At 74.1% G+C, this 57,671-nt stretch carries 36 protein-coding genes (2 of these 36 cut by a window edge); 18 read left to right on the top strand and 18 right to left on the bottom strand.

Going from position 1 to position 57,671, the window contains the following annotated elements:
- From mtrA to ACJ6WD_RS27345, 6 genes are all read left to right on the top strand, one after another.
- Nucleotides 1-66 carry the final stretch of a two-component system response regulator MtrA gene (gene mtrA, locus ACJ6WD_RS27370; RefSeq protein ID WP_018542117.1) on the top strand. It extends 612 nt beyond the left edge of the window, so 66 of the gene's 678 nt are visible here — the last part of the coding sequence; its start codon lies beyond the left edge, outside the window; it ends in the stop codon at nt 64-66.
- A gap of 64 nt (nt 67-130) precedes the next feature.
- On the top strand, nt 131-2,200 hold the full coding sequence (mtrB, locus tag ACJ6WD_RS27365; RefSeq protein WP_407616720.1) for an MtrAB system histidine kinase MtrB: 2,070 nt from the start codon (nt 131-133) through the stop codon (nt 2,198-2,200).
- Nucleotides 2,190-4,085, top strand: coding sequence for an LpqB family beta-propeller domain-containing protein (locus ACJ6WD_RS27360; protein ID WP_233659368.1), 1,896 nt, complete (start codon nt 2,190-2,192; stop codon nt 4,083-4,085). Before mtrB ends, ACJ6WD_RS27360 begins: the two co-directional genes overlap by 11 nt.
- A 583-nt stretch (nt 4,086-4,668) precedes the next feature.
- Complete coding sequence (locus ACJ6WD_RS27355; RefSeq protein ID WP_376445859.1) at nt 4,669-5,163, top strand: ComF family protein; 495 nt, start codon at nt 4,669-4,671, stop codon at nt 5,161-5,163.
- 711 nt (nt 5,164-5,874) lie between these two features.
- Entirely contained in the window at nt 5,875-6,570 is a 696-nt protein-coding gene (gene hpf, locus ACJ6WD_RS27350) for a ribosome hibernation-promoting factor, HPF/YfiA family (RefSeq protein WP_016574173.1), read from the top strand.
- A gap of 235 nt (nt 6,571-6,805) precedes the next feature.
- Complete coding sequence (locus ACJ6WD_RS27345; RefSeq protein ID WP_233659370.1) at nt 6,806-7,564, top strand: response regulator transcription factor; 759 nt, start codon at nt 6,806-6,808, stop codon at nt 7,562-7,564.
- A gap of 104 nt (nt 7,565-7,668) precedes the next feature.
- On the opposite strand, the gene ACJ6WD_RS27340 is transcribed toward ACJ6WD_RS27345, so the two are convergent.
- Both ACJ6WD_RS27340 and ACJ6WD_RS27335 read right to left on the bottom strand, forming a co-directional pair.
- Nucleotides 7,669-8,922 (bottom strand): winged helix-turn-helix domain-containing protein, encoded by a 1,254-nt coding sequence (locus tag ACJ6WD_RS27340; protein WP_407616719.1) that lies wholly within the window; start codon nt 8,920-8,922, stop codon nt 7,669-7,671.
- A 76-nt stretch (nt 8,923-8,998) separates the two neighbouring features.
- Nucleotides 8,999-9,622 (bottom strand): GNAT family N-acetyltransferase, encoded by a 624-nt coding sequence (locus ACJ6WD_RS27335; protein WP_407616718.1) that lies wholly within the window; start codon nt 9,620-9,622, stop codon nt 8,999-9,001.
- Between the two features lie 320 nt (nt 9,623-9,942).
- Between ACJ6WD_RS27335 and secA the strand changes: the two genes are divergently transcribed.
- Nucleotides 9,943-12,765, top strand: coding sequence for a preprotein translocase subunit SecA (gene secA / locus ACJ6WD_RS27330; protein ID WP_233659373.1), 2,823 nt, complete (start codon nt 9,943-9,945; stop codon nt 12,763-12,765).
- Nucleotides 12,766-12,861: 96 nt separating this feature from the next.
- Here secA and ACJ6WD_RS27325 read toward each other — a convergent pair whose 3' ends face one another.
- Nucleotides 12,862-13,605, bottom strand: a complete 744-nt coding sequence (locus tag ACJ6WD_RS27325; RefSeq protein WP_376445851.1) for an Rv3235 family protein — start codon at nt 13,603-13,605, stop codon at nt 12,862-12,864.
- Nucleotides 13,606-13,883: 278 nt separating this feature from the next.
- Between ACJ6WD_RS27325 and ACJ6WD_RS27320 the strand changes: the two genes are divergently transcribed.
- The 3 genes from ACJ6WD_RS27320 to ACJ6WD_RS27310 all read left to right on the top strand — a co-directional run bounded on the left by ACJ6WD_RS27320 (nt 13,884) and on the right by ACJ6WD_RS27310 (nt 20,541).
- Entirely contained in the window at nt 13,884-14,390 is a 507-nt protein-coding gene (locus ACJ6WD_RS27320) for a DUF6912 family protein (protein ID WP_016573116.1), read from the top strand.
- 102 nt (nt 14,391-14,492) lie between these two features.
- Nucleotides 14,493-15,155: an HAD family hydrolase gene (locus tag ACJ6WD_RS27315; RefSeq protein WP_376445880.1), complete on the top strand. Its 663-nt coding sequence runs from the start codon at nt 14,493-14,495 to the stop codon at nt 15,153-15,155.
- A gap of 424 nt (nt 15,156-15,579) precedes the next feature.
- Nucleotides 15,580-20,541 (top strand): NAD-glutamate dehydrogenase, encoded by a 4,962-nt coding sequence (locus ACJ6WD_RS27310; RefSeq protein ID WP_407616717.1) that lies wholly within the window; start codon nt 15,580-15,582, stop codon nt 20,539-20,541.
- A 201-nt stretch (nt 20,542-20,742) separates the two neighbouring features.
- Here ACJ6WD_RS27310 and ACJ6WD_RS27305 read toward each other — a convergent pair whose 3' ends face one another.
- Entirely contained in the window at nt 20,743-21,546 is an 804-nt protein-coding gene (locus tag ACJ6WD_RS27305) for an ABC transporter ATP-binding protein (protein WP_407616728.1), read from the bottom strand.
- Between the two features lie 4 nt (nt 21,547-21,550).
- Complete coding sequence (locus ACJ6WD_RS27300) at nt 21,551-22,492, bottom strand: ABC transporter permease (RefSeq protein ID WP_407616716.1); 942 nt, start codon at nt 22,490-22,492, stop codon at nt 21,551-21,553.
- 163 nt (nt 22,493-22,655) lie between these two features.
- On the opposite strand from ACJ6WD_RS27300, the gene ACJ6WD_RS27295 reads away from it, so the two are divergent.
- Nucleotides 22,656-23,297, top strand: coding sequence for a TetR/AcrR family transcriptional regulator (locus ACJ6WD_RS27295; protein ID WP_233659378.1), 642 nt, complete (start codon nt 22,656-22,658; stop codon nt 23,295-23,297).
- Nucleotides 23,298-23,373: 76 nt separating this feature from the next.
- Here ACJ6WD_RS27295 and ACJ6WD_RS27290 read toward each other — a convergent pair whose 3' ends face one another.
- Complete coding sequence (locus ACJ6WD_RS27290; protein WP_407616715.1) at nt 23,374-25,041, bottom strand: serine/threonine-protein kinase; 1,668 nt, start codon at nt 25,039-25,041, stop codon at nt 23,374-23,376.
- Nucleotides 25,042-25,375: 334 nt separating this feature from the next.
- Between ACJ6WD_RS27290 and ACJ6WD_RS27285 the strand changes: the two genes are divergently transcribed.
- Nucleotides 25,376-27,559 carry a PIG-L family deacetylase gene (locus ACJ6WD_RS27285; RefSeq protein ID WP_331249707.1) on the top strand — a complete coding sequence of 728 codons (2,184 nt, stop codon included), beginning with the start codon at nt 25,376-25,378 and terminating at the stop codon, nt 27,557-27,559.
- Here the strand turns inward: ACJ6WD_RS27285 and ACJ6WD_RS27280 are convergent.
- The 3 genes from ACJ6WD_RS27280 to ACJ6WD_RS27270 all read right to left on the bottom strand — a co-directional run bounded on the left by ACJ6WD_RS27280 (nt 27,520) and on the right by ACJ6WD_RS27270 (nt 31,760).
- Nucleotides 27,520-28,011: a GtrA family protein gene (locus ACJ6WD_RS27280; protein ID WP_407616714.1), complete on the bottom strand. Its 492-nt coding sequence runs from the start codon at nt 28,009-28,011 to the stop codon at nt 27,520-27,522. The genes ACJ6WD_RS27285 and ACJ6WD_RS27280 overlap by 40 nt on opposite strands.
- Nucleotides 28,011-28,997 carry a glycosyltransferase family 2 protein gene (locus ACJ6WD_RS27275; protein ID WP_407616713.1) on the bottom strand — a complete coding sequence of 329 codons (987 nt, stop codon included), beginning with the start codon at nt 28,995-28,997 and terminating at the stop codon, nt 28,011-28,013. Before ACJ6WD_RS27275 ends, ACJ6WD_RS27280 begins: the two co-directional genes overlap by 1 nt.
- Nucleotides 28,998-29,081: 84 nt before the next feature.
- Nucleotides 29,082-31,760: a YfhO family protein gene (locus ACJ6WD_RS27270; RefSeq protein WP_331249705.1), complete on the bottom strand. Its 2,679-nt coding sequence runs from the start codon at nt 31,758-31,760 to the stop codon at nt 29,082-29,084.
- A 147-nt stretch (nt 31,761-31,907) separates the two neighbouring features.
- On the opposite strand from ACJ6WD_RS27270, the gene ACJ6WD_RS27265 reads away from it, so the two are divergent.
- Entirely contained in the window at nt 31,908-33,878 is a 1,971-nt protein-coding gene (locus ACJ6WD_RS27265) for a glycosyltransferase family 2 protein (RefSeq protein ID WP_376441822.1), read from the top strand.
- Between the two features lie 83 nt (nt 33,879-33,961).
- Here the strand turns inward: ACJ6WD_RS27265 and ACJ6WD_RS27260 are convergent, their stop codons facing one another.
- Complete coding sequence (locus tag ACJ6WD_RS27260; protein ID WP_233659451.1) at nt 33,962-34,675, bottom strand: TetR/AcrR family transcriptional regulator; 714 nt, start codon at nt 34,673-34,675, stop codon at nt 33,962-33,964.
- 70 nt (nt 34,676-34,745) lie between these two features.
- On the opposite strand from ACJ6WD_RS27260, the gene ACJ6WD_RS27255 reads away from it, so the two are divergent.
- Nucleotides 34,746-36,434, top strand: coding sequence for a CocE/NonD family hydrolase (locus ACJ6WD_RS27255; RefSeq protein ID WP_407616712.1), 1,689 nt, complete (start codon nt 34,746-34,748; stop codon nt 36,432-36,434).
- 67 nt (nt 36,435-36,501) lie between these two features.
- On the opposite strand, the gene galE is transcribed toward ACJ6WD_RS27255, so the two are convergent.
- The 3 genes from galE to ACJ6WD_RS27240 all read right to left on the bottom strand — a co-directional run bounded on the left by galE (nt 36,502) and on the right by ACJ6WD_RS27240 (nt 43,094).
- Nucleotides 36,502-37,488 carry a UDP-glucose 4-epimerase GalE gene (gene galE, locus ACJ6WD_RS27250; protein WP_407616711.1) on the bottom strand — a complete coding sequence of 329 codons (987 nt, stop codon included), beginning with the start codon at nt 37,486-37,488 and terminating at the stop codon, nt 36,502-36,504.
- 43 nt (nt 37,489-37,531) lie between these two features.
- Nucleotides 37,532-39,211, bottom strand: a complete 1,680-nt coding sequence (locus ACJ6WD_RS27245) for a glycosyltransferase family 2 protein (protein WP_233659385.1) — start codon at nt 39,209-39,211, stop codon at nt 37,532-37,534.
- 313 nt (nt 39,212-39,524) lie between these two features.
- Complete coding sequence (locus ACJ6WD_RS27240) at nt 39,525-43,094, bottom strand: CDP-glycerol glycerophosphotransferase family protein (RefSeq protein ID WP_407616710.1); 3,570 nt, start codon at nt 43,092-43,094, stop codon at nt 39,525-39,527.
- Between the two features lie 250 nt (nt 43,095-43,344).
- Between ACJ6WD_RS27240 and ACJ6WD_RS27235 the strand changes: the two genes are divergently transcribed.
- A complete protein-coding gene (locus tag ACJ6WD_RS27235; RefSeq protein WP_233659387.1) occupies nt 43,345-44,034 on the top strand; it encodes a trans-aconitate 2-methyltransferase in 690 nt (229 codons plus the stop codon).
- Between the two features lie 47 nt (nt 44,035-44,081).
- Here the strand turns inward: ACJ6WD_RS27235 and ACJ6WD_RS27230 are convergent, their stop codons facing one another.
- From ACJ6WD_RS27230 to ACJ6WD_RS27210, 5 genes are all read right to left on the bottom strand, one after another.
- Nucleotides 44,082-45,086, bottom strand: coding sequence for a class I SAM-dependent methyltransferase (locus ACJ6WD_RS27230; protein ID WP_407616709.1), 1,005 nt, complete (start codon nt 45,084-45,086; stop codon nt 44,082-44,084).
- Between the two features lie 236 nt (nt 45,087-45,322).
- Entirely contained in the window at nt 45,323-46,270 is a 948-nt protein-coding gene (locus tag ACJ6WD_RS27225) for a carbohydrate ABC transporter permease (RefSeq protein WP_407616727.1), read from the bottom strand.
- An 8-nt stretch (nt 46,271-46,278) separates the two neighbouring features.
- The gene (locus tag ACJ6WD_RS27220) at nt 46,279-47,613 is read right to left on the bottom strand and encodes a sugar ABC transporter permease (protein WP_331248918.1); all 1,335 of its coding nucleotides are present in this window, start codon (nt 47,611-47,613) and stop codon (nt 46,279-46,281) included.
- Between the two features lie 61 nt (nt 47,614-47,674).
- Nucleotides 47,675-49,066 (bottom strand): ABC transporter substrate-binding protein, encoded by a 1,392-nt coding sequence (locus ACJ6WD_RS27215; RefSeq protein WP_331248917.1) that lies wholly within the window; start codon nt 49,064-49,066, stop codon nt 47,675-47,677.
- A 1,013-nt stretch (nt 49,067-50,079) separates the two neighbouring features.
- Complete coding sequence (locus ACJ6WD_RS27210; RefSeq protein WP_407616726.1) at nt 50,080-53,832, bottom strand: FtsK/SpoIIIE domain-containing protein; 3,753 nt, start codon at nt 53,830-53,832, stop codon at nt 50,080-50,082.
- A 533-nt stretch (nt 53,833-54,365) separates the two neighbouring features.
- Here ACJ6WD_RS27210 and ACJ6WD_RS27205 point away from each other — a divergent pair.
- The 3 genes from ACJ6WD_RS27205 to prfB all read left to right on the top strand — a co-directional run.
- Nucleotides 54,366-55,991 carry a serine/threonine-protein kinase gene (locus ACJ6WD_RS27205; protein WP_407616708.1) on the top strand — a complete coding sequence of 542 codons (1,626 nt, stop codon included), beginning with the start codon at nt 54,366-54,368 and terminating at the stop codon, nt 55,989-55,991.
- Nucleotides 55,992-56,172: 181 nt separating this feature from the next.
- The gene (locus tag ACJ6WD_RS27200) at nt 56,173-57,477 is read left to right on the top strand and encodes a serine/threonine-protein kinase (RefSeq protein WP_233659393.1); all 1,305 of its coding nucleotides are present in this window, start codon (nt 56,173-56,175) and stop codon (nt 57,475-57,477) included.
- 137 nt (nt 57,478-57,614) lie between these two features.
- Nucleotides 57,615-57,671: the 5' end (the start) of a peptide chain release factor 2 gene (prfB, locus tag ACJ6WD_RS27195; RefSeq protein ID WP_016572295.1), read on the top strand. The gene runs 1,050 nt beyond the window's last position; 57 of the gene's 1,107 nt are visible here — the first part of the coding sequence; its start codon is at nt 57,615-57,617; the stop codon falls past the right edge of the window.

Below are 57,671 nucleotides of genomic sequence, written 5' to 3'. Positions count from 1 at the left end.
GACCCGGAGCGCCCGGAGATCGTGGTGACCGTGCGCGGCGTCGGCTACAAGGCCGGACCCAGCTGAGATGACCCGGGACGGTTCGACCCCGGAGGGACAGCGGGGGCGCACCGTCGACCCGGTGGGCAAAATGTCCTTTTCGGACCGCGTGGCGGCGCGCCTGCTGCGCGGCGGACAACTACTGCCCGACGGCGCGGTGAGCGGCCCCGTCCACCCCCTGCTGCGACTCTTCAGCCGGTGGGTGCGACGGCCGCTGCTGCCCGCGCTGCGACTGTGGCGCCGCAACATCCAGCTGCGCGTGGTCGCCACCACCCTGCTGATGTCGCTGGCGGTGGTGCTGCTGCTCGGCGTCGTCGTCGTCGGGCAGGTCCGCAACGGACTGCTCACCGCCAAGGCCCAGGCCGCCCAGAGCCAGGCCGTCGGAGGCTTCGAGGTCGCCCGGAAACTCGCCGACGGCGGCGACGACAACCGCACCGACGACAACAGCCGCACCGCCAGCCGCGGTTCCCAGGACTCCGCGACCTGGTTGACCAGCCTGGTCGAGCAGCTCGCCAGTGGCGGCCAGGGCGTCTTCTCGGTCGTCGCGCTCAGCTCCGACACCGACGAGCCGTTCGGCGACTCCACCCCCGGAACCCGCGGCCCGCGCGCCTCCGGGGACGTCGACCCCGAACGCAGCGTCCCGTCCGAGCTGCGCCGGAAGCTGGACAGCAAGTCCGGCACGTTCCGCCAGTACACCCAGATCAAACGCACCGGGTCCAACGACGGCGTGCCCGCGCTGATCATCGGCAAGCGCCTCAACGACATCAACGGCAACCAGTACCAGCTGTACTACCTCTTCCCGTTCAGTCAGGAAGCGGAGTCCCTCAAGCTCGTCACCGGGACGCTGGCGACCGCCGGGGTGTTCGTCGTGATCCTGCTCGGCGCCATCGCCTGGCTGGTGGTGCGGCAGGTCGTCACGCCCGTGCGGATGGCCGCCGGGATCTCCGAGCGGCTGGCCGCCGGCCTCCTCCAGGAGCGGATGAAGGTCACCGGCGAGGACGACTTCGCCCGGCTCGGCGAGTCCTTCAACAAGATGGCCCAGAACCTCCAACTCAAGATCCAACAGTTGGAGGACCTGTCCCGGATGCAGCGCCGGTTCGTCTCCGACGTCTCGCACGAACTGCGCACCCCGCTCACCACCGTGCGGATGGCCGCCGACGTGATCCACGAGGTGCGGGACGAGTTCGACCCGGTCACCGCACGCTCCGCGGAACTGCTGCGCGGCCAACTCGACCGCTTCGAGTCGCTGCTCGCCGAACTCCTGGAGATCAGCCGGTTCGACGCCGGCGCGGCGGCCCTGGAAGCCGAACCGGTCGATCTGCGCGACGTCGTCCACCGCGTCATCGAGGGCGCCGAACCGCTCGCCGAACGCAAGGGCAGCCGGCTCGTGGTGCGCGGCGGCGACCACCCCGTCATGGCCGAGGCCGACCCCCGCCGGGTGGAGCGCATCCTGCGCAACCTCGTCGTCAACGCCGTCGAGCACGGCGAGGGCCGCGACGTCGTGATCCGGCTCGCGTCCGCCGGCGGCCGCAGCGACGGCGCGGTCGGCGTCGCGGTCCGCGACTACGGCGTCGGCCTCAAGCCCGGTGAGGCGACCCGGGTCTTCAACCGCTTCTGGCGCGCCGACCCGGCGCGGGCCCGCACGACCGGCGGCACCGGCCTCGGCCTGTCCATCGCCATCGAGGACGCCCGGCTGCACGGCGGCTGGCTGCAGGCGTGGGGCGAGCCCGGCGGCGGCTCCCAGTTCCGGCTCACGCTGCCCCGTACGGCCGGCGAGACGCTGCGCGGCTCCCCGATCCCCCTGGAACCCGAGGACTCCCGGCGCAACCGCGGCCTGGACGCCGACGGCCGCCCCCGCACCGCCGCGGGCCGCCCGACGCCCACCGTCCCGGCGCAGCCCCGCCCCGGCGCCGCCAAGGCCCCGGCCCGGCCCACGACACCCCCCAATGCCAGCTCGCGCGCAGTGCCCCACCAGGCCACCGCCGACCGGCCCGAGGAAACGGGCGACGACGCCGGCCACCACGCCGGGCCACCGGTCCACGCCCCACCGGGCACGCCCCCGACCACCGACCCGGGCGGGCCCGACGGCCCGACCACCGACGACACGGACCACAGGACCGAACGCGACGCGGAGCGGGAAGGCGGACGGCGTGGGCGCTGAACACGAAGACGAGCGCACGGCACGCAGCCCGCGGCTGCGCCGGCTCGCGCCCAAGGGCGGCCCGGTCGCCCGCACCGGACGCCACGCCGTCCTCCTGGGCTGCGCCGGGGCGCTGTTGGCCGGCTGCGCTTCCATGCCCGACGGCGGCGACGTCACGGCGGTCGACCCCTCCCCGCGCGCCGACGGCGACTCGCAGGTGCGGGTCTACGGCGTGCCGCCGCAGGACGGCGCCCAACCCGCCAACATCGTGCGCAGCTTCCTCGACGCGACCACCAGTGACGAGGCGGACTTCCGCACGGCCCGGATGTACCTCGCCAAGTCGGCGCGGCAGACCTGGCGCCCGTTCCTGGTCACCAACGTCCTCCAGGAGCGGCCGAAGTCCGAGCCGCAGGCCCAGCCCAACCGCGAGGACGCCGACGGCTACACCGTCGCCCTCTCCGGCAGCCAGGTGGCGATGGTCGACGCCAACCACGCCTACACCCCCGAGGAGAAGCCGTACCGCGCGACGATCCACCTCATCAAGGAGGGGGACCAGTGGCGCATCGACCGGCTGCCCGACGGGCTGGTGCTGGGACAGTCCGACTTCCAGCGCATCTACCGCTCCGTCAACAAGTACTACTTCGCGTCCTACAAGTCCGAGTCGGACGACCCCAAGGCCGGTAAGAACGTGCTGGTCGCCGACCCGGTCTACCTGCGGCAGCGGATAAAGCCGATCACCTCCAGCGTGGAGGCCCTGCTGACCGGGCCGACCGACTGGCTGGACCGGGTGACGACGTCGGCGTTCCCGCCCGGCACCCGGCTCGCCGCCCGCGACCTGACGCTGGACGACTCCAACGCCCTACAGGTCAAGCTCAGCAAGCAGGCGGTCAACACCGACACCGCCCAGTGCAAGCGGATGGCCGCGCAACTCTTCTTCACCGTCCAGGACATGACGCGCGCCTCGAAGATCAGCGAGGTCGAACTCCAGGACCCGAGCGGCAACTCGCTGTGCGCACTGACCCAGGACCAGGCCGAACGGGACTTCGCCGCCCCGGGCCACACCGGCACCGCCGGCAAGGAGTACTTCATCGACGCCGAGCACCGCGTCGTCGCGATGTCGGACGCGGCCGGCGAACCAGCCCCGGTCCGCGGCCCGTTCGGCACCGGCAAGACCCCGCTGCGCTCCGTCGCCATCTCGCGCGGGGAGACCACCGCGGCGGGAGTGTCGGCCGACGGCCGCTACCTGTACGTGTCCGGCCTGGAGGACGGCGTCGAACGCAGCGGACCACTGCTGACCAGCGCCAGTACCGCCAAGAGCGCCAACGAGGGCCTGACCGCGCCGAGTTGGGACGGGCTGGGCGACCTGTGGATCGCCGATCGGGACGCGCACCACTCCCGGCTGCTGCGGATGCGCGAGGGCAAGGGCGACCCCGAGGAGGTCGCGGTGCCCGGCCTCGGCCAGCGGCGGATCAAGGCGATCAAGGTGGCCGCGGACGGCATCCGGATCGCGATCCTGGTGGAGGACAAGGGCCGTACGACGCTCCAGCTCGGCCGGGTCGAGCGGGACGGAACGTCCGTGCACCCGACGCTTTCGGTCCAGGAACTCCGCCCCATCGCGCCCCAGTTGGAGGACGTGGTGGCGGCGTCGTGGGCGGGCGGCAGCCGGCTGGTCGTCGTCGGGCGGGAGGCCGGCGGGGTGCAGCAGATGCAGTTCATGGAGACCGACGGCTCGGCGTCCGACGCGCAGACGCTGCCCGGCGTCAACGGGGTCAAGGCGGTCGCGGCCTCGGAGGACGAAACCCGCCCGCTGATCGCGGACGCCACGGAGGGCATAGTCCGGCTGCCTCCGGACTCCAACTGGAAGACGGTGGCCAAGGACGGGACGGCGCCGGTATATCCGGGGTGAACGCGGGCGAGCGGCGCCGACCGGCCCGGGAAGGGCGGGCGGCGCCGGCTCGTGCATGTCTGCCGAGCGGGCGCCAGAGGTGTGCGTTGTGTGGCTGGCCGGGGTGCTCGTAGGGAAGCGGGACGGACCCGCGCCGGTGGGGCGGGGCGCGGGTGGGGCGTCGGGGTCATTGGCGCCCTTTTCGCAGGCGCGCCCGCACGCTCATCCGTGACCTTCTCCGACCCCTCACGAGCATCGGCGCGGAATACTGCCCGCGCGTACCCGCGCCCGCGGCGACCATGACGCGGATGACCATCGACGTCGACGCGCTGACCACCCGCGCCGGCAGTTATCCACAGGGGTGGTCGCCGGCCCCGCGCTACGCGACAGTGGAGTCATGTGGGGGGTGTGGCGAGAGCTGGCGGACCTGGTGCTGCCGGTCGACTGTGCGGGGTGTGGCCAGCCGCGTACGGAGCTGTGTGCGGCGTGCCAGCGGGCGTTGTGGCGGGGCGGACGCGGCGCGGCACGGGTGCGGCCGCGGCCGGTGCCGGCGGGGCTGCCGCGGGTGTGGGCTGGTGCGCCGTACGCCGACGAGGTGCGCGCGGTGCTGCTGGCGCACAAGGAGCGGGGCGCCCTGCGGCTGGCCGCGCCGCTGGGGGCGGTGCTGGCGGGGGCGGTGCGGGGGGTGGGGGGAGGGGGCGGCCCCCTCCTCCTAGTGCCGGTGCCTTCCGCGCGGTGGGCGGTTGCCGGGCGTGGTCACGATCCGGTGCGCAGGATCGCGTTGGCTGCTTCGGCCGAGTTGCGGCGGAGGGGTGTGGCCGTGCGGGTGCTGGCGGGGTTGCGGCAGCGGCGTGTGGTGGTCGATCAAGCGGGGTTGGATGCCCGGCAGCGGCTGGTGAACGTCGCCGGGGCCCTGGAGGTGCCGGGCGCGGTCGGCGGGCTGCTGGCGGGGGCGCCAGTGCTGTTGGTGGACGATCTGGTGACGACGGGGGCCACGCTCGCCGAGGCGGCGCGGGCGGTGCGGGCCGCCGGGGGACGGGTGACGGGGGCCGCGGTGGTGGCGGCCCCCGGCAGTTCTTTCTCTTTCAACAGCCTTTGAGGGGTTCAACGACACCCCTGAGGGGTTCAACGAGAGGTGAAGGGGGCGGAGTCCGGCCAAAGGAGCGGCGGTGTCCGGCCATGCGACGGGAGGCCGGGCCGCCGGGCTGATGGCGCCTTTTCGGATGGGGTGGGCCCTTCGGCCCGCGCGGCAGGCGTGGCTCCGGCCCGTTCGCCGGGCCCTGCCGCGGTGGCCGACGCACGGCGGACCGACGGTCCCGACCCGGCCGGCCGTGCGTCATCTTCGACCGGTTCGCGGTCACGCTCCGGCAGGTTGGTAGCCCTGTGTGATGCCCGCCGGGCGGGGGACGGGGGCGTCGGGCCGTTGACGGGCGGGGGTGGGGCCTTGGGGGGCCGGCGGAGTGCTCGTGCGGACGGCCGGTGAAGGGGAACCGGCCGGGTCGGCTGGTCGTTGCTGGTAGTAAGCGCCGAATTTCACTCAAACGGAGCTGGGCGTGCTGAGGGGGTGCCGACACCCGTCCAGTAGAGCTATGTTCGGTTGTGAGGACTTGGCGGACGCTTTGCCTCCGATGTCGTGTTGCATGCTTTTCAGGGTTTTTCGGCGATTCTGAAAACGTGGGAATGGAGATCTCACCCCTGGGGGAGGAGGAGGTGAACGTCGCCAGTCCGAGGCTCCGGCACCCACCGGGGCCTGGTGCAAGAAGGAGCTGCTCCGCTTGCTGAGCGGGGCGATCCGGGAACGGAGTTCTGCGTGGACATCGTCGTCAAGGGCCGCAAGACCGAGGTGCCCGAGCGGTTCCGCAAGCACGTGGCCGAGAAGCTGAAGCTGGACAAGGTCCAGAAGCTCGACGGCAAGGTGATCAGCCTGGACGTCGAGGTGTCCAAGGAGCCCAACCCGCGGCAGGCCGACCGTTCCGACCGAGTGGAGATCACCCTCCGCTCCCGTGGTCCGGTGGTCCGGGCCGAGGCGGCCGCAGCCGACCCGTACGCAGCGCTGGACCTGGCAACGGCCAAGTTGGAGGCGCGCCTGCGGAAGGAGCACGACAAGCGCCACTCGCGCCGTGGCAACGGGCGCATCCCCGCGAGTGAGGTCGCGGTCACCGTCCCCGACGCGGCACGGCTGAACGGCCACGGCCTGACGGCCGCGGAGGAGGCCGCGCAGCAGGACAAGGTGCCGACCACCCGGATGGGATCGCTGGAGATCCAGGGCGAAGGGCCCGTGGTCGTCCGCGAGAAGACCCACTCGGCGGCGCCGATGGCGCTCGACCAGGCGCTCTACGAGATGGAGTTGGTCGGACACGACTTCTATCTCTTCGTCGACGCCGAGACCAAGCAGCCGAGTGTCGTCTACCGGCGGCACGCTTACGACTACGGCGTCATCCACTTGAATTCCGACGCGTTCGGAGAGGAATCACCCGGCGGCGCAGGCGGCGCGCTGGGCGGCTGACCCCCACCCGTTCGGTGCCCCCGGCGTACGCCCGGGGGCACCATCGTGCCTGCGGAGGGCTGGAGTTGAAGCCGTATAGTGTTTGTGCCAGCCGGGGAGTATGTGGACGCGAAACGGCGACATGCCGGGGAGACGGTCGTATGGCATTGATCGGGCCGGCCGAAAAGGGCTGTAGTCAACCAGCCTTATATCCAAACTCTGGCCCTTCGGCCGAGTAGTTGACGGGGAGGAATCAATGGGGGACAGTTTCGGGCCCGCACGGGGTGGCGCGGACGGCGACGTCTGCGGTGTGGGGGCCGATGACGGGGACGGTGCCGCGCGCGTGCCGCGCAGGGAGCCGATCCGGGTCCTCGTCGTGGACGACCATGCGCTCTTCCGCCGCGGTCTGGAGATCGTGCTGGCGCAGGAGGAGGACATCCAGGTCGTCGGCGAGGCCGGAGACGGCGCGGAGGCGGTCGACAAGGCCGCGGACCTGCTGCCCGACATCGTGCTGATGGACGTCCGGATGCCCCGCCGCGGCGGGATCGAGGCGTGCACCTCCCTCAAGGAGGTGGCCCCCAGCGCGAAGATCATCATGCTCACGATCAGCGACGAGGAGGCCGACCTCTACGACGCGATCAAGGCCGGCGCCACCGGCTACCTCCTCAAGGAGATCTCCACCGACGAGGTGGCCACCGCGATCCGGGCCGTCGCGGACGGGCAGTCGCAGATCAGCCCGTCGATGGCGTCCAAGCTCCTGACGGAGTTCAAGTCGATGATCCAGCGCACCGACGAGCGTCGTCTGGTGCCGGCGCCCCGGCTCACCGACCGTGAGCTGGAGGTCCTCAAACTCGTTGCCACGGGCATGAACAACCGCGATATCGCCAAGGAGTTGTTCATCTCCGAGAACACCGTGAAGAACCACGTGCGCAACATCCTGGAGAAGCTCCAACTGCATTCCCGGATGGAAGCCGTGGTGTATGCGATGCGGGAGAAGATTCTCGAAATCCGGTGAAGCCGGGGGCCGGGGCCCCCGGAGCGGTGCCGGATTGCCGTGGGATTGCCGGTGGCCGCCGCCGGGCCGGGCCGGACCCGGGCTGGACCGGGGACGGTGGCGGGTCAGGCCGTCGGGTCCTCCGCGGGGCGTTCGCCGTCGGCGCGGGTGAGTTCGGTGCGGAGGGCGGCGGCCAGCTGCGGGTCGTCGCAGCGCTCGACGCGGACGGTGTCGCAGCCCACCCAGGCCGCGGCCTCGTGCAGGGCCCGGGCCATGGGGCCGACGGCCTTGGGGCCCTGGAGCGAGAGTTGGCGGGCGACGAGGGTGCGGCCCTCGCGGGCCGGGTCGACGCGGCCGACCAGCTTCCCGCCGGCGAGCAGGGGCATCGCGAAGTAGCCGTGTATCCGCTGGGGTTTGGGGACGTACGCCTCCAAGCGGTGGGTGAAGCCGAAGATCCGCTCGGTGCGCGGGCGGTCCCAGACGAGGGAGTCGAAGGGGGAGAGCAGGGTCGTGCGGTGCCGGCCGCGGGACGGGGCGGCGAGCGCCGCCGGATCCGCCCAGGCGGGCTTGGCCCAGCCCTCGACCGACACCGGCACCAGTCCGGTGTCCTCGATGACGGCGTCCACCTGCTCGCCCCTGAGGCGGTGGTAGTCGGCGAGGTCCGCGCGGGTGGCCACGCCCATCGCGGCGCCGGCCTGGGCGACCAGGCGCCGCGTGCACGCGGTGTCGTCGAGGTCGTCGTGGAGCAGCGGCTCGGGGACGGCGCGCTCGGCGAGGTCGTAGACCCGCTTCCAGCCGCGGCGTTCGGTGCAGACCACGTCGCCGGTGTCCAGCAGCCACTCCACGGCGATCTTGGTCTCGGACCAGTCCCACCACTCGCCGCCGTTGCGACCGCCGCCCAGTTGGGAGGTGGTGAGCGGGCCGTCGGCCCGGAGGCGGTCCAGGACGGCGGCGCAGGAGCGCGCGGAGTCCTTCATGACGTGCCAGCGGTGGCCCTTGGCGCGCCGGGCGCGGCGGCGGAAGGCGAAGAGCGGCCACTCCTCGATGGGCAGGATGCAGGCGGCGTGCGACCAGTACTCGAAGCTGTGCGGTCGGGCCGGGGAGTCGCCCTCGGGGGTCGCCGACCAGTAGGCGCTCTCGACGGCGGTGCGGCCGACCGCGCCGAGGCGGGCGTAGGGGACGAGCTCGTGGGAGCGGGCCAGCACGGAGATGGTGTCGAGCTGGACGGCGCCGAGGTGGCGCAGCATGCCGCGGACGCCGGCCCGGCGGTCCGGTGCCCCGAGCAGGCCCTGCGCCCGCAGCGCCAGTCGCCGGGCGTCGTCGGCGGACAGGTCGGTCACGGGGCGTGGTGCGGGCTGGCGCTGCGTCACTCCGGTCATGGCGCACAGCGTAGGGGCGGCCACTGACAACGCTCCCGCGGTCGGGCGTTTCCGCAGGCCGGGCGGTTCCGGGGGGTCAGCGCGGGTGCGGGAGGTACGGCGTGGGGTCCGGCAGCGGCAGGGCGGTCGAGCCGACGGGGGCGGGTTCGCGGGGCAGGTCGGACGGCAGGAGGGAGCCGATCCACACGTCCCGGCGGGTGCCCTCGTGCACCAGCTTGGCGCGCAGGGTGCCCTCCCGTTGGAAGCCGACCTTGCGGGCGACGGCCCAGGAGCCTTCGTTGCCGGCCTCGGCGAGCCATTCCAGGCGTTCCACGCCCAGCTCGCGGAAGGCCCAGCGGGCCACGGTGTCGGCCGCTTCCGCGGTGTAGCCGTTGCCGCGCTGTGCCTTGGCGGTCCAGTAGCCGAGTTCCGCCTGCCGCTCCGTGGTGCGCAGCTGGTCGAGGCGGAGCAGGGCCATGGAGCCGACCAGGGCCCCGTCGGTGCGGGCGACCACGGCGAAGGTGTAGCCGGTGTCGTCGCGCCAGCCGTCGGGGGCGAGCGCGCCGACGAACCGTTCCGCGTCGGCCGGGCCGTAGGGCGAGGGGACCGCGGTCCAGCGGGGGATGTCGGGGTCCTGACAGGCGGCGAGCACCGCGGGCACGTCGGAGGGCTCGAAGGGGCGCAGCAGGAGGCGGTCGGTGGTGAGCGTGACGGGCATCATGGGGCGAGTCTGCTGCGCCGGGCGGGACGCCGCGAGCCGTTTTCGTGGTGTTTCCGGACCATCGCGGCGGAGGGGGCGCGGGTGCCTTTCGGGGCCGAGTGCGGTCGGGATCACCGTCGTTCGGCGGAAACTTTCCCGGCACCTTCTCGTGGGCTCGTGCGTTGACGTGGCAAGGGGTCGGCGGGCTCGGCTGCGGCGGACCTCCCGGCCGGACAGCGTCCTCCTTTACGATGGCCGTTGCGGCGGGGCCTGCCCCCTGGAAACATGCCGCGCCCGCGCACTCGACCGTGCAGGCCCGACCGGCAAGGAGACCAGCCCAAGTGTCCGTCTTGACGAAGATCATGCGTGCAGGCGAAGGAAAGATCCTGCGCAAGCTGCACCGCATCGCGGGCCAGGTGAACTCCATCGAGGAGGACTTCGCGGCCCTCTCCGACGCCGAGCTGAGGGCGCTCACCGACGAGTACAAGCAGCGCTACGCCGACGGCGAGAGCCTCGACGACCTGCTGCCCGAGGCGTTCGCTACGGTCCGCGAGGCCGCCAAGCGGGTCCTCGGCCAGCGGCACTACGACGTGCAGCTGATGGGCGGTGCGGCCCTGCACCTCGGTTTCGTCGCGGAGATGAAGACCGGTGAGGGCAAGACCCTGGTGGGTACCCTCCCGGCGTATCTGAACGCGCTGTCCGGCAAGGGCGTCCACCTGATCACGGTCAACGACTACCTCGCCGAGCGCGACTCGGAAATGATGGGTCGGGTCCACAAGTTCCTGGGCCTGAGCGTGGGCTGCATCCTGGCCGACATGACGCCGGCGCAGCGCCGCGAGCAGTACGGCTGCGACATCACCTACGGCACCAACAACGAGTTCGGCTTCGACTACCTGCGCGACAACATGGCCTGGTCGCGGGACGAACTGGTCCAGCGCGGCCACAACTTCGCGATCGTCGACGAGGTCGACTCGATCCTGGTGGACGAGGCCCGTACGCCGCTGATCATCTCGGGTCCGGCGGACTCGGCCACCAAGTGGTACGGCGACTTCGCCAAGTTGGTGCAGCGCCTCAAGCGGGGCGAGCCGGCCAACCCGCAGCGCGGCGTGGAGGAGACCGGTGACTACGACGTCGACGAGAAGAAGCGCACCGTCGGCATTCACGAGTCCGGCGTCGGCAAGGTCGAGGACTGGCTGGGCATCGACAACCTGTACGAGTCGGTCAACACGCCGCTGGTCGGGTACCTCAACAACGCGATCAAGGCCAAGGAGCTGTTCAAGCTCGACAAGGACTACGTCGTCATCGACGGCGAGGTCATGATCGTCGACGAGCACACCGGCCGCATCCTCGCCGGTCGCCGCTACAACGAGGGCATGCACCAGGCCATCGAGGCGAAGGAGGGGGTGGAGATCAAGGACGAGAACCAGACGCTCGCCACGATCACCCTCCAGAACTTCTTCCGCCTCTACGGCAAGCTCTCCGGCATGACCGGTACGGCCATGACCGAGGCCGCGGAGTTCCACCAGATCTACAAGCTCGGCGTCGTCCCGATCCCGACGAACCGGCCGATGGTCCGCAAGGACCAGGCGGACCTGATCTACCGCACCGAGCCCGCGAAGTTCGACGCGGTCGTCGAGGACATCGCGGACAAGCACGGCAAGGGGCAGCCGATCCTGGTCGGCACCACCTCGGTCGAGAAGTCCGAGTACCTCTCGCAGCAGCTCAGGAACCGCGGCATCGCCCACGAGGTCCTCAACGCCAAGCAGCACGACCGGGAGGCGACGATCGTCGCCCAGGCGGGCCGCAAGGGCGCGGTGACGGTCGCCACCAACATGGCCGGCCGCGGTACGGACATCAAGCTCGGCGGCAACCCCGACGACCTCGCCGAGACCGAGCTGCGCCAGGCCGGGCTGGACCCGGTCGAGCACGTGGAGGAGTGGGCGGCCGCGCTGCCCGCCGCCCTGGAGCGCGCCGAGGCGGCCGTCAAGGCGGAGTTCGAGGAGGTCAAGGAGCTCGGCGGGCTCTACGTCCTGGGCACCGAGCGGCACGAGTCGCGGCGCATCGACAACCAGCTGCGCGGTCGTTCCGGCCGACAGGGCGACCCGGGCGAGTCGCGGTTCTACCTCTCCCTGGGCGACGACCTGATGCGGCTGTTCAAGGCCCAGATGGTCGAGCGGGTCATGGCGATGGCCAACGTGCCCGACGACGTGCCGATCGAGAACAAGATGGTGACGCGGGCGATCGCGTCCGCCCAGTCGCAGGTCGAGCAGCAGAACTTCGAGACCCGCAAGAACGTCCTGAAGTACGACGAGGTCCTCAACCGCCAGCGCGAGGTCATCTACGGCGAGCGCCGGCGGGTCCTGGAGGGCGAGGACCTCCAGGACCAGATCAAGCACTTCATGGAAGACACGATCGACGCCTACATCCAGGCGGAGACCGTCGAGGGCTTCGCGGAGGAGTGGGACCTGGACCGCCTGTGGGGCGCGTTCAAGCAGCTCTACCCGGTCAAGGTGACCATCGAGGAGCTGGAGGAGGAGGTCGGCGACCGCGCGGGCCTGACCTCCGAGTTCATCGCCGACGCCATCAAGGACGACATCCACGAGCAGTACGCGGCCCGCGAGGAGCAGCTCGGCTCGGAGATCATGCGGGAGCTGGAGCGCCGCGTGGTCCTGTCGGTCCTGGACCGCAAGTGGCGTGAGCACCTCTACGAGATGGACTACCTCCAGGAGGGCATCGGCCTGCGGGCGATGGCCCAGAAGGACCCGCTGGTCGAGTACCAGCGCGAGGGCTTCGACATGTTCACCGCGATGATGGAGGGCATCAAGGAGGAGTCCGTCGGCTACCTGTTCAACCTGGAGGTCCAGGTGGAGCAGCAGGTCGAGGAGGTTCCGGTGGAGGAGTCCGCGGACGTCGCCGAGGAGGCCGTCCCGGCGGCGGCCGGTGCGGGACGTCCGGAGATCCACGCCAAGGGCCTGGAGGCGCCGCAGCGGCCCGACCGGCTGCACTTCACCGCGCCGAAGGTCGACGGTGACGGCAGCGTCGTCGAGGGCGACTTCGTCAGCGACGCGGACGGCGAGGGTCCGGCCCGTTCGGAGGCCGACGGGCTGACGCGTGCGGAGCGGCGCAAGGCGCAGAAGAGCGCGGGGCGCCGCCGCAAGAAGTGAGCCGCATGAGGTGAGCGGTCCGCTCCGCGGTGCGGAGGCGGAAGTGGAGGGCGTCCCGGCCGTGAGCGGCCGGGGCGCCCTCTTCGCGTGCGGTGGCTAGGGGACGGGGCCGAGGTCGAGGGCGGCGCAGCGCCAGCGGGCGTCGCCGCCGCGTTCCAGGCGGAACGCCAGGGCGCGCAGGCGGGCGCCGGTGGTGATGCGGGCGAACGCCTCGATGACGCCGTCGCGGGGGCGGCACAGGCCGCAGGCGTGCAGGGCCGGGACGGGGGCGCGCAGGCCGGGGGCGAGGTACGGGCGCAGGGGCGACAGCGGGGCGAGTTCGGCGAGCCGGTCGTAGGCCGCGGGCAGGGCGTGGCCGAGGAGGGCGTGCACGGGGCGTTGGCCGCTCAGGGCGAGCAGGAGTTGGTGGGCGAACCACAGGTGCGGGCGGTTCTCCAGGGCGCGGTGCCGGGCGCCGGGGGTGGGCAGCGGGGTGTCCCGGGTGGCGGTCGGGCGGCGCTGCGTGGGGGTGCGGGTGAGGTGTGGGGTGCGGGTGGGGCCGCGGTTGCCGGGGGAGCCGGGGCCGCGGCCGGCGGCGCCGGCCGGGCGGCGGGTGCCGCGGCGGGGTGTGGGTGTGCCGCGGCGCGGTGCGGCGGGCGGGGGTGCCGGCGCGGGCGGGGTGGCCGGCGCGCGGTCGGTGGGGGAGCGGCGCGGGCGGGGAACGGTCGGGGCGGGTGCCGGAGGGGTGGCGGGCGGGTGCGGTGGCGTGCCGTCCGGCCGCGGGGCCGGTTCCGTCGGGGCCGGGCGGGCGCCCGTCGTGGCGCCGGTCGCGGCGGTGTGCTCGCGGGTGGTGTCGGTCATCGCGGTGCCCCCTCGTGCCGGGCCCGGCGTCGTTACCGGGCGGTAGCTCGTGGTGTGGATCTTGTCGGTGGGCATCGGGCGCAGCAAGGCGCGCGGGCCGGCCGCACGCGGCGCCAGACATTCACCCGTCCGTGGCGCGCGCCCGGGATCGCGGGCCGGGGCCGGGGCGGTGGAGGGCCGCTGGCCGGGTGCGACGGGAGGCGCCGGGGCGGCACGAAGGGGGACGCACGGCCGTATGCTGGCTGGGCATTGTTCTGGATCTAGCGAGAGCGGCTGTTATGCGTGTCTACGTCCCCCTGACGCTTTCCGGGCTCGCTGCGGCACACCAGAGCGGTGAGCTGGGGACCGGCCCGCTGCTCGCGTACGCCGTCACCCCGGCGCTGCGGGAGTGGTACGTCTCCGACGACATCGAGGAGCTGGAGTACGCGGCGCTGAACCGCGCGGCGCAGGCGTCGCTGCGGCTGCTGGCCGGGCATCCGGAGGTGCCCCGGCGGCGGGTCGTGGTGGCGGTGGACGTGCCGGACCGCAGTGCGGCCGTGGACCCGGACCGGGGGCTGGACCAGTCCGCGCTGGGCGAGGTGCGGATCGCCGGGCCGGTGCCGCTGGCGAAGGCGGCGGCGGTGCACGTGGACGGCGCTGACGCGACCGACGACGTGGCGGCGGCCGCGGCGGCGCTGGGCGCGGCGGACCTCGGCGACGACGACGCGCAGTTCACGGTGGACGGTGCCGAGGACCACGACCTGATGTGGTTCGGGGTGCAGGAGATCCCGCAGTTGCTGGGGTGACGCCCGGCGCGGTGGTCGGAACGCCTGCCCGGCGCCGTTGTCAGTGCCGGCGGGTACCGTCTTTCCATGGCAACTGCGCGGGCGAAGGACCGGGGGGACGGCATGGCGAAGCCCACCGCACACATCGTGTGGGACTGGAACGGCACCCTGTTCCACGACATCGACGCCGTGATCGCGGCGACCAACTCCGCCTTCGCGGAGATCGGCCTGGAGCCGATCACGCTGGAGCGGTACCGCGAGCTGTACTGCGTTCCGGTGCCGCGGTTCTACGAGCGGCTGATGGGGCGGCTGCCGACCGAGGCCGAGTGGCTGGTGATGGACGCCACCTTCCACCGGTACTACACCGAGCACCGGGCGGGCTGCGGCCTCGCCGAGGGAGCCGAGACGCTGCTCGCGTCCTGGCAGGCGGCCGGGCGGAGCCAGTCGATCCTCAGCATGTTCGGCCACGACGAGCTGATACCCCTGGTCCACGACCTGGGCATCGCCTCGCGCTTCGTCCGGGTCGAGGGCCGCACGGGACCGTCCGGGGGTTCGAAGAGCGCGCAGATGGTCCGTCACCTGGCGGCACTGGGGCGCGTCGATCCGGGGCGTACGGTGGTGATCGGGGACGCCGTCGACGATGCGGTGGCCGCCCGTGACGCGGGGGCCCGCGCGGTCCTCTACACCGGCGGTTCGCACAGCCGCAGCAGTCTGACGGCCGCCGGAGTGCCGGTGGTGGACAGTCTCACCGAGGCCGTGCAGGTCGCGGAGGAGATCGCGGCGTAGGGCCGGCCGGTCCCGATCCTCCGGGATGGCCCCGCAGGCCGTTCGCGCTACATACGCCACCCCGGCGCCCCATTGTCCAGAAGGGCCAAGTTAAGGGTGTGGTTTTACGTGCACGGCGCATAACGGGGCAGTTGCCGGGAGAGATAGCCTTGCACCGTGATCAGCGCGATAGTCCGCGGGGGCGGCAAGGCCCCCGCCGAGCGCCCGGGACACCACCGTGACCGGGCGACTGCTGATCGTTGCGGCCGCCAATCCATGTCGACTTCGTCAAAACTCGTCGACGGCGGCTCGGCCTTCCCCCACCGCGGCATAGCGTCGACAGCGACAGGACACCCCGCGTCGTGCTGGCGTTGTGCGGCTTCCACAGCCCTTCCCACGTTTTGCCACAACGTCACGCAACGGCGCGCGACAGGAGCCAGAGGACATGCAGACCAAGCTGGACGAAGCCAAGAACGAGCTGCTCGCGAGGGCCACCCGGGTAGGTGAGAGCAGTCCGGCCGGGGGCAAGCCCCCGGTGCGCGGGCTGGACCCGGACACCCTTGCGGGATACCTCCAGCGCTACTACCTGCACACCGCCCCCGAGGACCTCGCCGACCGCGACCCGGTCGACGTCTTCGGTGCTGCGCTTTCCCACTACCGTCTCGCCGAGCAGCGGCCGCAGGGCACCGCGAATGTGCGGGTGCACACCCCGACCGTCGAGGAGAACGGCTGGACGAGCAGCCACTCCGTCGTCGAGGTGGTCACCGACGACATGCCCTTCCTGGTCGACTCGGTCACCAACGAGCTCTCGCGGCAGGGGCGCGGCATCCACGTCGTGATCCACCCGCAGCTCCTCGTCCGCCGGGACGTCACCGGCAAGCTGATCGAGATCCTCGACGTCAACGGCGAGATGCACGGCGCGGGCGGCGGTCGCAAGGTCGCGGAGCTGCCGCACGACGCGGTCGTCGAGTCCTGGATCCACGTCGAGATCGACCGGGAGACCGACAAGGACGACCTCAAGCAGATCACCGCCGATCTGCTGCGGGTGCTCTCCGACGCCCGCGAGGCCGTCGAGGACTGGGACAAGATGCGTTCCACCGCCCTGCGGATCGCGGAGGAGCTGCCGGCCGAGCCGATCGCCGACGACATCCGCGCGGAGGAGGTCGAGGAGGCCCGGGAGTTGCTGCGCTGGCTCTCCGACGACCACTTCACCTTCCTCGGCTACCGCGAGTACGAGCTGGCCTGCGCGCCCTGCGACGACGGCACGGAAGAGGATGTCCTCACCGCGGTCCCCGGCACCGGCCTGGGCATCCTGCGCTCCGACCCGGCGCACCGCGAGAGCGACGCCGGCCACCCCGTCTCGCCGTCGTTCAACCGGCTGCCGGCGGACGCCCGCGCCAAGGCCCGCGAGCACAAGCTGCTGATCCTCACCAAGGCCAACAGCCGCGCCACCGTCCACCGGCCCTCCTACCTCGACTACGTCGGGGTGAAGAAGTTCGACAAGGCGGGCAACGTCATCGGGGAGCGCCGCTTCCTGGGCCTGTTCTCCTCGGCCGCGTACACCGAGTCCGTCCGCCGGGTGCCGGTGATCCGCCGCAAGGTCGCCGAGGTCCTGGAGGGCGCCGGCTTCACCCCGAACAGCCACGACGGCCGCGACCTGCTCCAGATCCTGGAGACCTACCCGCGCGACGAGCTGTTCCAGATCCCGGCCGACCAGCTGCGGTCCATCGCCACCAGCGTGCTCTACCTCCAAGAGCGCCGACGCCTGCGGCTCTACCTCCGCCAGGACGAGTACGGCCGCTACTACTCCGCCCTCGTCTACCTCCCGCGCGACCGCTACACCACCGCCGTGCGCCTGCGGCTGATCGACATCCTCAAGGAGGAGCTGGGCGGCACCAGCGTCGACTTCACCGCCTGGAACACCGAGTCGGTCCTGTCCCGGCTGCACTTCCTCATCCGGGTCGAGCCCGGCACCGCCCTGTCCGAGCTCACCGACGCGGACGTGGACCGCGTCGAGGCCCGGCTGGTGGAGGCCGCGCGCTCCTGGGCCGACGGCTTCGCCGAGGCGCTGACCGCCGAGGTCGGCGAGGAGCGCGCCGCCGAGCTGCTGCGCCGTTACGCCCACGCCTTCCCCGAGGGCTACAAGGCCGACAACAACCCGCGCAGCGCGGTCGCCGACCTCCAGCACCTGGAGAAGCTCACCGAGGAGCCCGGCCACGACATCGCGGTCAGCCTCTACGAGCCGGTCAACGCCGGCCCCGGCGAGCGCCGCTTCAAGATCTACCGTCGGGGCGAGCCGGTCTCGCTGTCGAAGGTGCTGCCGGGCCTGAACCGCCTGGGCGTCGAGGTCGTCGACGAGCGCCCGCACGAGCTGCGCTGCGCCGACGCCACGCTCGCCTGGATCTACGACTTCGGCCTGCGGATGCCCGAGCACCTCTCCGGCGACGACGCCCGCGAGCGCTTCCAGGAGGCGTTCACCGCGGTGTGGACGGGCGCCGCCGAGAGCGACGACTTCAACCAGCTGGTGCTGCGGGCCGGGCTCGACTGGCGCCAGGCGATGGTGCTGCGCGCGTACGCCAAGTACCTGCGGCAGGCCGGCTCGACGTTCAGCCAGACGTACATGGAGGACACCCTCTCCAACAACGTCCACACCACCCGGCTGCTGGTCTCGCTCTTCGAGGCGCGGATGTCGCCGGAGCGGCAGAGCGCCGGCACCGAGCTGATCGACGGGCTGCTGGAGGAGCTGGACGGCGCCCTGGACCAGGTCGCCTCCCTCGACGAGGACCGCATCCTGCGCTCCTTCCTCACCGTCATCAAGGCGACCCTGCGCACCAACCACTACCAGCGGGACAGCCAGGGCCGGCCGCACTCCTACCTGTCCATGAAGCTGGACCCGCAGGCCATCCCCGATCTGCCGGCGCCCCGCCCGGCGTACGAGATCTGGGTGTACTCGCCCCGCGTCGAGGGCGTCCACCTGCGGTTCGGCAAGGTCGCCCGCGGCGGTCTGCGCTGGTCGGACCGGCGGGAGGACTTCCGCACGGAGATCCTCGGCCTGGTCAAGGCGCAGATGGTCAAGAACACCGTCATCGTGCCGGTCGGCGCCAAGGGCGGCTTCGTCGGCAAGCAGCTGCCGGACCCGGCGGCGGACCGCGACGCGTGGCTGGCCGAGGGCATCGCCTGCTACAAGACCTTCATCTCGGGTCTGCTGGACATCACCGACAACCTCGTCGCCGGCGAGGTCGTCCCGCCCCAGGACGTCGTCCGGCACGATGAGGACGACACCTACCTCGTGGTCGCCGCCGACAAGGGCACCGCGACGTTCTCCGACATCGCCAACGAGGTCGCCGAGTCCTACGGCTTCTGGCTGGGCGACGCGTTCGCCTCCGGCGGCAGCGCCGGCTACGACCACAAGGGCATGGGCATCACCGCCCGCGGCGCCTGGGAGTCGGTCAAGCGGCACTTCCGCGAGCTGGGCCACGACACCCAGGCCCAGGACTTCACCGTCGTCGGCGTCGGCGACATGTCCGGTGACGTCTTCGGCAACGGCATGCTGCTCAGCGAGCACATCCGGCTGGTCGCCGCCTTCGACCACCGGCACATCTTCCTCGACCCCAAGCCGGACGCGGCGACCTCGTACGCCGAGCGCCGCCGGCTGTTCGAGCTGCCGCGCTCCTCGTGGGCGGACTACGACACCGCCCTGCTGTCGCAGGGCGGCGGCATCCACCCGCGGTCGGCCAAGTCCATCCCGATCAACGCCCAGGTGCGGGCCGCGCTGGGCCTTGAGGCCGGCGTGAAGAAGATGACGCCCGCCGACCTGATGCAGGCCATCCTCAAGGCCCCGGTGGACCTGCTGTGGAACGGCGGCATCGGCACCTACGTGAAGGCGTCGACGGAGACGCACACCGACGTCGGCGACAAGTCCAACGACGCGATCCGGGTCAACGGCGAGGACCTGCGGGTCAAGGTCGTCGGCGAGGGCGGCAACCTGGGCCTGACGCAGCTGGGCCGGATCGAGTTCGCCACGGCCGGCGGGAAGATCAACACCGACGCGATCGACAACAGCGCCGGCGTGGACACCTCCGACCACGAGGTCAACATCAAGATCCTGCTCAACTCCGTCGTCTCCGACGGCGACATGACGGTCAAGCAGCGCAACAAGCTGCTGGCCCAGATGACCGACGAGGTCGGCTCGCTGGTGCTGCGCAACAACTACGCGCAGAACACCGCGCTGGCGCTGGCCCTCGCCCAGTCCTCCAGCATGCTCCACGCCCAGCAGCGCTTCATGCGCCGCCTGGTGCGCGACGGGCACCTGGACCGGGCCCTGGAGTTCCTGCCCACCGACCGGCAGATCCGGGAGCGGCTGAGCGCCGGGCGCGGTCTGACCCAGCCGGAGACCGCGGTCCTGCTCGCCTACACCAAGATCACGGTGGCCGACGAGCTGATCCACACGGGGCTGCCGGACGACCCCTACCTCCAGCGCCTGCTGCACGCCTACTTCCCGACCGCGCTGCGGGAGAAGTTCACCGGCCAGGTCGACGGGCACGCGCTGAGCCGCGAGATCGTCACCACGGTGCTGGTCAACGACACCGTCAACACCGGCGGTACGAGCTTCCTGCACCGCATGCGGGAGGAGACCGGCGCGTCGCTGGAGGAGGTCGTCCGGGCGCACACCGCGGCCCGCGCGATCTTCCGGCTCAACCAGGTCTGGGACGACGTCGAGGCACTCGACAACGTCGTGGCGGCCGACGTGCAGACCCGGATCCGGCTGCACTCGCGCCGGCTGGTCGAGCGCGGCACCCGCTGGCTGCTCAACAACCGCCGCCAGCCGCTGGAGCTGTCCGGGACGATCGACTTCTTCTCGGAGCGGGTGGCGCAGGTCTGGGCGGAGCTGCCGAAGCTGCTCCAGGGCAGTGACCTGGAGTGGTACCAGACGATCCTGGAGGAGCTGACCGACGCCGGGGTGCCCGAGCAGCTCGCCGTCCAGGTGTCCGGCTTCTCGTCGGTCTTCCCGGCGCTGGACATCGTCGCCATCGCGGACCGGACGGGCAAGGAGCCGCTGGCCGTCGCGGAGGTCTACTACGACCTGGGCGACCGGCTGCGGATCAACCAGCTGCTGGACCGGATCCTGGAGCTGCCGCGCAACGACCGCTGGCAGTCGATGGCCCGTGCCTCCATCCGGGAGGACCTCTTCGCGGCGCACGCCGCGCTCACCTCCGACGTGCTGGCGGTGGGCAACGGGACCGCGTCGCCGCAGGAGCGGTTCACCGCGTGGGAGGAGACGAACGCGGCGATCCTGACGCGGGCGCGGGCCACGCTGGAGGAGATCCACGGGTCGGAGGGCTTCGACCTGGCGAACCTCTCGGTGGCCATGCGGACCATGCGCACGCTGCTGCGCACGCACAGCTGAACCGGGCGGGGGCGGCGCCGCCCCGTCGCCCCCCGAGCGCCGGACGGGCTGGTGAGGCCCGTCCGGCGCTCGTGCGTAGAGGCCCGTGCGGCGTCGGTGCGCACCCCGGCCCGCCCGGCGGGCGGTGCCGGGCGGCCCGGCATGCCGCGAGCGCCGGACGAAAGAGTCGTCCGGCGCTCGACGGGGGTGCGTGGGGGCTGGCTAGCCCTGGGTGAAGTCCTCGTAGGCTTCCAGGACGTCGTCCGTGGGGCCGTCCATCCGCAGGACGCCCCGCTCCAGCCACAGGACGCGGTCGCAGGTGTCGCGGATGGAGTTGTTGTTGTGGCTGACGAGGAAGACGGTGCCGGCTTCCTCGCGGAGTTCGCGGATGCGGGCCTCGGAGCGCTTCTGGAACGCGCGGTCGCCGGTGGCCAGCGCCTCGTCGATCAGCAGCACGTCGTGGTCCTTGGCCGCCGCGATGGAGAACCGCAGGCGGGCCGCCATGCCGGACGAGTACGTGCGCATCGGCAGCGAGATGAAGTCGCCCTTCTCGTTGATGCCGGAGAAGTCGACGATGCTGTCGTAGCGCTCGTGGACCTGCTCGCGGGACATGCCCATCGCCAGGCCGCCCAGGAGGACGTTCTTCTCGCCGGTCAGGTCGTTCATCAGGGCCGCGTTGACGCCCAGCAGCGACGGCTGGCCGTGGGTGTAGACCTTGCCGCGTTCGGCGGGCAGCAGACCGGCGATCGCCTGGAGGAGCGTCGACTTGCCGGAGCCGTTCGAGCCGATCAGGCCGATCGACTCGCCCTTGCGGGCGGTGAAGGAGACGCCCTTGACGGCGTGCACCTCGCGCACGTTGGTGGCGGGCCCGCGCCGGATGATGCGGTTGAGCGCCGCGGTGGCGCTGCCCTTGCCGGCGCCGGTGCCGTAGACGCGGTAGACGATGTGCAGGTCGTCCGCGATCACGGTGGGGGCGCGGTGCTCGGCCGCCACCGCCGGGCGGCGGCCGTCGTGGTGTTCCGTCATGTCCTCAGCCACGTCCGTACTGCTCCTCGGCCTTCCAGAAGTACACGTAGCCGGCGAAGCCGGCCACCAGGGCCCAGCCGGCCGCGAACGCCCACACGTGCGGCGGGAGCTGGTGCGCGGTGAAGCTGTCGATCAGGGCGAAGCGCATCAGGTCGATGTAGACCGCGGCGGGGTTGCCGTTCAGCAGCATCAGCACGACCTTCGGCAGGTGCTTGCCCTGGGTGATCAGGCTGATGCTGAACATCACGCCGGACGCGTACATCCAGGTCCGCATGATGAAGGGCATCAGCTGCGCCAGGTCCGGCGTCTTGCTGCCGAGTCGGGCCATGACCATCGCCAGGCCGGTGTTGAAGACGAACTGCAGCGTCAGCGCCGGGAAGACCAGCAACCAGGACCAGGTCGGCACCTGCCCGAAGGCCAACAGGATGACCACCAGCACGGCCATGGAGTACAGCAGCTGCTGGAGCTGGGCCAGGCAGAACGAGATCGGCAGGCAGGCGCGCGGGAAGTGCAGGGCGCGCACCAGGCCGAGGTTGCCGGAGATCGCCCGGGTGCCGGTCATCACCGAGTTCTGCAGGAAGGTGAAGACGAAGACGCCGGTGACCAGGTACGGGATGTAGTCCGGGACGCCCTTCCGGGTGCCGATCAGCACACCGAAGATCAAGTAGTAGACGCCGGCGTTGAGCAGCGGGGTGATCACCTGCCACAGCTGGCCGAGCTTGGCGGTGGTGTACATCGCGGTGAGCTTGGCGGTGGCGAACGAGGTGATGAAGTGCCGCCGGTGCCACAGCTGGCGGGTGTACTCGACCAGCGAGGGGCGGGCGCCGCTCACCGTGAGCCCGTGGCGTTCGGCCAGGGCGCGCAGCTCCGGGTCGGGTGCGCTGCCGGACGGCCGGATGTCGGTCGGGTCGGGGGCGGGGGCCGGGGGAGCCAGGGTCTGGGGCATGGAGGCCGCTTTCGCTTGCGTACGGGGGACGTCAGAGTCCGGTCACGGGGAGGACGTCGGAGTCCGTTGCGACGACGGAACGGGGCCGTATCGTCGCGACGTCGACAGTAGGGCGGGTCCACGTCGAAACGCAACCGTAGCGTCGTGACGCTAGGATCAAGGCATGGCAAAAGATGGGGATGGCACCGAGAACGGGAGCGGTCCGGCGGCGGCCGGGACGCGCCGGGCGCCGGCCGGCGCCGCCGTGCTGCGGGAGGACAAGACCGCCGCGATCCGCGCGGCGGTCTTCGAGGAACTGGCCGCCGTCGGCTTCGCGCGGATGTCCATCGAGGGCATCGCCCGGCGGGCCGGGGTCGGCAAGACCGCCGTCTACCGGCGCTGGCGCTCCAAACTGCACCTGGTCCTGGACGTGGTCGCGGCGGTCGCCGCGGCGGGGCTGCCGGCCCCCGACACCGGGTCGCTGCGCGGCGACGTCCGCACGGTGCTGGAGGTCGCGGCCCGTGCGCTGCGGCACCCGATGGCCTCGCAGATCATCCCGGACCTGCTGGCCGAGGCGGCGCGCAGCCCGGAGCTGGCCGCGGCGCTGAAGACCGCGCTGCACGACAGCCAGCAGGGCGTGGCCGCTGCGGTGGTGGCCCGGGCGGTGGAGCGCGGCGAACTGCCGCCGGACGTGGACCCCCAGCTGGCGCTCGACCTGCTGACCGGGCCGCTGTACTGGCGGCTGCTGGTGGTCCGCGACGAGGTGCCCGCCGGCTACCTGGACGCGCTGGCGGGATCGGTGACGGCGGCGCTGGGCGCCGACTAGCGGCCCGCCGGGCCGGGCGCGGACCTACGGGATCCCCGCCGCCCGCCGGCCCCGCGCAGGGGCTTTCGCTAGCTCGTCAGCTCTTCTCCCAGAGCGTCACCTTGGTCGCGAAGTTCGGCATCTCGCTCTCGCGGTTCGGGGTCATGCCGGTGATCTCGATCATCGCCAGGTTGCCGTCCGTGGTCTCCGTGCACAGCAGGGTGCCGACGTGGATCGTCCGCCCCTTGTCCAGTTCCTCGCGGCGCACCTGGTCGGGCAGGACGTCGGAGTGCGAGCCGTCCAGGCACGCCTGGGCGGTCCGGCCGGTGCTGCGGCCCATGGGCGTGTGGAACTCCAGGCCGATGCCGGACACCCCGTTGTAGGTGATCTCGTACGGGGACTCGTCGATCTGCGCGCCGGGCACGGCCTTGGGGACGTCGAGGTCGATGTAGTTGAAGCCGGCGGCGGAGGGCGCCCGCAGCGCGAACGGGCGGTCCTTGAACACCACCCGGTAGCCGGCGTTCGGGTCCGGAGTGGGGGACGCGCTGGGGGACGGGCCGCCGGAGCCGCCCCCGTGGTGCGTGGGCGAGGCGGTGGGCCCGCCCGACCCGCCCGCGGCCCGGTCGTCGGTGCCGCTGCCGCGCGCCACCGACCAGGTGACCGCGACCACCGCGGCCAGCGCCACCGCGCCGAGCGCGACCCGCAGTGCGGGGCGGCGGGCCGGGACGGGTGCGGGCGCGCCGGGGCCGACGGTGGGCATGGCGTGCAGGCCGCCGGGCGCCGGCCCGGTGGCTCCCTGGGTCGGGGCGGCGTGCGGCCCCGTCCCCCGGGTGGGCGTGTAGCCGGGCGGGCCCTGGGTCGGGGTGTAGCCGGGCGGCGGCGGGGCGGCGGCCGGCGGCTCGGGCAGTTCCCCGGCGGCGCGCTCCCGCCGGGCGATCTCGGCGGCCAGGGCCGCCGGCAGCCAGTCGCCGAAGTCCCGCGGCCCGCGCCCGGAGGCCGCCCGGCACAGCTCCGCCAACTCGGCCGGCTCCGGCCGCTGCCGGGGGTCCGCGGCCAGGCAGCGGACGAGCAGCGGGCGCAGCGCGTCCGGGTAGTCGGCGAGGTCCGGGGCGGCCTGCGCGGTGTTGGCGATCCGGGCGGCGACGGTGATCGCCGCGCCGTCCCCGTACGGGTGCCGGCCGGTGGCCGCGACCGCCGCGATCAGGCCCAGCGAGAACACGTCGGCGGCGGGCGTGACCTGCTCGCCGCCGGCGTGCTCGGGGGACATGTACTGCGGGGTGCCGATGAAGCCGCCGCTGCGGGTGAGCTGGGTGGCGTCGGCGGCCCGGGCGATCCCGAAGTCGATGACGTACGGGCCCTGCGGGCCGAGCAGGACGTTGCTGGGCTTGAGGTCGCGGTGGACGACCCCGGCGGCGTGCACCGAACCCAGCGCGCCGGCCACCGCCCCGACCAGATGGAAGACCGCCGGCAGCGGCAGCGGGCCGTCCCGCAGCGCCTCGTCGAGCGGCAGTCCGGGCACGAACGCCGTTGCCAACCAGGGCAGTTCGCCGCCGGTGTCGTGGTCGAGGACCGGCACGACGTGGTAGCCCTGCACCCGCCGGGCGGCCCGGACCTCCTGCTCGAAGCGGTTGCGGAAGTCCGGGGCCTGGCCGAACTCCCGGCGGATGACCTTCAGCGCGGCGGGCTGGTTGCCGCGGGTGCGGGTGAGGTACACCGAGCCCATGCCGCCCTCGCCGAGCCGCGCCAACAGCCGGTAGCCGGCCACCTCCCGCGGATCGTCGGGCCGCAGGGGCGTGAAGACGTCGTCGTGCGTGCTGATGTGGAGCCACCCCCCGGTAGAGAACTACCGGGGGATGCTATCCGTACACCCGTCCGGGGGACGGCCCGATCCGTCAACTCCGCCCGTCCCGCCGGCAGTCCGCCGGCGCCGGACGGCTGACGCGCCTTCACCCGAACGGCCATCCGGCGGGGTTGCCGTCCGCGGCCGGCGGGCGCCCGGCCGGGCGGGGAACGGGCCGGGCCGGACCTGCGGGCGCGCGGGATCGCCGGGGCCCGCAAATACTGGGGAGGTGCCCCGGTCAGGACCCCCAGGACCGTCGATGTCGCGCCGCCGGCTGCTCCAGGCCACCGGCGGTGCCGTCCTCGCGGCCACGGCCGGGGCCGGCGTGTGGGCCTGGCTGTCCCCCGACACCACCCGCCCGGCCCCGCCGGCCCGCGAGCAGGAGTCCGCCGAGGAACCGGACGAGCAGGTGTTCCTGCACGTCATCGCGCACCCCGACGACGGTCTGTTCTTCATGAATCCGGGTCTGGAGCAGGCCATCCGCAGCGGTGCGCGCACCGTCACGGTCTGCCTGACGGGCGGCGAGTCCGACGGCCGGAACGCCCCGCGGGGCAGCGCGCTGTACCGCCGGACGATCCCCAACCGGCCGGCGTTCGCCCGGGCCCGGGTCAACGGGCTGCTCGCCGCGCACGCCCAGATGGCCACCGGGGACCGCGAGAGCGCCTGGGACGCCGAGGCCCGCACCCTGCTCCGCGGCTTCCAGGTGGAGGTCCAGACGCTGCGCGCCGCCCCCCAGCACCAGCTGGTCTTCCTGGAGCTGGTCGAGGCCCGCGCGGTCTACCAGCCGCGCGCCACCAGCCTGCGCGGCCTCTGGCTCGGGGTGACCGACTCGATCCCCACGCTGCGCCCCGAGGGCAGCCCCGTCCAACGGCAGTTCCGCTACACCCGCGACCAGGTCACCGACACGCTGACGGCGGTCCTGGACTGGGTCCGGCCCACCGTCGTGCGCACCCTGGACCCCAACGCGGTGCACTCCGGCAAGCGAGCGTTGGCCACCCCCGACCCCCGGTTGGCCGGCCTGCGCTACTTCGACCACCAGGACCACACCGCCTCCGCCCACTTCACCCAGGCGGCGCTGGCCCGCTACTGGGGGCACGGCCGCCCCGCCCCGGCCATCGTGGAGAACTACCTCGGCTACGAACTCGGCGTGCTCCCCAACGACCTCGACCTGTCCACCGCCCGCCGCAAGGCCGGGACGCTGAACGTCTACGGCTGGGCCGACCACCGCCCCTGCGCCGACCCGGCGGGCTGCGGCGACCGCAAGGTCGACGGCTCCGCCCTCAACGGCAGCCCGCGCAACTGGACCCGCAGCACCCGGCTGCGCGCGCCCGGCTCCAACGCCTGGGTGCGGCCGGCCGCGGACGGCCGGCTGACCGCGTTCGCGGTGCTGGGCGGGGCCGCGTACGGCTGGGCGGAGACCGGCGTGGGCAGCGGGCGGTTCGGCGCACCGACCGGGCTCGGCGGGCAGCTGCTCCAGGGGCAGCTGCACGCGGTGCGTCACCCGGACGGCACCCTCCAGCTGTTCGGGTCCCGGACCGTGCTGCCCGGGCCCGACGTCGACCACCACCGCGAGGTGGTCACCGCGCGCCAGACCGGCCCCGGCCGCGACGGGGTGCCCGCCTTCGGGGCGTGGGAGTCGCTGGGCTCCCCGGAGCGGGACCCGGTCCGGTCGCTGGAGATCGGCTTCCCGGCCGCGGTGGCCGCCCCGGACGGCACGGTGCACGTCTTCGTGCGGACCTGGGACGGCGGGATCGGCCACCGCAGCGGGCCGCACGGCGGGCAGTGGTCGCCCTGGGAGGTGTTGGAGGGGCCGGCCGGCGTCGGCACCCTCAGGGCGTCCCCGCAGATCGTCGACGGGATCGACGCCTGCGTGGACTCCGAGGGGCTCGTCCACCTGGTCGCGCCCAGCGTCCGCACGGTGCAGCACTGGGTGTCCAAGGAGCCCGGCCAGACGCCCCGGCCGGGTGCCGCCACCGGGCTGCCGGAGCCGGGCGGGCCGGTCAGCATCGCGCCCCTGGCCGGCGGCGTGGTGCGGATCGCCTACCGGCATTCGGAGACCGCGCGGGTGCTGATCGCCGAGCGGCAGAAGGCGCTCGGCAGCTGGCGGGTCGCCGCGCAGTGCGAACGCGCCGGCGGCTACGGGCGCGTGGCGCTGGCGCCGACCGGCAGCGGCGACCGGATGGTGCTGGCCGCCCGGGACGACGCCGGCGACGTCCGGGTGGCGATGGCGCAGGCCGCGCCCAAGCCCTGGCAGCGGTGCCGGTTGGCGCACTCGGCGGCGGCCGGCGTGGTGCCCGACGCGGCCGGCCGGGCGGTGCTCGTCGCCCTCGGCAACGACGGCCGGCTGTACGCGGCCCGGCAGGCGAAGGCCGGACAGACCGCGCCGTTTCTGGCCTGGCGGGCTCAGACCGGCCGGCCGGAGCGCACCGGCGGCTCGGTCTGATCGGGCCGATCGGGCCGATCGGGCCGATCGGGCTGGTCGGCCTGGTCGGGGCCGTCGCCGCGGCGGGCCGGCGGCCGCAGGATCCGCCGGGAGACGACGAAGGTGACCGGCAGCGCCAGCAGCGCCGCGGCCAGCGGCGCGGCCACGCTGTTCATCCCCCACCAGCTCACCAGCGCCACCAGACCGGCGCTCTGCACCGCGTAGTTGGTGACCTGGGTCAGCGGGAAGAGCAGGAACTTCTTCCAGGTGGGGCGGGTGCGGTAGGTGAAGTAGGTGTTGAGGAGGAACGACCCGACGAGGCTGAGGACGAAGCCCGCGGTGTAGGCGGCGAAGTACGGCAGCAGGCGGTGCAGCGGCAGGTAACAGGCGTAGAACGTGGCGGTGTTGACGCCGCCGACCAGCGTGAACCGGGCCACCTGCCCCCAGGGGAGCGCCGCGAGCGGCCCGGGCATCAGCGGGGCCGCTGGCCGACGGCGGTGGTCCCGGAGGAGGCGGGCGCGCGCACCGGGGCCGGGGCGGCGCCGTCGCTCTCCTTGACCAGGAAGTGCGGCCGCCGTTTGGTCTCGTAGTAGATCCGCCCGATGTACTCGCCGATCAGCCCCAGCATCACCATCTGCAGGCCGCCCAGCCCCACGACGATGGCGACCAGCGTGACGTAGCCGGGCGCGGTGACCCCGCCGACGACCGCCGCGCCGACCACCCACAGGGCGTAGAGGGCGGCGAGCGACGCCAGGCTCAGCCCGGTGTAGATGGCGGCGCGCAGCGGACGGCAGTTGAACGAGATCATCCCGTCGATGCCGTAGTTGACGAGCGCGCCGAAGCGCCACTTGGTCTCGCCGGCCTCCCGGGCCGCGTTGCGGTAGTCGAAGCTGACGGTGTCGAAGCCGATCCAGGAGAACAGCCCCTTGGAGAAGCGGTTGTACTCGGGCAGCGCGAGCAGTGCGTCCACCGCCTTGCGGGACAGCAGGCGGAAGTCGCCGGCGCCGTCGATCAGTTCGACGTCGATCCAGGTGTTGACGGCGCGGTAGTACAGGCGGCTGAGCACGGTGCGCAGCCGCCGGTCGCCGTCGCGGCTGCGCCGGGCGATGACCTGGTCGTGGCCGAGCTGGTAGAGGTCGAGCATCTTCTCGACCAGCTCCGGCGGGTGCTGGAGGTCGGCGTCCATGAGGATCACGGCGTCGCCGGTGGCCGCCTTGAGCCCGGCCAGCATCGCCGGTTCCTTGCCGAAGTTGCGGCTGAAGGAGAGGTAGCGGGTGGTGCCGGGGTGCTGCTGGGCCAGGGCGCGCAGTCGGGGCAGGGTCCCGTCGAGGCTGCCGTCGTCCACGTAGCACAGCTCGTAGGCGACCGCGAGGCTGTCCAACACCGTGCGCAGCTGTGCGTCGAAGCGGCCTATCACGGCTTCTTCGTTGTAGCAGGGGACGACGACGGAGAGCTTCATGGGCGGGCCTTTTCGCCGGGGGCCGGGGGACGGCTGAGGCGGCCGCCCCCTGAAAGGCAGTTTTACAAACCCGGGCGAAACGCACTATTTGGGAAGGGGGGTGGAGTGGGCCGGGCAGGTCGGGGGAGCGGTCCGCTGACGCCGCCGTCGGACCGCGGCGGCCCCGGCCACCGCGCCCACCGCGCCCGCCCCCGCCCCGCTCGCCACCAGCCCCGCGGCCAGTCCCGGCGGCGCGTACGCGCAGTGCAGCCGGGTCGCCCCCGGCCCCAGGGGAACGGCCAGCAGCCCACCGAACGCCCCCGGCGCCCGGGGCGGCCCGCCGTCCACCGAACAGCCCCACCCGGGCACCGCCGGCAGGGCGAGCACCGCCGACCCGGCGCGCCCCGGGCGCAGCCGCGCCGTCAGGTCGTGACCGCCCGCGGTGAGCCGCACCGGCCCCTCCAGGGCCCGCACCGCCGCGTCCAGCCGGCCCGCGGGCAGGCAGCCCACCGCCCGCTCCGGCACGTACTGGTGCCCCTCCCCGGTCAGCCGCACCCGCACCACCCCGTCGGCCGGTACGGTGCCCAGCGGCCGCAGCGGGGCGGCGGTGACGTCCCACCGGCCCACCGACCGGGTGACGGCCCCCGGCCCGGTGACCTCGCCCGCGAACCACGGCGCGTACCAGAGCACCGCGCCGCCCGGGGCACACCGGGCGGTGAAGACCGTGCCGCCGACCCGGGGCGCCACCGCACCCGGGGGTGCGGTGGGCAGCCGCGGCCCCAGCAGCACCCAGCCGCCGGGCGCCCGCTCCGGGGCCGGGCCCGGCCCCGCGCCGGGCGCCAGCCGCGGCACCTCGTAGACGGGGGCGCCCAGCACCCGCTCCTGGCGGGCGAAGACGGTGTCCGGGCCGGCGCCCGGGCCCGGCAGCGGGCCGCGGCGCACGGTCACCAGCGGCGCCGCCCGGTCGCGCCGCACGACGTACCGGCCGCGCGGCCCGCCGGGCACCGGCGGCACCTGCGCGCTGCTCACCGCCATCAGGGCCCGCCCCACCGGGTCCTCGAAGCTGAGCGTGTGCCGGCCCCGGATGTACCAGCCGGCGCCCAGGCCGTGCAGCGCCCGGGCGGTCGCCGCCGGCACGTAGCTGCTGTAGTACGCGCCGCCCTCGCCGCCCAGCAGCAGCGGATCGTTGTTGGCGAACTCGTGCGGGCCCGGGTCGGTGCGCGAACGCGGCCAGTCGTCGCGGGCGGTCAGCCCCCGCCGGCTGGCCAGCGCCCCTTCGGTGAGGGTCAGCTTCGGCGCGAACCACGCGATGCCGTCCCGGACGGTCGCCACCGAGAGCGCGGTGTACGCCGCGGTCAGCACCGTCGCCCCGGCCAGCGCCCCGGCCACGGCCGCCCGCCCCGCGGGCCGCGCCCGCAACCGGGCCGGGGCGGTCAGCGCCGCCAGCACCACCGCCCCGCCGCCGACCACCACCAGCCAGGTGGGCCCGCCCACCGCGCCCCGGTCCCGGCAGCACCACAGCAGCACCGCGACCAGTGAGGCCCCGGCGGCCAGCTCGCGCGGCCGCGGGCGGTTGGCCAGTGCCAGCCAGGCGATCATCACCAGCACCCCGCTGAGCACGAAGGAGGCCCGGTACGGGCTCCCGTTGGGCAGCGCCAGACCGTGCCACAGCAGGATCGTCGGCCGCCAGACGAACGACACGGCGATCGCCGCCGCGAGCAGTGTCCAGGCGATCCGCACCCGCGGCGGCACCGCCCGCACCCACGGGAAGGCGGCCACCAGCAGCAGCGCCGGCACCCCGACGAAGACGTTGGGCGCCGGCACCGCCCCGTGCCCGCCCGGCAGCAACTGCGCGAACAGGTCCGGCAGCGGCGGCGCGCCCCGGTAGACCGCGGCGGGCGGCGGCTCGGCGGCCCGGCTGGCCCGCAGCGTCACCGTCAGCACCGGCGCGGCCAGCGCGATCCCGGCCGCGGCCATGGTCGCCGCCCGCCCCGCGGCCCGCAGTCGCCCGCGCCCCGGGCCCGCGGCCACGGCGTCGTCCACCAGCAGCCGCACCACCAGCACCAGCCCGGTGGCCAGGGTCGCCATCGCCGCGGTGTAGAAGTTCCCGGCCCAGGCGAGCGCCACCAGCAGCGTGCCCGCCACCCACCGCACCCGCCGCAGGCACCAGTCCGCGGCGATCCCCAGCAGCGGCAGCGAGACCAGCCCCCACATCCACATCGGATCGGCGAACCCGTCGTTCAGCACCCAGGCGCACAGCCCGTACCCCACCGCCAGCAGCGCCCGCAGCCACCCGGGGCCGGGGCGCAGCCGCCCCAGCAGGACGGTCATCAGCGCCGCGCCCAGCCCGATGCTCAGCAGCGTCACCAAGAACACCGGCAGGTCCACCAGCGCCCGCGGGAACGCCCCCACCAGCAGCGAGAACGGGTTCATCAGGTACGTGACGAAGTCGGCCAGGAACGGCACGCCGTACCCGCTGCCCCAGTTGACGAACAGGTCCCCGTGGGCGGTGCCGTGCAGCAGGTCCCACAGCCGGGCGTGGAAGGGCACGAACTGGTTGCCGAGGTCGTTGACGGCACGGGAGCGCGGCCCGAAGGGGTAGCTGCCGTGGACGGTCAGCGCCAGGCAGTACGCCGCCATGGACAGCAGCGCCGCCAGTCCGGGCCCGGCCGGCCGGCGCCAGCGGGTCCGGCCCGTGGGTGTGGCGCACGTCGCGCCGGGCGGGGTGCGGGCAACCTCGCGGGCCCGGGTCCCCTCTTGGGGTGCGGAAGGTGTCGGGCTCACCGGCGCTCCTCCGAGGTCGGCGCGGTGTCCCGCGCTCAGACAGGCAGCAAACGATTTATATGGCTTGATGTCTTGATAGTCCGTTTTACCCCGGTGGGGGCGGGGTAGGGCGAGGACCCGCAGAAAGGAACGGAGGCCACTGTTCCCGTGTCCGACAACCCCACACACCCCACCAGCCCCACCCACTCCGCGCATCCGGAGGAGGCCGCCTCCCCCGGCCGGCCGGCCCCGACCGTCACCGTGATCGTGCCGGTCCACAACACCCGGCGTTACCTCGACCGCAGCCTCGGCTCGGTCTTCGCCCAGACCCTCGCCCCGGACCGCATCGAGGTCATCGCCGTCGACGACGGCTCCACCGACGGCAGCGGCGCCTGGCTGGACGCGGCCGCCGCCACCCACCCCCGGCTCACCGTCGTCCACCAGCCGCCCTCCGGCGGCGCCGGCAAACCCCGCAACGTGGGCCTGGACCGCGCCACCGGCGACTACGTCTTCTTCCTCGACTCCGACGACCACCTCGGCCCCGAGGCGCTGGCCCGCCTCACCCGGATGGCCGAAGAGCACGACTCCGACGTCGTCTACGGCCGGATCGTCGGCGCCGAGGGCCGCGGCGCCCCCGTGGACCTGCGCACCACCAACCCCCGCGTCTCGCTCTTCGACTCACCCGTCTACTGGAGCCTGGCCGCCTACAAGCTCTTCCGCCGCTCCTTCGTCGAGCGCCACCGGCTGCGCTTCGTCGAGGGCCGCCTGCTCGCCGAGGACCTCCCCTTCGGCATCGCCGCCCTGCTGCGCGCCGACACCGTCTCGGTCCTCGCCGACTACGACTGCTACTACCTCCACGGCCGCGACGACGACAGCAACGCCTCCCGCCAGGACATGGACTGGCCCGCCTACCTCGCCTACATCGACACCGTGCTGGCCGACGTCGCCGCCGGCGTCCCGCCCGGCCCCGACCGCGACACGCTCATGGTCCGCCACTTCCACGGCGAGATACTCATGCCGTTCGCGGCCCCCTACCTGGCCCGGGACGAGGCCGGTCGCCGCGCGATGCGCGAGGCCGCCCGCCCCCTGGTCGACCGCTACCTCACCGACCGGGTGCTCGCCGCCCTGCCGCCCGGCCTCCGCCTCCGCGCCCACTGCCTGCGCGCCGGCCTCGACGCGGAACTGACCGCCGTCGTCCGGGCCGACACCGGCCGCACGCCCGGCCCGCCCCACCTCCAGGACGGCCGCGCCTACGCCGCGTACCCCCACTTCCGCGACCCCGACCACCCCCTGCCGGACGCCCTGTACGACCTCACCTCCCGCATCGGGGTGCAGCAGCGCCTCACCGACCTCCAGTGGGTCGGCGGCGTCCTGCACCTCCACGGCAGCGCCACACTGCGGGCCGTCGGCGCCGACCGCGTGGAGGTGGTCCTGCACCGCAGCGGCGCCCACGTCGGCGTCCCCGCCACGTACGGCCCCGACGGCGCCTGGCACGCCGCCCTGGACCCGGCCACCGCGGTCCACGGCGCCCCGATGGCGGACGGCGTCTGGGGCCTGAAGATCGCCGTCACGGCGCACGGGACCGACGCCGCGGACGCCGCGGCGCCCGAGGTGCCGGATGCCGGGGGCGCCGCCGACACCCCGTCTTCCGCCACCGTCCGCCGGGAAGCCTGGCTCGTCCCCGAAGGCGGGGCGGCGGCCACCGACACCGCCCCGCGGGTCGTCAGCCACGGCCCCGCCGGTCCCACCGTCGCCGCGCTGTTCCTCTCCTCCCCGCACGGCCACCTCCACCTCGACCTGGACCACGACGGGGCCCGCCGCCCGCTCGGCGCCGACCTGCGGGGCGCCGCGGCCTGCGCCCGCACCGGCCGCGCCACGGTCGCCGCGGGCGTCACGCTCCCCGGCTGCCCCGCCGACGCCGGCCTGCAGTTCGTGCTGCGCGACGCCACCCGCTGCGTGGCCCTGCGCACCACCGTCGAACGCGCCGCCGGCGACCGCTACCGCGCCCGGGCCCGCCTGCGCAGCGGCCCGCCGGGCACCTGGCGGGTCGCCCTCCGTCTCACCGCGGGCGGCCTGCGCCGCGAGCTGCCGGTCCAATCGGCCGACGGCACGGGCCCGTTGACGCTCCGGGTGCCGTAGCCGGGCATCGGCCGGACGCCCGGTCCGCACGCCGGTCCGCCGTGCACGCCGCCCGCCGGATCCCGTTCCGACGGGGCGGCGGCTCAGGGGCGGTGCCGTCCCGTCGGTGCCTCGGGTGCGGTGTCCAGGCCGTCCACCAGCCGGTCCAGGAAGCGGGTGAAGGTGGCCTCGGGGGTGAGGGGGCGGCCGGGGGCGGCGAGGGCCCGGGCGAGCTCCGGGTGGTGGCCGTCGGCGGCGACGGTGGTGAGGTAGCGGGCCTCGGCGGCGGCCCGGTCGGGGGATTGCGCGGTGGTGGCGCGGGTGAGTTCGTGGCTGACGTGCGAGGCGACGAAGCCGGTGAGGAGGCTGAAGACCTCCAGTTTGGCGGCGCCGTCGAGGCCGGTGGGGCGGAGTGCGGCGAGGGCGTGTTCCAGGAAGGCCAGGGCGTGCGGGCCGAGGCTGCGGTGGGTGGACAGGGCGGCGGGCAGCCAGGGGTGGCGGAGCATCAAGGCGCGTTGGTGGTGGGCGACGGTCTTGAGGTCGGTGCGCCAGTCGCCCAAGAGCGCGCCGGTGACGGGGAGTTCGCCGTTGACGCGGTCGACCATGAGGTCCACCAGCGTCTCCTTGTCGGGGGCGTAGCTGTAGAGCGACATGACGCCCGCGCCGACCTGCGCGGCGACCCGTCGCATGGTGACCGCGTCCAGCCCTTCGGCATCGGCCAGCTCGACGGCCGCCGCGGTGACCGCCTCGCGGCTGAAGGCGGGGCGGCGTCCGCGCCGGGGGCGGTCGGGGGTCAGCCAGAGCTGCTGGGGGTCCATTCGTCCCATCCAAGCATCCGCTATTCTCGTACACAGTACGAGAATAGGTTTCCGTGAGGGAGGGGCAACCATGGCGGAGGCCGAGGGCGGCGGCGCGGTGACGGGCCTGCCGCGGACCGCGCCGACGGGGCGGGCGCCACGGGCCGCGCGATGGCTGCGCGCGACGTGGCGCAACGTACCGGCGGGTCCGTACCGCGTCGGGTACGAGGCGCGACTGGCAGTGCCGGCCGGCGGCGACGTCTCACTCCTGACCGACCATTACTTTCCCTACACGGCAGGCGAGTTGGCGCCGGGGGCCGGCCGGTTCCCGACGCTTCTGGTGCGGTCGCCCTACGGGCGGGGCGTGCCGTGGGCGGCGCTGTACGGCCTCCTCTTCGCCGAGCACGGGTTCCACGTCGTGGTGCAGAGCAGCCGGGGGACCGGCGGCTCCGGCGGCGACTTCCACCCGTGGCGGCACGAGGCGGCGGACGGCCGGGCCACCGTGGCCTGGCTGCGCGCACAGCCGTGGTTCACCGGGGCGCTGGGCACGATCGGGCCCAGCTACCTGGGCTACGTGCAGTGGGCCCTGGCCGAGGAACCGCCACCGGAACTGCGGGCCATGGTGGTGCAGATCGGATTCCACGACCCCCATCCGTACTTCCACGGCGGCGGCGCGCTCCACCTGCAGAACGCGCTGGTGTCGGGCATGGGGATGGCGTACCAGCACCGCGGGTGGCGCCCCTTCCTGCGGGCCGCACTGCGGCTTCGGCGGTGGCTGCGCGGGGCGCACCGGGCGGAACCGCCCTACACGTCGTCCGGCCCGGCGGCCGAACTCCCCTGGCTGGCCGAGGCGTTCACCCGCACGGACGGGAACGACCCGTACTGGCGCGCCGCGTCGAAGGGCGCGGTCCTGGACCGGTCCACGGTGCCCACCTGCCTGGTCGGCGGGTGGCAGGACGTCTTCCTCGACCAGAGCATCGAGCAGTACCGGCGGCTGCGCCGGGCGGGCTGCGAGACGACGCTGCTCATCGGGTCGTGGACGCACGCCTCGGCGCTCCAGGTGGGCTGGCCGGAGGTGTTCGCGGAGAGCCTGGCGTGGCTGCGGGCACGGCTGGGCGGGGAAGCGGACGGGCCGCGGACCGCGCCGGTGCGGGTACACGTCGGCGGCGGGGGCGGGTGGCGGGACCTGCCCGACTGGCCGCCGCCCCCGGGCGACGCGGCGGGCCCCTGGTACCTCACCGCGGGCGGCGGGCTCGGGCGCCGGGCTCCCGGCGACGCGGCACCGGTGGGGGAGTTCCGGCACGATCCGGCCGACCCCACCCCGTCCGTCGGCGGGCCGGCGCCCCAGGGCGGCGGGCGCCGCGACAACGCGGCCCTGGAGGCCCGGCCGGACGTGCTGACGTTCACCGGGCCGGAGCTGACCGCGCCCTCGGAAATCCTCGGCCCGGTCGCGGCCCGGTTGCGGATCACCGCGACCGGCACCGACGGCACCCCGCCCGACCGGCCCTTCGACGTCTTCGCGCGCCTGTGCGACGTGGACCCGCGGGGCCGCTCGGTGAACGTCTGCGACGGCCTGGTGCGGGTCCCCGGCGGGACGGCACCACCGCCGGCGGTGGCGGTGCCGATGACCGCCACCGCGCACCGCTTCGCCGCAGGGCACCGGGTCCGGTTGCAGGTCAGCGGCGGCGCGTTCCCCCGCTACGCGCTGCCGCCCGGGGCCCACGGCGCCGGCCCGGTGCGGATCGCCCTGCACCCGGGTTCGGCCCTGGAACTGCCCTGAGCGCAACGCGGCGGGCCGCCCACCCCCGGGAACGGGAGCGGGCGGCCCGCCGGCACACGTGCGGCCGTCAGTCCTGACGGGCCTCGGGGTGGTGGTGCTGCCAACCCGCCCACGCCGACGTGATCATGTCGCGGACGTCGTGGCGGGCCTGCCAGCCCAGCTCCTTGGTGATGCGGTCGGCGGCGGCCACCACCCGGGCCGGGTCGCCGGCACGCCGCGGGGTGACCTCGGGGACGACCCCCTGGTGGCCGGTGATCTCCGCGATCAGGTCGACCATCTCGCGGACCGACACGCCTTCGCCCCGGCCGATGTTCAGGGTCAGGTCCCGGACCGGGCCCGGCTCGGCAAGGCTGCGGGCCGCCGCGACGTGGGCGTCGGCGAGGTCCGCGACGTGGATGTAGTCGCGGATGCAGGTGCCGTCGGGGGTGTCGTAGTCGTCACCGAAGATCCGCGGCGCGGCGCCCTGGGTCAGCCGCTCGAAGACCATCGGCACGATGTTGAAGACACCGGTGTCGGCCAGCTCCGGCGTCGCGGCACCGGCCACGTTGAAGTACCGCAGGCAGGCCGTGCTGATGCCGTGGGCCTTGCCGGCGGCGCGCGCCATCCACTCGCCGACGAGCTTGGTCTCGCCGTACGGGTTGATCGGGACGCACGGGGTGTCCTCGGTGACCAGGTCCACGTCCGGCATGCCGTAGACGGCCGCCGACGACGAGAAGACGAACCGCGGCACGCCGCCGGCGGCCATTGCCTCCAACAGCGTCTGCAGGCCGTGCACGTTCTCGCGGTAGTAGTGCAGCGGCATCTCCACCGACTCGCCGACCTGCTTCTTCGCGGCCAGGTGGACGACGTCGGTGATGCCGTGCTCGGCGAGGGTCGCGTCGAGCAGTGCGCGGTCCAGCGTCGAGCCGACGACCAGCGGCACGTCCTCGGGGACCCGGGCGCGCACGCCCGTCGTCAGATCGTCGAGGACGACGACCGTCTCGCCGGCCTGCCGCAGGGCCCTTACGACATGGGAGCCGATGTAACCGGCACCACCCGTGATCAGGTAAGACATAGCGCCAATCCTAGGCAGGGAACAGAGGGACAGGGATTGCGGGTCAGCGGCGCAGCCGTCGGGCGGCGATCCGCCAGACGCTGCGCGGTCCCGACGCCACCCGCAGCGCCAGCGCGCCGCCGGTGGTCGGGTAGGGCTGCGCCAACAGCACCAGCTGGCGCCGGCTGGGCAGCACGTGCCGCCGCAGACCGGTGCCCACGGCCCGCAGCCCGACCCCGATCGCGGTGCCGTCCGTGCAGGTCAGCCGGGCCGTCAGGTCCCACGGCTCGGGCTCGGCGGGCCGGGAGCCGGGCAGCTCGGTCAGCGGCGTCAGGTCCAGCGCCACCGTGGCCGTCCAGGCCGTGCCGTCGGCGGTGGGGGTCAGGGTCGCGGTGTGCACCGGGCCGGGCCGGTCGTCGCGCCGACGGTGCAGCGCGACGTCGACGCTGACCGGGCCGGCCGCGGCCAGCCGGCCGTACAGGTCGTGGACGCGCAGCCGCAGCAGCCCGCGGGCGGCGCCCAGCACCGGATCGGCGTCCACCGCCACCGGCAGGCTGGGGGACGCGTCGAGCCCCGGCACGTCCTCGTCGGCGGCGTCCACCGCGTCCCCCGCGGCCAGACCGTCCAACCGCACCTCGGGCAGCTCCGCCGACCAGACGGGGGCGCCGTCGGGACCCGTCGCGTACGGGGGCAGCAGCCGCCCGGGGCGGGCCGCCAGCTGCGTCAACCGGTCCAGGTCACACGGGGCGGGGGAGGCCAGGACGACCCGGGCCAGCCAGCGGGCCGGGGCCTGCGCGGCGGCCACCTCGGCCTCTTCGAAGCCGGCCAGGTGCTCGCGGGTCAGCCGCCACCACTCGGCCCGGTAGTCCGCGCTGCGGGTGTGCAGCTCACGGACGTACATCCGCAGGTCGTGGTCGAGGAACTTGGTGGCCGCGGCCCGCGCCAGCGCCTTGCGCCCGGCGTCCTCGAGGATCCGCAGGACGGTGCGGTGCGCCTCCAGGCGCTGCCGCCAGTTGGCGACGTCCTTGCGGTCCAGGGAGATCGACTGCTTCGCGGCGGCCCGCCGCACGTGCCAGACGTACACGGTGTCGGGCACCGTGGCGATCTTCGGGGCGGCGGCCAGCACCCGGGCGGTGAAGACGAAGTCCTCGTAGTGGTAGCGGCCCTCGGGGAACGCGATGGCGTGGCCGGTGAGGAAGTCCCGGGCGTAGAGCTTGTTGACGCAGAGGGTGTCGCGGACCAGCTGCGGCGCGGCCTCCGGGGTGTCGTACACGGCCGGCTCGCGGTACAGCGCCGGCTGCCAGGGCACGTCGCGGCGGGCCGGCAGCTCCCGGCGGACGCAGGCGCCCGCGGCGACCGGCGCCCCGTGCCGCAGCGCCGCTGCCAGCAGCGCCGGCACCGCACCCGGCGGCAGCACGTCGTCGCTGTCGAGGAACATCACGTACCGGCCGGCGGCGGCCCGCAACCCGTCGTTGCGCGGGGACCCGCACCCCCCGCTGTTCTCGCCGCGGTGCAGCACCCGCAACCGCGGCTCGCTGCGCGCCAGGGCGTCCAGGGCGGCGCCGGTGCCGTCGGTGGAGGCGTCGTCGACCGCGATCACCTCGGCGACCGCGTCCCCCTGTGCGAGCGCCGAACGCACCGCATCGGCGACGTGCACGGCATCGTTGAAGGCGATGACGACGACGCTGACCTGCGCGGCGGGCGTGGGGGCGGGCCCAGGCTGTGACTCAAGGGCGTCATTCACAGTCACTAAATCTACATTTCGTGTCGACAGCAGCTCGTGGCGCGGGCAGGTTCGGACCCCTGTTCTCCAGGGTCAGAGGGCGAAATCCACCGAGTGGTTGCAGCGGCCGCCTTCTTTTTCCGCCTCATTGCCGTCTCGTAACCCCCCGGACCCCGCAGCGAGGCCGTGCGTTCGCCCGCGCGGACGCCCCGCGAGGGCGCCTGCACATGCTGTAACGACGCGGGTGCCGGGAGATGCCGATCCGGCCGCCGCGCACCCCACCGGCCCGCGCCCCCGCCCGCGCCCCGACACCCTCACCCCGCCGCCGGCCCCCTCACTCCACGACCAGGTCCGCGACCCGCCCCGCCGCCCCGCCGTCGTCCAGATGACAGAACACCCGCCGGAACTCCGCGTACGCCGCCGCACTCTCCCGCGCCACCGCCGGCAGGTCCCCCAACGCCTCCACCACCTCGTCCGTCGACGACAGCAGCGGACCCGGCACCCGCGCCTCGAAGTCCAGGCTGAAACCGCGCAGCGCATCGCGGTAGTGCGCCAGATCCGGCGTGAGGAACAGCATCGGCCGACCCGTCCCGGCGAAGTCCGCCGCCAACGACGAGTAGTCGGTCACCAACACGTCCGCGGCCAGCAGCAGTTCCGTCGCGTCCGGGTACGACGACACATCGCGCGCGAACGGCGCGTGGTGCGCCGGCAACCGGTCCGGCACCTGCGGATGACTGCGCACCAGCACCACGTGGTCCTCGCCCAACGCCGCCCGCGCCACGTCCAGGTCCAGCGGCAGGTGCAGCCGGTGGTGCGAGGCGTCGTACGCCACGTCGTCGCGCGGCGTCGGCGCGTACAGCACCACCCGCTGGTCCGGCCGCACGCCCAGCTGCGCGCGGACCGCGGCGGCCACCTCGTCCCGGTCCGGGGCGTGCAGCGCATCGGTCCGCGGCAACCCCGTCTCGACCAGCTTCCCGGCATAGCCGAGCGCCGACCGCAACACCGGGGTGCTCGCGGCGTTCGGCGACACCAGCACGCTCCACTGCCGCCCCAGCCGCGGCCGCGGCGCCAGATGCGCCAACCCGCCGCACAGCGTCCCCGCCAGATCCGCCCCGATCCGCTTCAACGGCGTCCCGTGCCACGTCTGGATCACCCGCTGCCCGGCCCGCCGCACGAACCACCGCGGCAGGTGCGTGTTGGTCACGATCCAGTGGCTGTGCGCCAGCGCCCCGTGCCAGGCGGCACTGCCCACCACCACCGGCCGCGCGCTCGACGGCACCGGAGCCTGCGCGTCCCGCACCGCCCACAGATGCTCCACATCAACCCCCCGCCGCACCAACTCCTCATGCACCGCACGCGGCGAGTCCCCGTACGCCCGGCCGCCGAAGCTGCTGTAGAGGACGGTGTCCCGCAACGGCCGCGAACGGTGCAGCGGATAGTGCTGCTCGCGCAGCACCCGCCGCCGGTAGGGACCCCGGTCCACCGGCGGCACCGCCGGCCCCGCCGCCACGAACACCTCGTCCTGCCCCAGCCGGTCCAACGAGAACGGCTTGCCGCGCACCGTCCGCGACACCGGCAGCCCGTCGACGACCGACGGCGCGCACCGCACCGGCGGATCCAGCGGCGACCCCACCGCCCCCCGCTCCCGCAGGTGCACCGTCCAACGGCCCTCCCGCAACGGCACCTCCCCGGCCAGCGACGGCACCGCGGCCAACGGCAGCGCCCCGTGGAACCGCCCACCGTCATGCGCGGCCGGGAACACCACCTCGGTGGCGTGCACGGTGTGCTTCAAGACCAGCTCCGGCGCGGTCGGCGCGGCATCCGGCAGCGTCCCCGCCAGCAGCAGCGTGCCGTCCGCCCGCCACACCACCCGGTCCGCGTACGCCTGCGGCACCCGGTCCTGCAACACCAACTCCCCGGCCGGCGACGCCGACGCCACCACCTCCCGGCCGTGCGGCAGCGGATGCGCCACCGGAGCCATCCCCGGCGGGCAGACCACCCGATCGGTGCCGCCGCCGGGCAGCACCAGCTCCGGCCACCAGGTCTCGGTGTGCGGCGGCGGAACCGCGGCCGGCTCCCCGTCCCGCGCGGGCCGCGCCGCGGCCAACACGTCCAACCGCACCCGCACCACACACCGCGCCCCACCGGCCGCGCCGCTCCCGCCGCCGGCCGGCGCCCCAGGAACCTGGGCCGCCTCCACCGGGAACGACACCACCGTCCCCGTGCCCCGGTGCGTCAGGCGCAGCCCCAGCGGCACCGGCCCGGGCACGGCCACCGCCATCTCCAACGCGCCACCCGCCACCCGCGGCGACCCCACCAGCCGCCGCACCGGGCGGGACACCGCGATCCGCAACCGCCCGTCCACATACCGCGGCGTCACCCGCACCCCGTCCGCACCCTCGTGCCCGGCCGGCGCCGCCCCCGACCCGCTGTCCGGCGCCGCCAACTCCCCGGACCGCACCGCCCCCGCCGACGCCAGCAGCACCTCGACCCGCCACTCGCCCGGCACCAGCCGCCCCCCGCGCCGCAACCGCGCCGGATCCAGCCGCACCTCGAACCCCGACCAGTCGTAACAGTGCAGCTCCTGCCCGGACGCCGCCGTCGCCTCCGGCATCGCCACCGTCCGCACCGGCAGCACCACCCGCCGCCGCCCGCACGACAACACCACCGTCCGCAGCGCCCCGTGCCGCGAGGCGGCCGGCAGGTTCCGCACGTAGGCCCACCCCCGCAGCAACAGCACCCCGCCCCGCCACACCGCCTCCCGGACCTCCGCCCGCACCGGGAAGTCCGACCGCTCCAGCCGCACCACCCCCGCCGGCAACTCCACCGGCGGCGCCACCGGCAGCACCGCCCGCCGCCGCAACGGCGGCCCGGCCACCGCGAAACCCCCCGGATTGCGCGCCTCGTGCGCCAACAGCGTCCCCAAGTCCGCCAACCGCCCGGACCGCACCAGGTACCACCGCATCCGCAACTCCACCGGCAGCGCCCGCAACGCCCGCGGATCGGTCCCCGCCAGGAAGTCCCGCGCACAGTCCAAGAACGCGGTCCGCACCTCGGGCGCCGCCCCCGGCGCCGCCGCCACCAGGTCCGACAACCCCCCGGTCAACTGCGCCCGGTCGTACGCCGCCCGCAGCCCGGCGTCCACCCGGTGCACCGGATCGGCCAGCAGCGCCCGCATCCGCGCCACCGCCGCGAACCGGTCCCGCACCTCCTGCGCCCCCGGCCGCCCGGACCGCCCCGCCCCCGACGGCAGCCGCCAGTAGCAGACGTGCTCGTGCAGCACGTCCACCGCCTCGGCCAGCACGTGCGCCGGCAGCGCCACCGCCGCACCGTCGCACCCGTCCCCGTCGGGGAAGACGAACCCGTGCCGGTCCCAGAACGCCCGCCGGAACACCTTGTTCCGCACGAAGTGGTCACCGAGCAGCACCGGATCCCGGCGGACGTGGGTGCGCAACACCGTCTCCCGGGCCGCCGGATGGAACGCCGACTGGCTCCGCCCCGCCGCCCCCAACCGGTAGACGTTCCCGGTCGCCAGATCCGCCCCCGACTTGTCCAACAACCCGATCAGGTCCTCGTACGCCCGCGGCAGCAGCACGTCGTCCGGCGCCAGGAACGCCAGGTACTCGGTGTGCGGAAAGACATGCCGCGCACCGGCGTTCCACCCCCCGCCCCGCCCCCCGCCGCCACCGTCGTGCACCACCCGGAACCGCGGATCCCGCTCCACCCACCGCCGCCACCCGCCCGGCGGCGACTCCGCCGCACCCCGGGCCGGCCCGTCGTCCACCACCACCACGTCCAACGCCTCCGACGTCTGGGCCGCCACCGACTCCAGACACTCCTCCACATGGCGCGCGGACCCCGCTTCGCGCGGGACCGGGACGACGACGGTGAGCCGAGGCTTCATGGCGGACGAGCCTTTCCGGACAGGCGGACCACGGGACCAACCCCGCGCCACACACGCGACGATGCGGCCGACTCGTCCCTCAACTCGTCCATCGCCGACCCGGTCACCGACGCTGCGCTGAAAGGGTGAGGCGAAGGTGCGGCGAAGCGGCCCGGCCCCCGCAATGGCGTAGACCGTGGACAGCGTGCCCGGTGCCCCACCCACCGGACACCGGCAACCGCCCGCCGCCCAGGAAGGTGACCGCCCCGCGATGCCCGGCCGAACCGACAGCTCCGCCGCCACCGACCGCCCCGACACCGCGGCCCCCGCCCCCGGCACCCCCGCCGCCCGCACCCCGCACCCGGCCGGCACCGCCCCGGCCGCCTCCACCGCGCGCCTGCCCGCCCGCCACGAACGGCACCCCCTGACCCGGCTGCTGCCCGCCCGGCCCCCGTTCGCGCGGCAACTGCGCCGGATCGGACCCGGCCGCGTCCTGGAGATCGGCTGCGGCGACGGCGACACCCTCGCCGCCTGCGCCCCCGGCAGCGTCGGCATCGACCACGACCCGCGGTCCGTCGCCCACTGCCGCGCCCGCGGCCTGACCGCCTACACCGCCGACGCCTTCCTCGCCGGCCCGCACGCCCGCCCCGGTGCCTTCGACGCGCTGCTCACCGCCCACGTCCTTCAGCACCTCGACGACGAACAGGTCGAGGAACTCCTGCGCGCCTACGTCCCCTACGTCCGGCCCGGCGGCGGCGTCCTGTTGATCACCGCCCAGGAAGCTGGCCACCGCGCCGGCCCGGAACCCGTCCGCTTCACCGACTTCACCCTGCTGCGGGCCTTCGCCGAAGCCGCCGGACTCGCCGTCCGCCGCACCTACTCCCACCCGCTGCCCCGGACCGCCGGCCGCGTCCTGCGCGCGAACTCCTTCGTCCTGGTCGGCCAGGTCCCCCGCGGTTGAACCGGACGGGCCGGCACCCCCACCGGCCCGCCCCCCTCACGCCCCGGCTAGCGCCCGGCGGGGCCCTGGGCCCGCGCCCGCTTCCGGGCCCGCACGAGCGCCCGCGTCACGACCGGCGGCAACACGTCCAGCGCCACCCGGCGCAACACACCCCGCGGCGGCCGCGGCGCCGGCCGCCCGACCGCCGGCCGCGCCGCCTCCGCGGGCTTCTGGGGCTTCGCCGCCGGCGTCCCGGGCGTCCCGGGCTCCGCCGCATCCGCCGCCCGCGCCGGCGCCGCCTCGTGCCGCGACACCGGGTGCGCCGGCTCCTTCGCCCCCTTGGCGCTCAACCGCACCAGCGGCGCACCGTTGACCTCCTGCACCTCGTGCCACACGTCACCGCGCTCCGCCAACCACGCCAGCAGCCCCGTCCGGTACGGCTCCGGGTCCCCCCACGTGCCGTAGAACTTGGTGCCGGTCACGCAGATCGGCCGCAGCCCGTGATCCGTCACGGCCTGCCACGTGGCGGCGGCCACCCCCGGACAGTGCTCCGCCCGGTAGTCGTCCATCACCACCACCCCGGCATCGGCCAACAGCTCCCGCACCGCCAGGATGTCGCCGTGCACGTGCGCGTACAGGTGCGACGCGTCGATATGCGCGAACCGCACGCTGTCCGGCGCCACGTGCTCGCTCACCGACGAGCTCAACCCCTGCACGACGACCGGCAACTCCTCATGGAACGCAAGGTAGTTGGCCTCGAACGCGCGACGCGTCAACGTCGCGTACGACTTCGCCATCTCCCGCGAGTTCGACGCGTCCTCGGCCGGCGAGTCGAACAGGTCGCAGACCGTGAAGCGCTCCTCCGGACGCAACCGCGCACCCAGGAAGATCGCGCTCTTGCCCATGTACGCGCCCAGTTCCAGCAGGTCCCCCGCCACCCCCCGGTCCTGCTGATGACGCAGGAACCAGTCGAAGAGCAACTGATCGGCGGTGAAGAACCACCCCTTGACCTCGGACAACCGGGTCGGGCGCGGCAGCTGGTCGGCACTGTGGCCTGCGGTAGCGGCAGTCATGTGCGGTCCGTCTCCAGACGGTCGGGAATCGATGGCGATGTACGACACGGGGGCACGGCACGGCCCCGGGATCCGGCCGGCTGCGCGCAGCACCCCGGTCGCACCATGCGTTTCACGGAGCGGCGCCATCGTGGGGCAGCAACATGAACGGAAGGTGAGCGTTGCGCCGCGCTCCGGTCATCTCCGCCGCCCGACCCCCGAACCCGCCCCACCGCCCGGACCGCGCCCGCCCGCGGTCACTTCACCGCCCCCGCCATCACCCCCGACACGAACTGCCGCTGGAAGGCGAAGAACACGATCAGCGGCACCACCATCGACAAGAACGCCCCCGGCGCCAACACGTCGATGTTGTTGCCGAACTGCCGCACCTCCTGCTGCAACGCCACCGTGATCGGCGGATGCCCGCTGTCCGCGAAGATCAACGCGATCAGCATGTCGTTCCACACCCACAGGAACTGGAAGATCCCCAACGACGCGATCGCCGGCCCGCCGAGCGGCATCACCACCCGCGTGAACAACCGCAACTCGCCCGCCCCGTCCAGCCGCGCCGCCTCCAACAACTCCCGCGGGATCTCCGCGAAGAAGTTCCGCAACAGGAACACCGCGAACGGCAACCCGAACGCCGTGTGGAACAACACCACCCCGGCCGTCGTCTCGAACAGCCCCACCGCACCGAACAACTTCGCCACCGGAATCAGCGCCACCTGCACCGGCACCACCAGCAGCCCCACCACCACCATGAACCACCCGTCCCGCCCCGGGAAGTCCAACCACGCGAAGGCATAGCCCGCCAACGACCCGATCACCACCACCAGCACCGTCGACGGCACCGTGATCGCCGCCGTCGTCACCAGCGACCCCATCACCTTCCCGTTCGACAACAACTGGCTGTAGTTGTCCACCGTCAACTGCGCCGGCCGGGTGAACACCTCCCACCAACCCGACTCCGCGATCTGCGCCGGACTGCGCAGCGACGACACCAACAACCCCACCGACGGCATCAACCAGAACAACGCCACCAACACCAGGAACACCCGCACCGCACCACCACCGGCACGCGCCGCGAGCCGCGCCCCCACCGACGGCCCACCACCCGCCCGCCCCCGCGCACGACCCCCACGGCCCCCACGACCCCCACGGCCCCCACGACCAGCCGTCCCCAAGCCCCCGCCCACGGTCGACATCGACGACGTCATCGACGGCGCTCCTTCCGTATCCGGCGCAGATTCACGTACATCACCGGCAGCACCAGCACCAGCAAGAACACCGCGATCGCACTCCCCAGCCCCTCGTCCACATCCGTCCCGAACGACGACTGGAACAACTGCAACGCCAACACGTTCGCCGACCGCAGACTCGACCCCGGCGCGATGATGTACACCAGATCGAAGATCTTCAGCACGTTGATCATCAACGTCACCAACACCACCACCAGCACCGGCGCCAACAACGGCACCGTGATCCGGCGGAACACCTGCCACTCACCGGCCCCGTCCACCCGGGCCGCCTCCAACAACTCCCGCGGCACCCCCGCCAACCCCGCCGCGATCAACACCATCGCGAAACCGGCCCACATCCACACGTAACTGCCGATGATCGCCGGCGTCACCAACACCGGCCCCAACCAGTCCACCCCGTTGTACGCCGCCGCGAAATCCGCCGCCGGCAACCGCACCCGCGCCCCCACCGCCTCCGCCGCCGGCAACGCGAACGTCCCGTCCGCCGCGGTCACCGCCGACGCCACCACCCGGCCGTCCTTCACCGCCTCCACCCTCAGCCCGGCCAACGCCTTCTCACCCGGATCGATGACGTTCGGCCGACCCCCACCCCCACGGGTGAAGTCCAACCACGCCGTACCCGTCACCTGACCCACCCGCGGCCGCGCCACCACCGCCGACCGCGCCCCCCGCACGTCCGACGGCTGCACCGCCACCAACGGCAGCGCCACCCGCACCCCCGCCCGCACCACCGACCGCGACGTGAACGCCCCGCCCCCCGACGGCCGCAAATCCGCGTTCGGCCGCGGCTTCGCCCCCGGGAACGGCGCCGGCTCCGCGAACGTGTCGTGCACCCCCACCCACACCGCGTTCGCCACCCCGCGCTGCGGATCCTGGTCGTACACCAACCGGAAGATGATCCCGGCCGCCAACATCGAGATCGCCATCGGCATGAAGACGACCAACTTGAACGCCGTGCCCCACCGCACCCGCTCCGTCAACACCGCGAAGATCAACCCCAGCGCGGTCGACACCGTCGGCGCCACCACCACCCACACCACGTTGTTCCGCAACGCCGTCCGGATGCCCTCGTCCGAGAACATCGCCCCGTAATTCCCCAGCCCCACGAAGCCGTCGCCGGACGCGTCGAACAGACTCCGATACACCGAGAACCCGATCGGATACACCACCAGCGCACCCAGCAACACCAACGCCGGCAACAAGAACACCGCGGCGACCCACCACCGCGTCCCCGCCACCCCGCGCCGCCGCGCCCCGGCCCGCCCCGCACCCGTACCCGCCTCGCTCATCGCCGACGAACCCCCGCTCCCGATCGAGGTGCCCCACCCAACGAGGTACCGCCCGGCCCGCTCAGTGCCCGAAGGACTTGGCCGCGTCCCGCTCCAACCGCTGCTGCGTCCCCGCCACGTCCTTGGGGTCCTTCAAGAAGTCCTGAAGGTCCTTCCACTCGCCCTGCCCCGGCTTCCCCCCGAACGACGCCGGCGCCTGATCCGACATGTCGAACCGGAAGTCGTCCCCCGCCGCGACCAACGCCCGCGCGATCTTCCGCATCACGTCGTCCGCGTACGCCGCCCGGTCCAACTCCTTGTTCGGCGACAGGAAACCGCCCGCCTGCGCCCAGATCTTCGCCGCGTCCGTCGACGCCAGGAACGTCAACAACGCCTGCGCCGCCTTGGAGTCCTTCAGCGCCACCGCCACGTCCCCACCGGTCACCACCGGCGACCTGGCACCCACCGCGGGGAACGGGAACACCTTCGCGTCCGTCCCCACCTTCGCCTTCGTCTGCGCGATGTTCGCCGCCGCGAAGTCCGCCGACGACACCATCGCCGCCTTCGGCGCGTCACCCCCGGTGAACGTCTGCGTCACCGACGTCGGGAAGTCCGTCTGCAACGCCCCCGCATTGCCGCCCGCCAACAACTCCTTGCGGCCGAACAACTGCCCCAACGTGGTCAGCGCCCGCGTCACCGACGGATCCGTCCACTTCAGGTCGTGCTTCGCCAACCGGTCGTACTTCTGCGGCCCGGCCTGCGACAGGTACACGTTCTCGAACCAGTCGGTCAGCGTCCACCCGTCCGACCCGCCCACCGACACCGGCTCCACACCCGACTCGGAGATCGTCTGAGCCGTCTTCAAGAACTCCGGCCACGTCTTCGGCTCGGACACCCCGGCATTCTCGAAGACCTTCGCGTTGTACCAGACCAACGACTTGTTGCTGGCCTTGAAGTACACCCCGTACTCGGTGCCCCCGTGGGCCCCCAGCTCCCGCCACCCCCTGCTGAAGTTCTTCGCCAACTGCGCCTTGGCGTCCGCCCCGAGCGGCTTGAGCCACCCCTTCCCGGCGAACTCGTTCAACACCCCCACCTGCTGCAACAGCGCCACGTCCGGCGGCCCACCACCAGCGATCTTGGACCCGATGAAGCCCGCCATGTCATCGCCGCTGGGCACGAAGTCCACCTTCGCCCCGGTGCGCTTCTCGAACTCCGCCAACACCTTGGTGAAGTTGTCCCGCTCGGCCCCCGTCCAGACCGCCGTCACCTGCAACCGCTGCCCGCTCAACTTCGGCAACGCCACCGTCGGCGCCGTACTCCCACCCCCCGACCCACCACTCCCACTACCCCCACCGCTCCCGCTACCCCCACTGCCCCCGCACCCGGCGGCCCCGAGTGCCACCACCGCCACGGCCGCCGCCACCCGCACCCCCGCGCGCCCGCCCCGCTCGCCCCGCCCGACTCGTCCACGCATCCCCGTAGCCCCTCCGTCTTGACCTGAGTGCCTGAGTGCCTGAGTGCTGTGCTGCCGTGCTCCGGCGCTGCCGCGCCCGTGCCGCGCTGCGGCGTCGCTGAGCTGTGCCGTGTGTCGTGCTGCGGTGTGGCGCTGCCGTGCTCCGTGATGGCGCCGCGCCGTCGAGGTACGAGATACGAGGTCCCCGCGACGCTGCCGGTCCTGCCGTTCTTGCCGGTGCAACTCGCACTCCCCGCGCTCCCGGCGCCGGGCGGCGTGCTGGTGGTGCTCCGTGCCGGTGGCGCTGTCCCTACTGGCAGTGCTGACGGTGCTGTCCGTACTGGCGGTGCAGTCGTTCCGTAGCTGTTCTACCGGGCTCTACAGCTGTTCTGCCGGGGCCCGGCACCCGGCACCCGGCGCCCCACGGCTCCCCGCAGGGGCCGACCCGCCGCTCGGCCCGGTCCATGCCCACCCGGCAACCACGGCCGGGCCCGACACCGACACCACTACCGACACGACACCGGCACCGGGGCCACCGAGATCACCAAGGCCACCGAGATCACCGAGATCACCGAAACCAGGATCGCGAAGACCGAGATCGCGAAGCGGACCGGGACCGCGGCACGTGCGACAGTCCTACGCCCCCACCACCGGCTCCGCAATACCGCCGCCCACGCCAACTGCCCTTTTGTGATCGGCCTGTTACGGGCCAGAGTCGGCCCGACCTCGCCCCGCCCCGGCAGCCGCCACCCCCGGCAGCCTCCGCCCCCGGCAGCCCCCGCCCCTCGTCACCCCGCCTGCCGCTACCCCCCCCAGGGCCCAAGGCCCCGAAGGCACAACCCCCGAAGGCCCAGCCCCTTGAAACCCGAGCCCCTATCGGCCGAAGCCCTCCACGGCATCGGCCGAAGCCCTCCACGGCATCGGCCGAAGCCCTCCACGGCAGCCCCTCACGACCACAGAGCAGCGCCGGCCACGAAGCAGCGCCTCCCGCACCCAGCGCCGGCCTTACGTCAACACCGGCCCCGGCGCCGGCCTCACATCAGCGACGGCCCAGCCGGCGCGCCCGAGGACTGTGCGGCCCGCTGCAGCGCACTTGCCAGCAGCGCCAGGTCCGTCGGGCCGTTGCCCAGCTCCCGGAGCGGGCGCCGGGCCGGCGGGTCGCCCATCCGTTGCCACTCCAGGGGCACGACGGTCGGCCGCAGGGTGGACGTACGGGGTATCCGGCCGGTCACCCGACCCGCCTGGAACGGCGTGGACGCGCCGTCCTCGGCGCGGTGCAGCCACCCGCGGCCCGGCGGCACCGGCTCGGCGTCGGACGGTGCCGACTCGGCCGAGCCGGCGTGGCCGGCGGCCGACGGGATGCGTCCCAACTGGATGCGCAGGGCGGCCCGTTCGGCGGTGGCGGTGCCTTCGGTGCGGTCCGGGTGGCCGGTCGCCGCTATCAGGTGCACGCCCAGCGCCGCGCCGTCCCGGGCCACCGCCTCCAGGGCGCGGACCACGGAACCGGCGGCCGGGCGGCCGGTGCTGCCCAGCGCCGGGGAGACCAGTGCGTCGAAGTCGTCGACCAGGATGAAGAGTCGGGGCATCGGGGCGGACGTGTGGGCGGGGCCCTGCGCCGGCGCCTGGGACGCCGCCGGGCCGGGCTCGGAGGCTTCCGTGCGGGTGCGGAGGCGCAGGGTGCCCGTGCGGGAGGGGTCCGCGGGCCCGGCCGTGGCGCCGCCACCCTCTTCCTCATTACGGCAACGATTACGGAGAGTGAATTGTTCCGGTGATTCGTTACTCGGTGTGAATGAGGTGGGTGGGGTGGAGGTGGCGTGCTGGTGTGGTGCGGCTGCGGAGGCGCTGGTCGTCGCGGGCCGCGCACCCGAGGCGCTGGTGGTGGCGGAGGTGCTGGCGGTGCCTGCGATCCCGGTGGTGTTTGAGGGGCCGGAGGGGTTCGGCCCTGTCGCGTTCGCGGTGTGCGCGGTGGGGGCGTTCGCCTTGGCGGCGCCGTGGGCGGCGGTGCTTTCGGCGGAGCGTCGGGGGGCCACGATGCGGGGGGCCGGGAGGTGCTTGGTGCGCCACTCGGAGAAGGGGGTGCCGGCCAGTATTTCGGCGCGCCGCTTCAGCTCGGAGGACAGGGCCTGGGCGAACTCCCGCATCCGCACCGGGTCCGAGGCGGCCAGATGCGTCGTGACGTGCGGCAGTTCCGTACAGGCCCGCAGGCCGTCGCCGCGCTCGGTGCCGGCGCCGTCCACCAGCACCAGCGACAGCCGGTCCGGGCGGTCCGCGGCGGCCAGCGACGCGGCGAGCGACCGCAGCAGTTCGGTCTTGCCGGTGGCCGGGGCGCCTTCGACGAGCAGGTGGGCGCCGTCGGCCGCGAGGTCGGCGACCACGGGGCCGTGCGGTCCGGCGCCCAGCACCGCGGCGGCGCTGGGGCGGTCGGTGTCCTGGGCCGCCGCCCAACGGGCCAGCAGGGACGCGGGAGTGGCGCGGGCCAGCCCCAGCTCGTCCAGCAGACGCGTCGCGTCCGGCAGCGGCACCGCGGCGCGCGGTGCCGTCGGCCCGCCCGCGCCGGCGCCCGTCTCGGTCTCGCGCAGCGGCGCCAGCGACCGGGCGAACCGCTCGGCCCAGGCGGCGGAGACCGCGTCCACGGTCGCGACCGCGCCGTTCGGCCCCGAGCCGGGTTGCACCACCCGCAGGGCCGTGGCGACGTCGCCGCTGAGCACCGCGACCGCACCGCACTCGCCGAACGCGGGTGAGGCGACGCGCGCCGCCTCGTACGTCGCGGCCAGCGGGAAGGCGGGGGAGGCGGCCGGGGTCTCCGCCAGGCAGAGCACGTGGATGCCGGCCGCCGGACCGCCCGCCGCGAGCCGTGCGGTGGTCTCGCGCAGCGCCGACGAACCGGGGTCGCCGTCCACGATCAGCAGGGTGTGCGGTCCGTGGTGGCGGGCGGCGGCGGAGGCCACTTCGGCGCGGTCGGCGCTGGGCCAACCGGGGCCCAGGGGGCCGTCGTCCAGGCGTCGCACCAGTTCGGACGTGCGGGCGGTGGCCTGTTCCTTGTCGAAGGCGAGCAGGAGGCGGCAGTCCTGGCCGCGGGTCGGGCGGACGTGCGGCAGCCAGCCCAGCCAGGACCAGTCGGCCACCCGCTCCTCGGTGGCCTGCGCCCGGTCGGTGCCGAGCAGCACGATCTCCAGCGTGCCGGGGGAGTGCAGGGCGGCGAGCTGCGCGGTGACGGACCGGGCGAGGCCGACGAGGCGCCCGCGCGGGCCGGCCAGCCCGAGGGCGCCGGCGCGGCGCAGGTCGACGGTGACCGGTGCGACGGTGCGCCCGCCGTCCCGCTCGGCCGTGCCCAGGCGGACGGTGAGCGCGTCGGGGTGGTCCGGGCCGCGCTCCCAGAGCCGGGGCCCCGGGCCGAGCACGGTGAGCAGGATCGCGGCGGCGTCCGGCCAGCGTTCGTGGTCGGCCGGGCCGGTTGCGGTGCCGGTGGCCGTGGGGGTGGCGACGGCGGTGCTGCGGGCCGGTTCGCCGGCGGGTGCCGGCCCGTCGTCGTACGGGGTGCCGGGCTCGGGGGCGTCCGGGTCCACCACGGGGCGTCCGCCGGCCAGCCGGCGGGCCCAGGCGCCGATGCCGCCGCGCCGGCCGGCCTTGCGGGCCATCGGGTCGACCGGGACCAGGGACTGCTGTCCGCCGTGGGTCTGCCCGTCCATGGGCGCGCCACCGTGGCCGGACACGGGCGCGGGGCTCGTCCCGTAGGCCGCTGCCGGGTGGCTGGGCCCGGTGCCGTACGTGGTGTGGGTCGGGGCGTGGGGCGCGTGCGGCGGCGGGACGGCGCCGGGCGCCGTGGGGTCGGGTGCTGCCGATGTGTGCGCGGCGAGGCCGGGGGCGGTCTGCTGGTGCGGCGCGGCGGGCGGGAACAAGCCGCCGCCCGCCGGTCCCCCCGATGCCGGGGCGGGGAAGCCCGGCGGGCCCGGGGGCACGTCGGTGTCGTGCGCGGCGCGGCTGGTGGGGGCGGGGATGCCGCGCAGCGGGGTGTCCCGGTGGCCCGTGCCGGTGGTGGCCGGTGTGGAGGAGTGGCCGGGGCCGGCGTACAGGGCGCCCGAGGTGGTCGCCCCGGTGGCCGTGGCGCCGGGGCCCAGCTGGCCGGGGGCGACGCGGAGGTGGCCCTCGCCGTCGGGGGTGGCGTTCAGGGCCGGGTCCGGGGTGCGCGGCGGGGACTGGAGGCGGAGCGCCGATTCGCCGATGCGCAGCAGGGCGCCGGGCGGCAGGAGGACGGCGCGGTCGCCGAGCTCGGTGCCGTCGACGGCGGTGCCGTTGGTGGAGCGCAGGTCGGCGACGTAGACCGCGCCGTCGGGCTCGACGGTGACGGCGCAGTGCAGGCGGGAGACGTCGGGGTCGTCCAGGGGGACGTCGGCGTCGGCGGAGCGGCCGATGCGGATCTGTCCGCCGTGCAGGAGGTGGACGCCGCCGGCGTCGGGGCCGGAGACGACGCGCAGCCGGGCGGAGCCGTGCGGCAGGCCGTGTGCGGGGGCGGGGCCGGGGCCCTGGAGGGAGAGCACCGCGCCGTCGATCAGGGGCGGCTCGCCGAGGGCGGCGCGCTGGGGGTCGAGGCGTTCGGTGCCGGCGTAGAGGATGACGGGGGCGCTGCTGCCGGTGGTGCCGACGTCCGCGCCGGTGCCCGCCACGGCCGCCGCGAGGGAGCCGGCCACCGTCGCGAGGGCGGTGCCGGCGGGGGCCGTCACGAGGACGTCGCAGGCCCGCGTGGTGGGGCCGCTGCGCGGCCCGAGGACGGTCAGCCGGATCTGCATCGCCGTCAACGGTCCCTTCTGCCGGGAATCCGGCAGGGGCTCGCTCGCTCCCCCACCGCACCCCGGGCACGTCGGCACGGACATGTCCCATGCACGTCGCGACAGTGACCGCGCGCCCCCACCGCGTGCGTGCTGGGATGCATCCTCGCACCTGCCGCTGACAACACGCCCGTCGACCGCCCATTAATGATCTTGATTGGTCGGCGCCCGGCGGAAAACTGCCTGCTTACCCGCATTGAACCGGCCGATTTCGATCATCGGATGCCGGGGAAGCGATCAGTGGCGGACGGCACCCGGACCGCTGAAGTGGGTTCCGGCCGAGTTGACGCGCCCGCCGCCCGCGCCGTGCCCGCCGGGCCGTGCGGCGCCTGCGACCGGGGCAACCAACGGCCCGGAACCGGCGTCTTTCCGAGGAGCCCCGCCCCGTCCGGCGCACCGAAATGTTTGTGCGACGGCACTACAGTGGGGCGGACGGGCCGCGAGCTGACCCAGCGGGCCAGGCAAGGATCCACCACGACCAGGGAGCGCATGACGTGCGGCCGGTAGGCAGCAAGTACCTGCTTGAGGAGCCGCTGGGACGCGGCGCCACGGGCACCGTCTGGCGTGCCCGCCAGAGGGAGACGGCGGGTGCCGAGGCCGCCGTCCCGGGGGAGCCCGGCGAAACGGTCGCGATCAAGGTCCTCAAGGAGGAGCTGGCGTCCGACGCCGACGTGGTGATGCGCTTCCTGCGGGAGCGCTCCGTCCTGCTGCGGCTCACCCACCCCAACATCGTCCGGACCCGCGACCTGGTCGTCGAGGGCGACCTGCTGGCGCTCGTCATGGACCTGGTCGACGGCCCCGACCTGCACCGCTACCTGCGCGACAACGGCCCGTTCAGCGCGGTGGCGGCGGCGCTGCTCACCGCGCAGATCGCCGACGCGCTGGCCGCCAGCCACGCCGACGGCGTCGTCCACCGCGACCTCAAGCCCGCCAACGTCCTGCTCGCCGGCTCGGACGGCAGCGGCGAGATGCACCCGATGCTGACCGACTTCGGCATCGCCCGGCTCGCCGATTCCCCCGGGCTGACCCGGACGCACGAGTTCGTCGGCACCCCCGCCTACGTGGCGCCGGAGTCCGCCGAGGGGCGCCCGCAGACCTCCGCGGTGGACGTCTACGGCGCGGGCATCCTGCTCTACGAGCTGGTCACCGGCCGTCCGCCGTTCGCCGGGGCGACCGCCCTGGAGGTCCTGCACAAGCACCTCGCCGAGGAGCCGCAGCGCCCCGCCTCGGTCCCCGACCCGATGTGGACGGTCATCGAGCGCTGCCTGCGCAAGCGCCCCGAGGAGCGCCCCAGCGCCGAGAACCTCGCCCGCGGGCTGCGCACCGTCGCGGCGGGCGTCGGCGCGCAGGCCACCCCGGAGCAGGCCCAGGCGGCGCTGGGCGTCGCCGCGCTGCTCGCCCCGGACCCGGACCCCGCCACGGTCCCCGGCACCGAGGGCTCCCAGGGGGCGGGCGCCGCGGCGCCCACCCAGGTGCTGCCGACCAACGCGTCCTCCTACGACCCGGGCGCCCCGACCAGCGTGCTGCCGGCCACCGGCGCCGGTGGCCCCGCGGTCCAGGGCCCGGCGCCGACCCGCGCGATGCCGCCGGTGCCCCCGATGCCGATGGGGGCGCCCGCCGGCCCTCCGGAGCCCGAGGGTCCGCACCCGTGGGAGTCCCAGCTGCGGGCCGCCCGCGACCGCAACGACCAGACCCAGGTGCAGTACCTGGACCCGCAGGACGACCCGCTGCGCCGCCGCCCGCAGCGCCGCCCGGGGCCCGCCCCGCAGCAGCAGCCCCAGTACGGCGGCCAGCCGGCCGGCTACGCCGCGCAGCGGCCGCCGGCCCCGCAGCGCCGCCAGGAGCCGCCGCCGCAGCGCTACGAGCCGCCCCCGCCGCCCGCCCGGGAGCCCCGGCCCCCGCGCGAGCCGCGGCAGCGCAGCGCCAACCCGATGCGGATCCCCGGCCTGGGCTGCCTGAAGGGCTGCCTCTTCACGCTGCTGCTGCTGTTCGTGGCGGCCTGGTTGGTCTGGGAGTTCACCCCGCTCCAGGAGTGGATCGGGACGACCAAGGGCTTCTTCCAGCAGATCGGTGACGTCTTCACCAGCGTGAAGGACTTCGTACAGAAAGTCGGTGGCTGACGGCCCGTACGGACGCAGCGGTGGCGGCATCGTCGCTTTGTCGACTTCCGGCCGGTGAATTCGCGGACAGAAGTGACGGTTGCCGCTATTGGGGGCACTGAACCCTCTGGCGCCCGCGTAGCTTTGACGCCAACCTCAGCCCCCGCAGGACGCCTCGGGGGCCCGACACGTCGGAGCAGTCTTGGCACGGAAGATCGGCAGCCGGTACACCGCCCACCAGATCCTGGGGCGCGGCAGTGCGGGCACGGTATGGCTGGGCGAGGGTCCCGAAGGGGCCGTGGCCATCAAGCTGTTGCGTGAGGACCTCGCCTCCGACCAGGAGCTCGTCGGCCGCTTCGTACAGGAGCGGGCGGCGCTGCTGAGCCTGGAGCACCCGCGCGTCGTCGGCGTCCGCGACCTCGTCGTGGACGGCGCCGACCTCGCGCTCGTCATGGACCTGGTCCGCGGGACGGACCTGCGCACCCGTCTGGAGCGCGAGCGGCGGCTCGCCCCGGAGGCCGCCGTGGCCATCGCGGCCGACGTCGCCGACGGCCTCGCTGCCGCGCACGCCGCCCGGATCGTGCACCGCGACGTCAAGCCGGAGAACGTCCTGCTGGACATGCAGGGACCGCTCGGCCCCGGTGGCGCGCACCCCGCGCTGCTCACCGACTTCGGCATCGCGCGCCTGGTGGACTCCGCCCGCCGCACCCTGCCCCAGTCGTCGACCGGGGGCACCACCCTCTCGCTCCGCTCGGCCAAGGTCATCGGCACCCCCGACTACCTGGCCCCGGAGATCATCGAAGGGCTCCCGCCACGCGCCTCGGTGGACGTCTACGCGCTGGCCACCGTCCTGTACGAGATGCTCGCCGGCTTCACGCCCTTCGGGGGCGGCCACCCCGGCGCGGTGCTGCGCCGCCACGTCACCGAGAGCGTCGCCCCGCTGCCCGGCATCCCGGACGAGCTGTGGCAACTGCTGCTCCAGTGCCTGGCCAAGGCGCCCGCCTCCCGGCTGCGCGCCCCGGAACTGGCCGCCCGACTGCGGGAGATCCTGCCCGGCCTGGCCGGCATCCCGCCCCTGGACATCGACGAGCCCGGCGACGAGCCGTCGGCGGACGACCCGGAGGGCGGCCCCGCCGGGTCCCGCCAGGAGGCGCACTACCCGACGACGGAGCCGGAGGGCCCGCCGCGCGGCGCGGTCCCCCTCGTCCAGGGAGCCACCCCGGACTCCAGCCGGGAGACGCACACCAGCATGCGGGTGCCCGAGCCGGACGAACTGGCCGGTGGCGCGCACGGCACGGCCCGCGCCCCGCGGGCCGCGGGGGAGCGCCGGGCGGGTTCGGCCCGGCACCGTTCGTCACCGGAGGCGGTGCGCCGCCGCCGTCTCAAGGTGGGCGCGGTGGCCGCCCTGGTCGTCGTGGCTGCCACGATCGGCGGTCTGCTGGCCTCGGGCGGCGACGGATCGGGCGATGCCCGGCCGGGCGTGCACCAGCCGCACGGAACGCCGTGACCTGGGCCGGACGCCGCCGCGGCGCGGGCGCGGACACCGCGCGCGGGCCCGGCGGCGGGCCCGCGCGGCCCGGCTTCGCCCCGGCCGGCGGGCCGGGGCCGGGGCACATTGTCGGTGGCAGCCGTTAGGCTGGGTGCGTGGCAGTCGTCGATGTATCCGAAGAGCTGAAGTCCCTCTCCTCGACCATGGGGTCG

The sequence above is a fragment of the Streptomyces sp. VTCC 41912 genome, from assembly GCF_045799175.1.
GTDB lineage: Bacteria > Actinomycetota > Actinomycetes > Streptomycetales > Streptomycetaceae > Streptomyces > Streptomyces albulus_C.
The sequence above is the reverse complement of the archived record's forward strand: the minus strand, read 5'-3'. Positions and strand labels throughout refer to the sequence as shown.

Coding starts and splice junctions, on each gene's coding strand:
- mtrB (WP_407616720.1), top strand. CDS start 131: ATGTCCTTTTCGGACCGCGTGGCGGCGCGCCTGCTGCGCGGCGGACAA.
- ACJ6WD_RS27345 (WP_233659370.1), top strand. CDS start 6,806: ATGGGGGACAGTTTCGGGCCCGCACGGGGTGGCGCGGACGGCGACGTC.
- ACJ6WD_RS27340 (WP_407616719.1), bottom strand. CDS start 8,922: ATGACCGGAGTGACGCAGCGCCAGCCCGCACCACGCCCCGTGACCGAC.
- ACJ6WD_RS27335 (WP_407616718.1), bottom strand. CDS start 9,622: ATGATGCCCGTCACGCTCACCACCGACCGCCTCCTGCTGCGCCCCTTC.
- ACJ6WD_RS27325 (WP_376445851.1), bottom strand. CDS start 13,605: ATGACCGACACCACCCGCGAGCACACCGCCGCGACCGGCGCCACGACG.
- ACJ6WD_RS27320 (WP_016573116.1), top strand. CDS start 13,884: ATGCGTGTCTACGTCCCCCTGACGCTTTCCGGGCTCGCTGCGGCACAC.
- ACJ6WD_RS27315 (WP_376445880.1), top strand. CDS start 14,493: ATGGCGAAGCCCACCGCACACATCGTGTGGGACTGGAACGGCACCCTG.
- ACJ6WD_RS27310 (WP_407616717.1), top strand. CDS start 15,580: ATGCAGACCAAGCTGGACGAAGCCAAGAACGAGCTGCTCGCGAGGGCC.
- ACJ6WD_RS27305 (WP_407616728.1), bottom strand. CDS start 21,546: ATGACGGAACACCACGACGGCCGCCGCCCGGCGGTGGCGGCCGAGCAC.
- ACJ6WD_RS27300 (WP_407616716.1), bottom strand. CDS start 22,492: ATGCCCCAGACCCTGGCTCCCCCGGCCCCCGCCCCCGACCCGACCGAC.
- ACJ6WD_RS27295 (WP_233659378.1), top strand. CDS start 22,656: ATGGCAAAAGATGGGGATGGCACCGAGAACGGGAGCGGTCCGGCGGCG.
- ACJ6WD_RS27285 (WP_331249707.1), top strand. CDS start 25,376: ATGTCGCGCCGCCGGCTGCTCCAGGCCACCGGCGGTGCCGTCCTCGCG.
- ACJ6WD_RS27280 (WP_407616714.1), bottom strand. CDS start 28,011: ATGCCCGGGCCGCTCGCGGCGCTCCCCTGGGGGCAGGTGGCCCGGTTC.
- ACJ6WD_RS27275 (WP_407616713.1), bottom strand. CDS start 28,997: ATGAAGCTCTCCGTCGTCGTCCCCTGCTACAACGAAGAAGCCGTGATA.
- ACJ6WD_RS27260 (WP_233659451.1), bottom strand. CDS start 34,675: ATGGACCCCCAGCAGCTCTGGCTGACCCCCGACCGCCCCCGGCGCGGA.
- ACJ6WD_RS27255 (WP_407616712.1), top strand. CDS start 34,746: ATGGCGGAGGCCGAGGGCGGCGGCGCGGTGACGGGCCTGCCGCGGACC.
- galE (WP_407616711.1), bottom strand. CDS start 37,488: ATGTCTTACCTGATCACGGGTGGTGCCGGTTACATCGGCTCCCATGTC.
- ACJ6WD_RS27240 (WP_407616710.1), bottom strand. CDS start 43,094: ATGAAGCCTCGGCTCACCGTCGTCGTCCCGGTCCCGCGCGAAGCGGGG.
- ACJ6WD_RS27235 (WP_233659387.1), top strand. CDS start 43,345: ATGCCCGGCCGAACCGACAGCTCCGCCGCCACCGACCGCCCCGACACC.
- ACJ6WD_RS27230 (WP_407616709.1), bottom strand. CDS start 45,086: ATGACTGCCGCTACCGCAGGCCACAGTGCCGACCAGCTGCCGCGCCCG.
- ACJ6WD_RS27225 (WP_407616727.1), bottom strand. CDS start 46,270: ATGTCGACCGTGGGCGGGGGCTTGGGGACGGCTGGTCGTGGGGGCCGT.
- ACJ6WD_RS27220 (WP_331248918.1), bottom strand. CDS start 47,613: ATGAGCGAGGCGGGTACGGGTGCGGGGCGGGCCGGGGCGCGGCGGCGC.
- ACJ6WD_RS27215 (WP_331248917.1), bottom strand. CDS start 49,066: ATGCGTGGACGAGTCGGGCGGGGCGAGCGGGGCGGGCGCGCGGGGGTG.
- ACJ6WD_RS27210 (WP_407616726.1), bottom strand. CDS start 53,832: ATGCAGATCCGGCTGACCGTCCTCGGGCCGCGCAGCGGCCCCACCACG.